The 57,671-nt window shown below is 71.0% G+C and carries 50 protein-coding genes (2 of these 50 cut by a window edge); 20 read left to right on the top strand and 30 right to left on the bottom strand.

Going from position 1 to position 57,671, the window contains the following annotated elements; genetic code table 11:
- Positions 1-117, bottom strand: the start of a protein-coding gene (locus OHO83_RS04510; RefSeq protein ID WP_266678667.1) for a thiolase family protein. Its footprint begins 1,050 nt before the window's first position; the window shows 117 of its 1,167 coding nt (coding positions 1-117); the start codon lies at positions 115-117; its stop codon lies beyond the left edge, outside the window.
- Between the two features lie 49 nt (positions 118-166).
- Positions 167-1,324, bottom strand: a complete 1,158-nt coding sequence (locus tag OHO83_RS04505) for an acyl-CoA dehydrogenase family protein (RefSeq protein ID WP_266680208.1) — start codon at positions 1,322-1,324, stop codon at positions 167-169.
- Positions 1,325-1,592: 268 nt separating this feature from the next.
- Between OHO83_RS04505 and OHO83_RS04500 the strand changes: the two genes are divergently transcribed.
- The 3 genes from OHO83_RS04500 to OHO83_RS04490 all read left to right on the top strand — a co-directional run bounded on the left by OHO83_RS04500 (position 1,593) and on the right by OHO83_RS04490 (position 5,498).
- Positions 1,593-3,062: an aldehyde dehydrogenase gene (locus tag OHO83_RS04500; protein ID WP_266678669.1), complete on the top strand. Its 1,470-nt coding sequence runs from the start codon at positions 1,593-1,595 to the stop codon at positions 3,060-3,062.
- A gap of 25 nt (positions 3,063-3,087) precedes the next feature.
- Positions 3,088-4,164 (top strand): zinc-binding dehydrogenase, encoded by a 1,077-nt coding sequence (locus OHO83_RS04495; protein ID WP_329432173.1) that lies wholly within the window; start codon positions 3,088-3,090, stop codon positions 4,162-4,164.
- Positions 4,165-4,352: 188 nt separating this feature from the next.
- A complete protein-coding gene (locus OHO83_RS04490; protein ID WP_329432172.1) occupies positions 4,353-5,498 on the top strand; it encodes a serine hydrolase domain-containing protein in 1,146 nt (381 codons plus the stop codon).
- A gap of 43 nt (positions 5,499-5,541) precedes the next feature.
- Here the strand turns inward: OHO83_RS04490 and OHO83_RS04485 are convergent, their stop codons facing one another.
- Positions 5,542-6,867, bottom strand: coding sequence for an MFS transporter (locus OHO83_RS04485; RefSeq protein ID WP_329432171.1), 1,326 nt, complete (start codon positions 6,865-6,867; stop codon positions 5,542-5,544).
- Positions 6,868-7,020: 153 nt separating this feature from the next.
- On the opposite strand from OHO83_RS04485, the gene OHO83_RS04480 reads away from it, so the two are divergent.
- The 3 genes from OHO83_RS04480 to OHO83_RS04470 all read left to right on the top strand — a co-directional run bounded on the left by OHO83_RS04480 (position 7,021) and on the right by OHO83_RS04470 (position 10,588).
- Positions 7,021-8,769 (top strand): IlvD/Edd family dehydratase, encoded by a 1,749-nt coding sequence (locus OHO83_RS04480; protein WP_330278716.1) that lies wholly within the window; start codon positions 7,021-7,023, stop codon positions 8,767-8,769.
- A 51-nt stretch (positions 8,770-8,820) separates the two neighbouring features.
- A complete protein-coding gene (locus tag OHO83_RS04475; RefSeq protein WP_266678679.1) occupies positions 8,821-9,756 on the top strand; it encodes a dihydrodipicolinate synthase family protein in 936 nt (311 codons plus the stop codon).
- Positions 9,757-9,868: 112 nt separating this feature from the next.
- The gene (locus tag OHO83_RS04470) at positions 9,869-10,588 is read left to right on the top strand and encodes a FadR/GntR family transcriptional regulator (protein WP_266678681.1); all 720 of its coding nucleotides are present in this window, start codon (positions 9,869-9,871) and stop codon (positions 10,586-10,588) included.
- Positions 10,589-10,737: 149 nt separating this feature from the next.
- Here the strand turns inward: OHO83_RS04470 and glgB are convergent, their stop codons facing one another.
- From glgB to OHO83_RS04445, 5 genes are all read right to left on the bottom strand, one after another.
- Positions 10,738-12,912: a 1,4-alpha-glucan branching enzyme gene (gene glgB, locus OHO83_RS04465; RefSeq protein ID WP_330280716.1), complete on the bottom strand. Its 2,175-nt coding sequence runs from the start codon at positions 12,910-12,912 to the stop codon at positions 10,738-10,740.
- 149 nt (positions 12,913-13,061) lie between these two features.
- Positions 13,062-14,432, bottom strand: a complete 1,371-nt coding sequence (locus OHO83_RS04460; protein ID WP_330278715.1) for a maltokinase N-terminal cap-like domain-containing protein — start codon at positions 14,430-14,432, stop codon at positions 13,062-13,064.
- 55 nt (positions 14,433-14,487) lie between these two features.
- Positions 14,488-16,218 (bottom strand): maltose alpha-D-glucosyltransferase, encoded by a 1,731-nt coding sequence (treS, locus tag OHO83_RS04455; RefSeq protein WP_329432166.1) that lies wholly within the window; start codon positions 16,216-16,218, stop codon positions 14,488-14,490.
- On the bottom strand, positions 16,215-18,224 hold the full coding sequence (locus OHO83_RS04450; protein ID WP_330278714.1) for an alpha-1,4-glucan--maltose-1-phosphate maltosyltransferase: 2,010 nt from the start codon (positions 18,222-18,224) through the stop codon (positions 16,215-16,217). The genes treS and OHO83_RS04450 overlap by 4 nt, the downstream gene beginning before the upstream one ends.
- 252 nt (positions 18,225-18,476) lie before the next feature.
- Positions 18,477-18,761: a DUF5133 domain-containing protein gene (locus tag OHO83_RS04445; RefSeq protein ID WP_384687169.1), complete on the bottom strand. Its 285-nt coding sequence runs from the start codon at positions 18,759-18,761 to the stop codon at positions 18,477-18,479.
- 291 nt (positions 18,762-19,052) lie between these two features.
- Between OHO83_RS04445 and OHO83_RS04440 the strand changes: the two genes are divergently transcribed.
- On the top strand, positions 19,053-19,628 hold the full coding sequence (locus OHO83_RS04440) for a pep a2 (protein ID WP_329432164.1): 576 nt from the start codon (positions 19,053-19,055) through the stop codon (positions 19,626-19,628).
- 171 nt (positions 19,629-19,799) lie between these two features.
- Positions 19,800-21,929: a glycogen debranching protein GlgX gene (glgX, locus tag OHO83_RS04435; protein ID WP_266678689.1), complete on the top strand. Its 2,130-nt coding sequence runs from the start codon at positions 19,800-19,802 to the stop codon at positions 21,927-21,929.
- A 52-nt stretch (positions 21,930-21,981) separates the two neighbouring features.
- Here glgX and OHO83_RS04430 read toward each other — a convergent pair whose 3' ends face one another.
- From OHO83_RS04430 to OHO83_RS04410, 5 genes are all read right to left on the bottom strand, one after another.
- Positions 21,982-24,996, bottom strand: a complete 3,015-nt coding sequence (locus OHO83_RS04430; RefSeq protein WP_266678691.1) for an alpha-mannosidase — start codon at positions 24,994-24,996, stop codon at positions 21,982-21,984.
- A 120-nt stretch (positions 24,997-25,116) separates the two neighbouring features.
- Positions 25,117-26,388 (bottom strand): glycoside hydrolase 5 family protein, encoded by a 1,272-nt coding sequence (locus OHO83_RS04425; protein WP_266678693.1) that lies wholly within the window; start codon positions 26,386-26,388, stop codon positions 25,117-25,119.
- Positions 26,389-26,449: 61 nt separating this feature from the next.
- Entirely contained in the window at positions 26,450-27,334 is an 885-nt protein-coding gene (locus tag OHO83_RS04420) for a carbohydrate ABC transporter permease (RefSeq protein WP_266680216.1), read from the bottom strand.
- A gap of 32 nt (positions 27,335-27,366) precedes the next feature.
- Entirely contained in the window at positions 27,367-28,338 is a 972-nt protein-coding gene (locus OHO83_RS04415) for a carbohydrate ABC transporter permease (RefSeq protein ID WP_330278713.1), read from the bottom strand.
- Positions 28,339-28,356: 18 nt separating this feature from the next.
- Positions 28,357-29,649 carry an ABC transporter substrate-binding protein gene (locus tag OHO83_RS04410; protein WP_330278712.1) on the bottom strand — a complete coding sequence of 431 codons (1,293 nt, stop codon included), beginning with the start codon at positions 29,647-29,649 and terminating at the stop codon, positions 28,357-28,359.
- 257 nt (positions 29,650-29,906) lie between these two features.
- Here OHO83_RS04410 and OHO83_RS04405 point away from each other — a divergent pair, with 257 nt between their 5' ends.
- Positions 29,907-30,977 carry a LacI family DNA-binding transcriptional regulator gene (locus tag OHO83_RS04405; protein WP_330278711.1) on the top strand — a complete coding sequence of 357 codons (1,071 nt, stop codon included), beginning with the start codon at positions 29,907-29,909 and terminating at the stop codon, positions 30,975-30,977.
- A gap of 66 nt (positions 30,978-31,043) precedes the next feature.
- Here OHO83_RS04405 and OHO83_RS04400 read toward each other — a convergent pair whose 3' ends face one another.
- Positions 31,044-31,424, bottom strand: coding sequence for a luciferase domain-containing protein (locus tag OHO83_RS04400; protein WP_443066029.1), 381 nt, complete (start codon positions 31,422-31,424; stop codon positions 31,044-31,046).
- A gap of 574 nt (positions 31,425-31,998) precedes the next feature.
- On the opposite strand from OHO83_RS04400, the gene OHO83_RS04395 reads away from it, so the two are divergent.
- On the top strand, positions 31,999-32,544 hold the full coding sequence (locus tag OHO83_RS04395) for an HAD domain-containing protein (RefSeq protein WP_330278710.1): 546 nt from the start codon (positions 31,999-32,001) through the stop codon (positions 32,542-32,544).
- Positions 32,545-32,571: 27 nt separating this feature from the next.
- Here OHO83_RS04395 and OHO83_RS04390 read toward each other — a convergent pair whose 3' ends face one another.
- Entirely contained in the window at positions 32,572-33,477 is a 906-nt protein-coding gene (locus OHO83_RS04390) for an aminoglycoside phosphotransferase family protein (protein ID WP_330278709.1), read from the bottom strand.
- A gap of 78 nt (positions 33,478-33,555) precedes the next feature.
- Complete coding sequence (locus tag OHO83_RS04385; protein ID WP_266680220.1) at positions 33,556-34,497, bottom strand: helix-turn-helix domain-containing protein; 942 nt, start codon at positions 34,495-34,497, stop codon at positions 33,556-33,558.
- A gap of 110 nt (positions 34,498-34,607) precedes the next feature.
- On the opposite strand from OHO83_RS04385, the gene OHO83_RS04380 reads away from it, so the two are divergent.
- On the top strand, positions 34,608-36,119 hold the full coding sequence (locus OHO83_RS04380; RefSeq protein ID WP_266678705.1) for an alpha/beta hydrolase family protein: 1,512 nt from the start codon (positions 34,608-34,610) through the stop codon (positions 36,117-36,119).
- Here the strand turns inward: OHO83_RS04380 and OHO83_RS04375 are convergent.
- Entirely contained in the window at positions 36,116-36,550 is a 435-nt protein-coding gene (locus OHO83_RS04375; RefSeq protein ID WP_266680222.1) for a MarR family winged helix-turn-helix transcriptional regulator, read from the bottom strand. The two genes, OHO83_RS04380 and OHO83_RS04375, sit on opposite strands and share 4 nt — an antisense overlap.
- Positions 36,551-36,604: 54 nt before the next feature.
- On the opposite strand from OHO83_RS04375, the gene OHO83_RS04370 reads away from it, so the two are divergent.
- A complete protein-coding gene (locus OHO83_RS04370; RefSeq protein ID WP_266678707.1) occupies positions 36,605-37,210 on the top strand; it encodes a TIGR03086 family metal-binding protein in 606 nt (201 codons plus the stop codon).
- A gap of 78 nt (positions 37,211-37,288) precedes the next feature.
- Here OHO83_RS04370 and OHO83_RS04365 read toward each other — a convergent pair whose 3' ends face one another.
- From OHO83_RS04365 to OHO83_RS04345, 5 genes are read right to left on the bottom strand one after another with little or no spacing between them, the layout of a single operon-like run.
- Positions 37,289-37,945, bottom strand: coding sequence for an ABC transporter permease (locus tag OHO83_RS04365; protein ID WP_266678709.1), 657 nt, complete (start codon positions 37,943-37,945; stop codon positions 37,289-37,291).
- Complete coding sequence (locus tag OHO83_RS04360) at positions 37,945-38,679, bottom strand: ABC transporter permease (RefSeq protein WP_266678711.1); 735 nt, start codon at positions 38,677-38,679, stop codon at positions 37,945-37,947. The genes OHO83_RS04365 and OHO83_RS04360 overlap by 1 nt, the downstream gene beginning before the upstream one ends.
- The gene (locus tag OHO83_RS04355) at positions 38,676-39,629 is read right to left on the bottom strand and encodes an ABC transporter ATP-binding protein (protein WP_266678713.1); all 954 of its coding nucleotides are present in this window, start codon (positions 39,627-39,629) and stop codon (positions 38,676-38,678) included. The genes OHO83_RS04360 and OHO83_RS04355 overlap by 4 nt, the downstream gene beginning before the upstream one ends.
- A 17-nt stretch (positions 39,630-39,646) precedes the next feature.
- On the bottom strand, positions 39,647-40,543 hold the full coding sequence (locus OHO83_RS04350) for an ABC transporter substrate-binding protein (protein WP_266678715.1): 897 nt from the start codon (positions 40,541-40,543) through the stop codon (positions 39,647-39,649).
- A gap of 2 nt (positions 40,544-40,545) precedes the next feature.
- Positions 40,546-42,558 (bottom strand): CocE/NonD family hydrolase, encoded by a 2,013-nt coding sequence (locus OHO83_RS04345; protein ID WP_266678717.1) that lies wholly within the window; start codon positions 42,556-42,558, stop codon positions 40,546-40,548.
- A gap of 178 nt (positions 42,559-42,736) precedes the next feature.
- On the opposite strand from OHO83_RS04345, the gene OHO83_RS04340 reads away from it, so the two are divergent.
- The 3 genes from OHO83_RS04340 (at position 42,737) to OHO83_RS04330 (ending at position 45,506) form a co-directional block, all read left to right on the top strand.
- A complete protein-coding gene (locus tag OHO83_RS04340; protein ID WP_330278708.1) occupies positions 42,737-43,564 on the top strand; it encodes an N-formylglutamate amidohydrolase in 828 nt (275 codons plus the stop codon).
- Between the two features lie 157 nt (positions 43,565-43,721).
- Complete coding sequence (locus OHO83_RS04335; protein ID WP_266678721.1) at positions 43,722-44,705, top strand: alpha/beta fold hydrolase; 984 nt, start codon at positions 43,722-43,724, stop codon at positions 44,703-44,705.
- A 138-nt stretch (positions 44,706-44,843) separates the two neighbouring features.
- A complete protein-coding gene (locus tag OHO83_RS04330) occupies positions 44,844-45,506 on the top strand; it encodes a dihydrofolate reductase family protein (RefSeq protein WP_330278707.1) in 663 nt (220 codons plus the stop codon).
- 3 nt (positions 45,507-45,509) lie between these two features.
- On the opposite strand, the gene OHO83_RS04325 is transcribed toward OHO83_RS04330, so the two are convergent.
- Positions 45,510-46,580, bottom strand: a complete 1,071-nt coding sequence (locus OHO83_RS04325; RefSeq protein WP_266678725.1) for a class I SAM-dependent methyltransferase — start codon at positions 46,578-46,580, stop codon at positions 45,510-45,512.
- Positions 46,581-46,831: 251 nt separating this feature from the next.
- Here OHO83_RS04325 and OHO83_RS04320 point away from each other — a divergent pair, with 251 nt between their 5' ends.
- Entirely contained in the window at positions 46,832-47,653 is an 822-nt protein-coding gene (locus OHO83_RS04320) for a VOC family protein (RefSeq protein ID WP_266678727.1), read from the top strand.
- Between the two features lie 9 nt (positions 47,654-47,662).
- Here the strand turns inward: OHO83_RS04320 and OHO83_RS04315 are convergent, their stop codons facing one another.
- Positions 47,663-48,430 carry a sulfite exporter TauE/SafE family protein gene (locus tag OHO83_RS04315; protein WP_330278706.1) on the bottom strand — a complete coding sequence of 256 codons (768 nt, stop codon included), beginning with the start codon at positions 48,428-48,430 and terminating at the stop codon, positions 47,663-47,665.
- Positions 48,431-48,590: 160 nt separating this feature from the next.
- Between OHO83_RS04315 and OHO83_RS04310 the strand changes: the two genes are divergently transcribed.
- On the top strand, positions 48,591-49,322 hold the full coding sequence (locus OHO83_RS04310; protein ID WP_330278705.1) for a class I SAM-dependent methyltransferase: 732 nt from the start codon (positions 48,591-48,593) through the stop codon (positions 49,320-49,322).
- A gap of 12 nt (positions 49,323-49,334) precedes the next feature.
- On the opposite strand, the gene OHO83_RS04305 is transcribed toward OHO83_RS04310, so the two are convergent.
- Both OHO83_RS04305 and OHO83_RS04300 read right to left on the bottom strand, forming a co-directional pair.
- The gene (locus OHO83_RS04305; RefSeq protein ID WP_330278704.1) at positions 49,335-50,141 is read right to left on the bottom strand and encodes an alpha/beta fold hydrolase; all 807 of its coding nucleotides are present in this window, start codon (positions 50,139-50,141) and stop codon (positions 49,335-49,337) included.
- A 116-nt stretch (positions 50,142-50,257) separates the two neighbouring features.
- Positions 50,258-50,449 (bottom strand): hypothetical protein, encoded by a 192-nt coding sequence (locus OHO83_RS04300; RefSeq protein WP_116505152.1) that lies wholly within the window; start codon positions 50,447-50,449, stop codon positions 50,258-50,260.
- Between the two features lie 439 nt (positions 50,450-50,888).
- On the opposite strand from OHO83_RS04300, the gene OHO83_RS04295 reads away from it, so the two are divergent.
- Complete coding sequence (locus OHO83_RS04295) at positions 50,889-52,550, top strand: ABC-F family ATP-binding cassette domain-containing protein (protein WP_266678736.1); 1,662 nt, start codon at positions 50,889-50,891, stop codon at positions 52,548-52,550.
- A 124-nt stretch (positions 52,551-52,674) separates the two neighbouring features.
- Positions 52,675-54,312: an MFS transporter gene (locus tag OHO83_RS04290; RefSeq protein ID WP_330278703.1), complete on the top strand. Its 1,638-nt coding sequence runs from the start codon at positions 52,675-52,677 to the stop codon at positions 54,310-54,312.
- Between the two features lie 3 nt (positions 54,313-54,315).
- Here OHO83_RS04290 and OHO83_RS04285 read toward each other — a convergent pair whose 3' ends face one another.
- Positions 54,316-54,543 (bottom strand): integrin alpha, encoded by a 228-nt coding sequence (locus tag OHO83_RS04285; protein ID WP_330278702.1) that lies wholly within the window; start codon positions 54,541-54,543, stop codon positions 54,316-54,318.
- Complete coding sequence (locus OHO83_RS04280; protein ID WP_330280715.1) at positions 54,512-55,774, bottom strand: FG-GAP repeat protein; 1,263 nt, start codon at positions 55,772-55,774, stop codon at positions 54,512-54,514. Before OHO83_RS04280 ends, OHO83_RS04285 begins: the two co-directional genes overlap by 32 nt.
- 152 nt (positions 55,775-55,926) lie before the next feature.
- Between OHO83_RS04280 and OHO83_RS04275 the strand changes: the two genes are divergently transcribed.
- The gene (locus OHO83_RS04275) at positions 55,927-56,550 is read left to right on the top strand and encodes a class I SAM-dependent methyltransferase (RefSeq protein ID WP_323187068.1); all 624 of its coding nucleotides are present in this window, start codon (positions 55,927-55,929) and stop codon (positions 56,548-56,550) included.
- A gap of 14 nt (positions 56,551-56,564) precedes the next feature.
- Here OHO83_RS04275 and OHO83_RS04270 read toward each other — a convergent pair whose 3' ends face one another.
- A complete protein-coding gene (locus OHO83_RS04270; RefSeq protein WP_330278701.1) occupies positions 56,565-57,203 on the bottom strand; it encodes a LysE family translocator in 639 nt (212 codons plus the stop codon).
- 55 nt (positions 57,204-57,258) lie between these two features.
- Positions 57,259-57,671 carry the 3' portion of an MFS transporter gene (locus tag OHO83_RS04265; RefSeq protein ID WP_323187125.1) on the bottom strand. The gene runs 886 nt beyond the window's last position, so 413 of the gene's 1,299 nt are visible here — the last part of the coding sequence; its start codon lies off the right edge, out of view; it ends in the stop codon at positions 57,259-57,261.

Here is a 57,671-nt window from a genome sequence, read left to right as displayed (position 1 = left end):
CTCGACCAGGGCGTTCAGCACATGGGCGGAGAGCGAGGCGGAGTGCAGTCGCGAGAGCGAGCCGCCGCGCTTGCCGACGGGGGTGCGTACGGCGTCGACGATCACTGCGTCGCGCATGGGGTCCTCCTGGGGAGCCTGAGGGAGAGAGGGGTGGGGGAGCGGGGGCTCAGAGCCCGAGGTCCTTGGCGATGATCGTCTTCATGACCTCGCTGGTCCCGGCGTAAATCCGGTTGACGCGGGTGTCCGCGTAGAGGCGCGCGATCGGGTATTCGAGCATGTAGCCGTAACCGCCGTGCAGTTGGAGGCACTTGTCGACAACGCGGCCCGCGACCTCCGTGCAGAAGAGCTTGGCCTTGGCGGCGTCGGCGGGAGCAAGTTCGCCCGCCGCGTGCTCCTCCAGGGCGCGGTCCACGAGGGCCTGCGCGGCCTCGACCTCGGTGGCGCACTCGGCGAGCACGAACTTGGTGTTCTGGAACGCGGCGACCGGCTTGCCGAAGACCTGACGTTCGCTGACGTACTCCTTGGCGAAGCCGATGGCGCCGGCCGCGTTGGCGTAGGCGTTGATGGCGGCGCCGAGGCGTTCCACCGCGAGGTTGTGGGTGAGGTAGGTGAAGGCCGCGCCCTCCTGGCCGAGCAGGTCGCCCACTGGCACCTTGACGTCGGTGAAGGACAGCTCTGCGGTGTCCTGCGCGCGCAGGCCGATCTTGTCCAGCTTGCGTCCCACGGCGAAGCCCTCGGCCGTCGTGTCCACGCACAGGATCGAGAGGCCGCCGCGGCGGTCGGCGGGGTCGTACGCGGCGGTGCGGCACACGACCAGGATCAGGTCGGCCTGTGCTCCGCCGGTGATGAACGTCTTGGCGCCGTCGAGGACGTAGTGCGTGCCGTCGTCGGAGAGCCTGGCGCGGGTGGCGATGGCGGCCAGGTCGGAGCCGGTGCCGGGCTCGGTCATGGCGATCGCCGTCATGATCTCGCCGGACAGGAAGCCCGGCAGCCAGCGCTTCTTCTGCTCCTCGCTGCCGAACTCGAGCAGGTAGGGAAGCACCAGGCAGGTGTGCACGGATTCCGCGCCGAACCCGACGCCCGCGCGCCCGCACTCCTCGCGGATCACGGCTTGGTACGTGAAGTCGGTGACACCCGCGCCGCCGTACTCCTCCGGCACGTTGATGCCGAAGACGCCGAGGTCGCCGAGCTTTCGGTACAGGTCGCGGGGGACGTGACCCTGCCGCTCCCAGTCCGCGTAGTGGGGGGCGACCTGCTCGGCGATGAACTCGCGGACGGTCGTCCGGAATGCCTCGTGGTCCTTGGTGAACACCCTGCGACGCACGGTCACGGTTCCTTCCTCGCGTGTCCGGCGCACTCGCCGAACGACCCCTAAGTTAATCCGCAATAACCTGCCTGTCCAGGGTGTCGAGGTGTCCGGCAGGTATGGACTTGGTGGTTAGTGTGGATTAACTTGCTCGCTACGTGGCCTGGTATTCATGCCCTCCTGGTGCGTCCATGGACAGGAGGCCGTTCACTTCCGTCGACTGTCCTGGACGTCTCACGAATCCGGCCGGAACCCCGGCATGCGCAAAGAAGCGAGGACCAAGCACATGACCGACAGCAACGCCGTCGTGGAACACCGCACGCTCTTCATCGGCGGCCGCTGGGCCGAGCCGGCCGGCCCCGACACCATCGAGGTGATCTCGCCGGTGACCGAGCGGGTCGTCGGCCGTGTGCCGCACGCGACGCCCGAGGACGTGGACCGCGCGGTCGCCGCCGCCCGCGAGGCGTTCGACCACGGCCCGTGGCCGCGGCTCCCGCTCAAGGAGCGCATCGAGGTCGTCACCCGCATCAAGGACGCGCTAGCCGCCCGCCACCAGGAGCTCGCCGAGCTGGTCACGCTGCAGAACGGCTCGCCCATGCTGTTCTCGGTGCGCGGCCAGGCCCTGTCCGCGGTCGGCGCCTTCGGTACGGCCATCGCCGCCGCCGGGCGCTTCCAGGAGGAGGACGAGCGCCAGGGCGCCGGCGGACCCGTCCTCGTACGCCGCGAGCCCGTCGGCGTCGTCGCCGCGATCACGCCGTGGAACGTGCCCCAGATGACGATCGCGGGCAAGCTCGCCCCGGCCCTGCTCGCGGGCTGCACCGTCGTCCTCAAGCCGTCCCCGGAGACTCCGCTCGACGCGCTGTGGCTGGCGCAGGTGTGCGCCGATGCCGGACTGCCGGAGGGTGTGCTGAGCGCCCTGCCGGCCGACCGCGAGACCAGTTCCTACCTGGTGGCGCACCCGGGCATCGACAAGGTCGCCTTCACCGGATCGGTCGGCGCCGGCAAGGCGATCATGGCCGCCGCGGCCCAGAACCTCACCCGGGTTTCCCTGGAGCTGGGCGGGAAGTCCGCCGCGATCATCCTGGACGACGCGGACCTGGCCGTCGCCGTGCCCGCCATCGTTGGCGGCACCTGCGCCGCCAACAGCGGCCAGGCGTGCGTCGCGCTCACCCGCGTCCTCGTGCCCGCCGCCCGCTACGACGAGGTGGCGGCCGTCCTGGCCGGTGCCTTCGCCGGACTCAAGGTCGGAGACCCGTCCGACCCGGGGACCGTGGTCGGCCCCATGGTGACGAAGAAGCAGCAGGAGCGGAACCTCGACTACATCCGCATCGGTCAGGAGGAGGGAGCCAAGGTCCTCACCGGCGGCGGCGTCCCCTCGGGCCTGACCACCGGCTGGTACGTCGAGCCGACCCTGTTCGGCGACGTCACCAACGACATGCGCATCGCCCGCGAGGAGATCTTCGGCCCGGTCGTGTGCCTCATCCGCTACGAGACCGAGGACGAGGCCGTCGCCCTCGCCAACGACTCCGAATTCGGCCTGTCCGGAGCCGTGTTCAGTGCCGACGAGGAGCGGGCCACCGAGGTCGCCCGCAAGGTGCGCACCGGGACCATCACGGTCAACGGCTTCCGCCTCGACCTGGCCGCCCCCTTCGGCGGCTACAAGAACTCCGGCATCGGCCGCGAGTTCGGCCTCGAGGGCCTCTCGGCCTACTTCGAGTACAAGACCGTCAACCTCCCTGCTCCTGCCAAGGCCTGACCCGACCCCTCCCGAGGAGAACACCGTGCACGCAGCAATCCTGCACCACACCGGAGACGACACCCTGGACGTCAGGGACGTCGAGACCGTCTCCTTCGGCCCCGGCCGGGTCCGCGTCAAGATGCACAAGGCCGGCCTGTGCCACTCCGACGTGTCGGCGATGAGCGGGGTGCTCCAGCACCCGGCGCCGTTCATCCCCGGCCACGAGGGCGCGGGCGAGGTCGTCGAGGTCGGCGAGGGCGTCACCCACGTCAAGCCCGGCGACCGCGTCATCGTCTGCTGGATGCCGCCCTGCGACGTCTGCTCGTCCTGCAAGAGGGGCGAGGGGCACATGTGCCGCAGCGGCTACCGCAACCTCGGCAACCCCAACTTCAAGGACGGCGAGACGATCGTCCCCGGCATGCTCGGCGCCGGCACGTTCGCCGAGGAGACGGTCATCGCGGCGTACGCGGCGATCCCGATCCCGGACGACGTCCCCTACGAGATCGCCGCCCTGATCGGCTGCGGTGTCACCACCGGCATCGGCGCCGCCCTCAACACGGCCAAGGTGAAACCCGGTTCGTCGGTCGTCGTGATCGGACTCGGCGGCGTCGGCATCAGCATCCTCCAGGGTGCCAAGGTCGCCGGGGCGGCGCGGATCATTGCCGTCGACCCGACCGCCAACCGCCGCGAGATGGCCCTGAAGTTCGGCGCCACCGAGGCCGTCGCGCCCGAAGAGCTGCCGGACGCCGTCAAGCGCCTGACCGGCGGCTTCGGCTTCGACTACGCCTTCGAGGCGGTCGGCAGCCCCGGCGCGCTGCGCGCCGCCTACGACGCGACCCGCCTCGGTGGCACGGTGTGCCTGGTCGGCGCCGGCTCCCGCACGGACCTGCCCGACATCAGCATGGGCGAACTCGTCATGAGCGAGAAGGCGATCCTGCCCTCGTTCTACGGCGGCGACGACATCCGCCGCACCTACGCCACGATCATCGACCTGTGGCGCGCGGGCCGCATCGACCTGGACTCGATGATCACGCACCACGTGCCGCTGACGGAGATCAACGAGGCGCTGCGCCAGATGCACACCGGTGAGGCGCTGCGCACGATCATCGATATCGCGTAACGCACTGCGAGGTGCCGGGGCCCACTGCGGTGCGCCCCGGCACTTCGGCATGGCCGGCCGTGGTCGCGCGTAAATCGTTCGAGACGCGCGACATCCCCCCGTACCGTGATCGTTTCGACAACCGGGGTCGTACGGCAGCAGCTTGCTGCGGTGGTCCCGCGCCACGACCACGCGGAGGACGGGACACGATGGGGCAGCACCACGGATGGGCCGACGAACGATTCGGGGACGTCGCCGACGTGTTCGCGCGGAACTTCGACGAGTTTCCCGAACTCGGCGCGGCGGTCACGGTGTTCGCGGGCGGACGCAAGGTCGTCGACCTGTGGGGCGGGGTCGCAGACGCGCGGACCGGGCGCGCGTGGGAACAGGACACCGTCGTCCCGGTCTTCTCCTGCGCCAAGGGACTCGTGAGCCTCAGTGCCCATCTCCTCGCGCAGGAAGGGAAGTTGGATCTCGACGCCCCGGTCGGCCGGTACTGGCCGGAGTTCGCGCAGCAGGGCAAGGAGGACATCACCTGCCGCATGGTCCTCGGGCACCGCGCGGGAATCCCCGCCCTCGACCGGGTGCTCGGCTTCGACGAGATCGCCGAATGGACGCCGGTGACCCGCGCGATCGAGGACCAGAAGCCGCTGTGGGAGCCGGGCACCGCGTACGAGTACCACGGCCACGTCTTCGGGTTCGTGATCGGTGAGGTGATCCGGCGCATCACCGGCCTCACTCCGGGCGCGTACTTCCGGCGCACGGTCGGTGACCCGCTGGGCCTGCGGGCCTGGATCGGGCTGCCGGCCGAGGAGTTGGGCACGCCGGCCCGGCTCGCCGAGGCCGAGGGGCGGCCCGGGATGCCCGGCCCGGAGCACCTGCTGACCCGCATCGTGACGATGAACGGCGCGCTCGTCTTCCCGGGCCTCGACGAGCCGCACGGCTGGAACGACCCCGAGCTGCACGCCATGGAACTCCCCGGGGCCGGTGTCGTCGCCTCCGCGAGCGGCCTCGCCGGGCTCTACGCGGCGGCGGTCACCGGTGTCGACGGCCGGGAACGGCTGCTCACGGCCGACACGGTGACCGACGCGCTGCGCGAGGTGTCCTCCGGTGAGGGCTGGCTCGGCTTCGACGCCGGTGCGCGCTGGGGATCGGGCTTCCTGCTCGACTCGCCGTCGTTCCGCCCGATGCTCGGCGCCCGCAGCTTCGGGAACGACGGCGCCGGAGGCCAATTCGCCTTCGGTGACGACGAGTTCGGGGTCGGCTTCGCCTATGTGGCCAACCGCATGATCGGCCACGGTGACGCCCGGGCCAACGGCCTGATCACGTCGGTGCGGGAGTGTCTCGGGGAGTGAGGTGGGCCGTGGGGCGGCCATCTCGGCCGCCCCACCCCGAGCCTCAGACCTTTGCGCGCCCCTCAGGGGCCGGCGATGCGTCCGGCGACGCATGCGCCACCACAGGCCCGCCCTCGATCAGCCGCCGGATCCCCGGTGTGGCGACGGCCGCGATGACCATGGCGGCGACCAGGAACCACAGGCCGCCCACGGCCGACCCCGTGCGGTCGACGACCACGCCGATTCCCATCGGCCCGAAGCCGCCGCCCAGATTGCCCACGGCGTTGATCACCGCGATGCCGGAGGCCGCCTGAATTCCCGTCAGGAAGCGTGAGGGGAGCGACCACAGCACCGGCTGCCCCGCGAAGATGCACATCGCGGCCACGCTGATGAAGGCCATCTGCAGCACGTGGTTGCCGGTCAGGGCGCTGGCAGCGAGACCGAGGGCGCCGAGGGCGGCGGTGCCCGCGATCCACGGGTAGCGGGTGCCGCTGCGGTCCGCGAGTTTCGGCACGACGTACAGGCCGATGGCCACGAAGACGTACGGGACGGCGGTGATGAAGCCGGTGGCCGTCGTGGAGAGGCCGCCGAAGCCGTCGACGATCGTGGGCAGCCAGAAGCTCAGTCCGTAGGCGCCGAGCGGGAAGCACAGGTAGAAGAGCGACAGCAGGACGACGCGCCTGTCGCGCAGCGCGCGCAGCGGGCTGCCGTGTCCGCGCTCGCCCAACGCGTCCGCCTCGGCGGCGAGTTCACGGGCGATCCAGGCCCGGTCCTCGGCCGCGAGCCAGCGCACGCCGTCGGGGCCGTCGGGCAGGAGCCGCAGGGTGACGAAGCCGAGCACGATCGCCGGCACGCCCGTCGCGATGAAGATCCACTGCCAGCCCTCCAGCCCGAACGTGCCGTCGAGGTCGTCGAGCGCGCCCATCACGGGGTTGCCGATGATGAAGGCGAGCGGCGCGGACATCATGAACCAGCCGGTCATGCGCGCCCGGTAGCGGTACGGGTACCACTTGGTGAGGTAGTAGAGGACTCCGGGGTAGAAGCCGGCCTCGGCGACGCCGAGCAGGAAGCGCGCGGCGTAGAACTGCCAGTCGTTGCTGACCAGCGCCGTCAGTACGGTCACCACGCCCCAGCTGAGCATGATGCGGGTGAACCAGCGGCGCGCGCCGAAGCGGTCGAGGTAGACGTTGCTGGGCACCTCGAAGATCGCGTACGCGATGAAGAACGCCACCTGGCCGAAGGTGAACGCGGCGTTGGACAGGCCGAGTTGGTCCTGGAGCGTCAGCTTGGCGAAGCCCACGTTCGACCGGTCTATGTACGCCACCAGATACAGCAGGACCAGGAACGGCATCAGCCGCCAGGTCACCGCCTTCATGACTGTCGATTCCACGGCTCTCCCACGTCGTTCGTGCCGGATCCGCGTCGATCCTCTGGACACGCCGGGACCGTATCGTGATTTGATAGCACCATTGAAGGGGTGCGTCGGACACGGCTTGATCACGGCCGCCGTCACGGCCCCGGCATCGCACCGGAAGGACCACACATGGCCGCGCTCGAACCCACGCCCGCCGACAGCGAGGCGCCGCTGCGCTCCCGCGCCTGGTTCGGCGACGGAGGCAAGAACGGCTTCATCTCCCGCCACCACCTGCGCGCGACGGGCCGCGGCGGTCACAACTTCGACGGCCGCCCGGTCATCGGCATCTGCAACACCTTCTCCGAACTGACGCCCTGCAACGGCCACCTCCAGCTCATCGCGGACGCCGTGAAGCGCGGCGTCCTCCAGGCCGGCGGCTTCCCCCTCGAATTCCCCGCCATGTCCCTGGGTGAGCCGTTCCTGCGCCCCACCTCGATGCTCTACCGCAACCTCGCCGCGATGGAGATCGAGGAACAGATACGGGCCAACCCCCTGGACGCCGTCGTCCTGCTCACCGGCTGCGACAAGACCACCCCCGCCGCCCTCATGGGCGCCGCGAGCGCGGGCGTCCCCGCGATCGTCTTCACCGGCGGCCCGATGCTCAACGGGCGCTTCCAGGGCCGCAACGTCGGCTCGGGCACGGACATCTGGCGCATGACCGAGGAACTGCGGGCCGGGACCATCACCCAGGAGGAGTTCACCGAGTTCGAGAGCTCCCTCAACCGCAGCGCCGGTCACTGCATGACGATGGGCACCGCCTCCACCATGGCGTGCCTGACCGAGGCCCTCGGCATGATGCTCCCCGGCGGCTCGGGCCTGCCCGCGGTCGACGCACGCCGCGGCACCCTCGCCGAGGAGACCGGCGCCCGCGCCGTCGCACTCGCCGGCAGCGACCTCACCCCGGCGCGCATCATGACGCGCGCCGCCTTCGAGAACGCCATCCGGATCAACGCGGCCATCGGCGGCTCCACCAACGCCGTCGTCCACCTCCTCGCCATCGCGGGCCGCCTCGGCGTGCCGCTCGCCCTCGACGACTTCGACCGTCTCGGCGCCGAACTTCCGCTGCTCATCGACCTGATGCCGTCGGGGCGCTTCCTCATGGAGGAGTTCGCGTACGCCGGCGGACTGCCCGCGCTCGTCAACGACCTGCGCGACCAGCTCCACCGCGACACGGTCACCGTCACCGGACGCGGCCTCGTCGACAACTGCGAGGGCGCACAGGTCCACGACCGCGAGGTGATCCGCCCCATGGACCGCCCGGTGCAGCCCGCCGGCACCGGCACCGCCGTCCTGCGCGGCAACCTCGCGCCGAACGGCGCCGTCATCAAGCAGTCGGCCGCCGGCCCGAAGCTGCTCAGCCACACCGGGCCCGCGCTCGTCTTCGACTCCCTGGAGGACTACCTCGCCGTCGCCGAGGACCCCGACCTGGACGTCACGGCCGACACCGTCCTCATCGTCCGCAACACCGGCCCCAAGGGCTACCCCGGTATGCCCGAGGTCGGCAACCTCCAGCTCCCGAAGAAGCTCCTGGACGCAGGGGTGCGCGACATGGTCCGCATCTCCGACGCCCGCATGTCCGGCACCGCCTTCGGCACCTGTGTCCTGCACGTCGCGCCCGAGGCCGCGGTCGGCGGCCCGCTCGCCCTCGTACGCACGGGGGACGACGTACGCCTCGACGTGCCCGCGCGACGCCTCGACGTACTGGTCGAGGACGCCGAACTGGAACGGCGCCGCAGCGAGTGGCAGCCGCCGACGCCGCCCGCCGACCGTGGCTGGACCTACCTGTACACCCAGCACGTCACCCAGGCCGACACCGGCGTGGACCTCGACTTCCTGGTGGGTGCCAGCGACTCCGCCGCGCCCCGCCAGGCCTTCTGAGGGACCGTCATGAGCACTGAGGAAGCAGAAAAGTTGACGAAAGATCCGAAGATGCCGACGAAGGACGTCGACTCCCTCGTCCGCGGTGTCTCGCCCGTACTCGAGGTCCCCTTCCGCGACGACGGCGCCCTCGACCCCGACGGCTTCGCCACGGTCGTCGAACGCGTCCTCGACACCGGCGTCGGCTCCGTGATGTTCCCGGGCTTCGCGAGCGAGTTCCACAAGCTCGACGCGGGCGAGCGGGACCTGCTCACCGGTCTTCTCCTGGAGCGCACGCGCGACCGGACGGACGCCGCCGCGATCGTGTCCGTCCCCGACCACGCCACCCGGCACGCTGTCGCCCAGGCCGTCAGCGCCGCCGAGCGCGGGGCCGACGCGGTCAACGTCCTGCCACCGCACTTCCTCGGCCCATCACGGGACGCCGTGCTCACCCACGTACGGTCGGTGCTCGCCGCAGTGGACCCACTGCCCGTCGTCGTCCAGTACGCCCCCGCCCAGACAGGCACCGCCCTGGACGCGGCCACCCTGCACACCCTCGCCGCGGAACACCCCAATCTCCGCTGGGTGAAGGTCGAGTCGGCGCCGCCCGGACGCCTCATCGCGGCGCTGGCCCAGGGAGAGCGCCCGCTGCCCGCCCTGGTCGGATACGCCGGACTCCAGCTCCCCGACGCCCTGCGCCGCGGCGCGATCGGCGTCCAGCCGGGCTGCTCCTTCACGGAGTTGTACGTGGAGCTGTGGCGCCGCTGGGAGCGCGGCGACGAGACGGGCGCCGTCGACCTGCACACCCGTATGACGCCGTACCTCTCCTACTGGATGCAGGGCGTCGAGCTGATCGTCGCGGCGGAGAAGGAGATATCCGTGCGCCGCGGCTGGTTCGGCTCCGCGCACTGCAGGGCACCCGGGCACACCCTGGACAGCGAGGAGATCGCCACGATCGACCGGTTCTGCGCCGAGTTCGCCGAAATGGTGCCTGAGCTGCTGCGATGATGCCGCTGGCAGGGCACACCCAGTGCTCCGATTCCCGCCGGAGGTGTGACAATCGACAACGCACCGGACGGGATCACCGGCACGCGATGCACACGACGACACAGGGAGTGGCGTGGAACTTCAGGGCCTGCACGGGCAGGTGGTCGACCGGATCGGCCTGTCCCTCGCGGCGGACGAGATCCGCGCCGGGGAGGTCCTGCGCCTGGAGGACGTCCAGGAGCGGTACGGCGTCTCACGCACGGTCGCGCGCGAGGCCGTCCGGGTGCTCGAGTCCAAGAGGGCGGTGACCAGCCGCCCGCGTATCGGCATCACGGTCCGCCCGATGCCCGAGTGGAACCTCTACGACCCCCAGGTCATCCGCTGGCGCCTCGCCTCACCCCGCCGCGAGGTCCAGCTGCGCGAACTGGCCGAGCTGCGCGCCGCGGTGGAGCCCTCCGCAGCGGCCCTCGCCGCGGCGAGCGGTGACGCGGAGGCCCGGCAGGCTCTGTCGGAGCACGCCCGCGCCATGGCGAGCGCGGCCCGGAGCGGCGACAGTGCCGGCTTCGTCGAGGCGGACGCGGCCTTCCACCGAGCGCTGCTCGGGGCATCGGGCAACGGCATGTTCGCCCAGCTCGCGGAGGTGACGGAGGAACTCCTCGTGGCCCGCCGCGAGCTGTCCCTGATGCCGCACGACATCGACATGGCGGCAGTGCGCCGCCACCAGGAGGTGGCCGAAGCGGTGGCCGCGGGCCGCTCGGCCGAAGCGGCGCAAGCGGTGACGGCCATCGTCAACGCCGCCCACAGCGAGGTCGAAGACCTGCTGGCGGGCGGATCCTGCGGGTACGGGGTCTGAGGGGAGACGCAACCAGCCCCTTGATCGCTCACCGGGCGACGCCCGGGCTCTGATGTCACCCTGCCGCCCGGGAGCCGGTGCGGCCGACCTCCCGGCGGCCGTGGCCGCCGCCCCGCGTGCGGCGGCGGCTTCGGGCGACGTCTCGACGGTCAGGCCGGACGCAGCCACACCGTCGCCAGTGGCGGCACCGTCAGACGGAGCGAGACGGGCCGGCCGTGGCTCGGTTCCGGGTCCGGCTTGAGGACACCGGAGTTGACGACGCCGCCGCCGCCGTACCGCGCCGCGTCCGTGTTGAGGACCTCGGACCAGCCGGGGACCGAGTCGGGCACGCCGAGCCGGTAGTCCTCGCGGACCGCAGGGGAGAAGTTGCACACGGCCAGCAGGGGAGTGCCGTCCGCCGCGAACCGGAGGAAGGCGAGGACGTTGTCGTCGGCCGCGTCCGCGGTGATCCACGAGAACCCGGCGGGCGTGGTGTCCCGTTCCCACAGGGCGGGAGCGGCCGCGTACTCGTGGTTGAGGTCACGCACCAGGTCGAGAACTCCACGGTGGTCCGGCTCGGCGTCGTAGGCCGGGTCGAGGAGCCACCAGTCCGGGCCGTGCGCCTCCGACCACTCGGCTCCCTGGGCGAACTCCTGCCCCATGAACAGGAGTTGCTTGCCGGGGTGGGCCCACATGAAACCCAGGTACGCGCGGTGGTCGGCGCGCCGCTGCCACCAGTCACCGGGCATCTTCGACACGAGGGCGCGCTTGCCGTGCACCACTTCGTCGTGCGAGAGAGGAAGGAGATAGTTCTCGCTGTAGGCGTACACCATCGAGAACGTCAGCTCGTTGTGGTGGTACTTGCGGTGCACGGGCTCGTGCACGATGTACGCGAGCGAGTCGTGGCTCCAGCCCATGTTCCACTTCAGGCCGAAGCCGAGGCCACCGAAACCGCCGGGGCCGGTGTGGTGGGTCTGCCGCGTGACGCCGTCCCAGGCGGTCGACTCCTCCGCGATGGTGACGACACCGGGGCAGCGCCGGTACACCGTCGCGTTCATCTCCTGGAGGAAGGCCACGGCATCGAGGTTCTCGCGGCCGCCGTGCTCGTTCGGCGACCACTGTCCTTCCTCACGCGAGTAGTCGAGGTAGAGCATGGAGGCCACGGCGTCGACCCGCAGGCCGTCGATGTGGAACTCCTCGCACCAGTACACGGCGTTGGCCACCAGGAAGTTGCGGACCTCCTTGCGACCGTAGTCGAACTCGAGGGTGCCCCAGTCGGGGTGCTCGGCGCGGCGCGGGTCCTGCGGCTCGTACAGGGCGGTGCCGTCGAAGCCCGCCAGCGCCCAGTCGTCCTTCGGGAAGTGAGCCGGCACCCAGTCCACGATCACGCCGATCCCCGCCTGGTGGAGGGTGTCGACGAGGTGGCGGAAGTCGTCGGGGGAGCCCATGCGGGACGTCGGGGCGTAGAAGCCGGTGCCCTGGTAGCCCCACGACCCGCCGAAGGGATGCTCCGCCACCGGCATGAACTCGACGTGCGTGAAGCCCAGATCGCTCACATAGGAGGCGAGCCGGTCAGCGAGCTGGCGGTAGTTCAGTCCCGGGCGCCAGGACGGCAGATGCACCTCGTACACCGAGAAGGGCGCCTCGTGCACCGGCCGCTGCCCGCGCCGCTCCATCCACGCCGCGTCCCCCCACGTGTGGGACGACTCCGTCACGACGGACGCGGTCGCGGGCGGCACCTCCGTACGCCGGGCCAGGGGGTCCGCGCGTACGGTGTGCGAACCGTCGGGGCGGGTGATGTCGAACTTGTACAGCGTTCCCTCGCCGATGCCCGGCAGGAACAGCTCCCACACGCCCGACGAACCGAGCGACCGCATCGGGAACGCCGTGCCGTCCCAGGCGCAGAAGTCACCGCAGACGCGCACGCCCCGGGCGTTCGGCGCCCACACCGTGAACCGGGTACCCGCGACCCCTTCGTGCGTCATCGGCTGGGCGCCGAGAGCGGTCCACAGCTCCTCGTGCCGCCCCTCGCCGATCAGATGCAGGTCGAACTCCCCGAGCGCGGGCAGGAAGCGATAGGGGTCCTCGACCTCCCGCTCGTCCCCGTCGTACGTCACGAGCAGCGTGTACGCGGGAATCGCGTCGAGCGGCAGCACCGCGGTGAACAGACCGTCACCCTCGTCGTGCAGCTCCAGGCGCCGGCCCTCGACCGACACGGCGACGGCCTGGGCGTACGGCCGCAGCACCCGGAACGCGACACCGCCGTCCACCGGGTGCACGCCCAGCAGGGAGTGCGGGTCGTGATGCTGACCCCACAGGAGACGTCCGCGGTCCGATTCGTCCATCGCGGGGGCGGGCGGGACGGTGAGGCGACCGGGGCCCAGCTTGCCGGGCTTGGCAGTCTTGGGGGCGGAGGTTTTGCGAGCTGCCACGGTTTTGTCTCCTCGGGCGGGATGGGTTCGGCAGGCGGACGGCGAGGTTGCCGCCGCCTGGGTCAACGGGGTTCGGCGAGGCGGCTGATCGCCGCCATCGGGACGGGCAGCCAGTCGGGCCGGTGCCGCGCCTCGTACAGGACTTCGTAAAGGGCGCGGTCCGTCTCGTAGGCGCGGAGCAGGTCGGGTTCCTCGCGCGGGTCCGACTTCGACTCGGCCGCGTAGCCGGCGCAGTACGCGTCCCGGCAGCGCAGCGACCACTCCGGCCGCCAGGGCAGGCGGGTGCGGGCCGCGTAGTCGAAGGAGCGGAGCATGCCCGCGACATCGCGTACGGGGGACTGCGCGTGGCGGCGTTCGGCGAGCGGGCGGGCCGGCTCGCCCTCGAAGTCGATGACGAACCACTGCTGCCCCGACCACAGCACCTGACCCAGATGGAGGTCGCCGTGGATGCGCTGCGCGGGTCGCGCCACGTCGACGAGCGCGAACGCGTCGAACGCGGCGCGCAGCCCCGGCGCGTGCGGGAGCAGCGCGGGCACGGAGCGGGCCGTGGATTCGAGGCGCTCGGTCATCGCGGCGGCGAGGCGCCGGTTGCGGTGGGGCTCAGGTGCGTCGACGGGGAAGGCCGCGGTCAGCGCGAGATGGACCTCGGCGGTCGCCCGTCCCAGTTCGTACGCCTCGTCGGTGAAGTCCCTGCCGGAGGAGAGGGACCGGAGCGCGAGGGTCCAGCCGTCGTCCGCGTCGGGCAGGAACGGCTGGAGGACGCCGAGTGTCGCCTGCTGGGGCTGCGACGTACGGAACCAGGCCACGGGTCCCGGCACGCGGGTGCAGCCCTGCCGGGCGAGCGCCTGCGGCACCTCCAGATCCGGGTTGACGCCGGCCTGGACACGTCGGAAGACCTTCAGGATGTACGAATCCCCGTACACCAGCGACGTGTTGGACTGCTCGGCGTCGAGGACGCGCGGCGTGAGCCCCGCGGGCACGGTGACCTGCGGGTCGCGTTCGAAGCGCAGGGGGCCCGCCGCGCCCGGGTGGCGCAGCCGCTCGAGGAGCAGCCCGGCCGAGCGGGGCTCCTGGAAGGCGTCGTACACCATGAGACCGGTCAGCGGGCCCTCGGTCGCGCGGCCGATGAAGGCGGGCGCGAGCGAGGGCGGCAGCATCTCCCTCACACCGAGCAGGAGTTGGTAGAGATTGTCGGCGGGGGGCGTGCCCGAGCCGGTGCGGGTCACCTGCTCGGCGTGCTCGGCGCGCACCAGCAGGTGCAGGCAGCCCGGGTGCAGCTCGGTCATCGAGGCCAGGGTCAGTCCGGTGACGGGCCGGCCCTTTCCCGCGAACCAGCGCTGCCGGGGGAGCCATTCGTGGAGCAGACCGGCGAGTGAGTTCAGCAGCAGAGAGGGGCTGACGCCGGTCGGACTCTGCAGTGCGGCCTTGGGCATGGCGACGACTCCTTTCGAGGGTGAACAGACGGTCCCAGGGGCGTGGGGCCGCCGGTCACCACGTGGTGCTGACGGCTTCCTTGCGGAGCCGGAACCAGTAGAAGCCGTGGCCCGCGAGGGTCAGCAGGTACGGGAGCCGGCCGATGGCGGGGAAGCGGACGCCACCGATGAGCTCGACCGGGTGGCGGCCGTCGAAGGCCTGGAGGTCGAGTTCGGTGGGCTGGGCGAAGCGCGAGAAGTTGTGCACGCACAGGACGAGGTCGTCCCCCTTGTCCTCGGTCGGGGGGGCTTCGCGCAGGAAGGCGAGCACGGCCGGGTTGGACGAGGGCAGTTCGGTGTAGGAGCCGAGGCCGAATGCTTCGTTCTGTTTGCGGATCTCGATCATCCGGCGTGTCCAGTGCAGCAGCGAGGACGGGGACGACATGGACGCTTCCACGTTCGTGACCTGGTAGCCGTAGACGGGGTCCATGATCGTGGGGAGCGAGAGCCGGCCCGGGTCGCAGGAGGAGAAGCCGGCGTTGCGATCGGGTGTCCACTGCATCGGTGTGCGCACGGCGTCGCGGTCGCCGAGCCAGATGTTGTCGCCCATGCCGATCTCGTCGCCGTAGTAGAGGATCGGCGAGCCGGGCAGGGAGAGCAGGAGTGCGGTGAACAGCTCGATCTGGTTGCGGTCGTTGTCGAGGAGGGGCGCGAGACGGCGGCGGATACCGATGTTGGCGCGCATCCGCGGGTCCTTGGCGTACTCCGCGTACATGTAGTCGCGCTCTTCGTCGGTGACCATTTCGAGCGTCAGCTCGTCGTGGTTGCGCAGGAAGATGCCCCACTGGCAACTCGACGGGATGGCGGGGGTCTTGGCCAGGATTTCCGAGACCGGGTAGCGCGACTCCCTGCGCACGGCCATGAAGATGCGGGGCATGACCGGGAAGTGGAACGCCATGTGGCATTCGTCGCCGCCGGAGGCGTAGTCGCCGAAGTAGTCGACCACGTCTTCGGGCCACTGGTTGGCCTCGGCGAGCAGCACCGTGTCTGGATAGTGCGCGTCGACCTCGGCCCGTACGCGCTTGAGGAAGGCGTGGGAAGCGGGGAGGTTCTCGCAGTTGGTGCCTTCCTCCGCGTAGAGGTAGGGCACCGCGTCGAGCCGGAAGCCGTCGATGCCGAGGTCCAGCCAGAAGCGCAGTGCGGCGAGGATCTCCTCCTGGACGCGCGGGTTCTCGTAGTTGAGGTCGGGCTGGTGGGAGAAGAAGCGGTGCCAGTAGTACTGCTTGCGCACCGGGTCGAACGTCCAGTTCGACGCCTCGGTGTCGACGAAGATGATCCGCGCGTCCTCGTACTGCTTGTCGTCGTCGGCCCAGACGTAGTAATCGCCGTACGGCCCGTCGGGGTCGTTGCGGGACTCCTGGAACCACGGGTGCTGGTCGCTGGTGTGGTTCATGACGAAGTCGATGATCACGCGCATCCCGCGCTGGTGCGCGGCGTCGACGAACTCCACAAAGTCGGCCAGATTGCCGAACTCCGGCAGGACCGCCGTGTAGTCGGAGACGTCGTAACCGCCGTCCCGCAGCGGGGACTTGAAGAAGGGTGGCAGCCAGAGGCAGTCGACGCCCAGCCACTGGAGATAGTCCAGCCTGGACGTGATGCCCTTGAGGTCGCCGACCCCGTCGCCGTTGCTGTCCTGGAAGGAGCGGACGAGGACCTCGTAGAAGACGGCGCGTTTGAACCAGTCGGGGTCCCGGTCCTTGGTGGGGGTGTCCTCGAAGGTGTCCGGGACGGGCTTGTTGACGATCATGTGGTGGGTGACCCTCCGGTGGGCGGTGAGGACGGTCGCAGGACGGTGAGGATGTGCGCGGGCGCGCGGCCCGGTTCCAGTCGCACGTAGTTCGTCCTGCCCCATTGGAATGTCTCGCCGGTCAGCTCGTCGCGGACCGGCACGCTCGCGTGCGCGTCGAGTCCGAGCTGAGGCATGTCCAGAGAAACCGTCGCCTCCTGGGTGTGGTGGGGGTCGAGGTTGACGACCACCACGACCGTGTCGGGGCCCGAGCGCTTGCTGTACGCGATCAGCGCGTCGTTGTCGGTGTGATGGAAATGGAGGTTCCTGAGCAGGCGCAGGGCGCCGTGGTTCCGCCTGACGCGGTTCAGGGTGGTGATGAGCGGGGCGATGGAACGTCCCGCCCGTTCGGCCGACTCCCAGTCACGCGGCCGCAGTTCGTACTTCTCCGAGTGCAGATACTCCTCGCTGCCCTCGCGGACCGGTGTGTTCTCGCACAGCTCGTACCCGGCGTACACCCCCCAGGTCGGGGAGAGCGTGGCCGCGAGCACGGCACGCACCTCGAAGGCGCGGCGGCCGCCCTTCCGGAGGTAGCCGGGCAGGATGTCGGGCGTGTTCACGAACAGGTTGGGACGCATGTAGGCGGCCGTGTCCCGTGAGAGCTCCGTGAGGTACTCGGTGAGCTCCTGCTTCGTGTCGCGCCAGGTGAAGTAGGTGTACGACTGCTGGAAACCGGCCTTGGCGAGCGCCTGCATGACGGGTGGCCGGGTGAAGGCCTCGGCGAGGAACACCACGTCCGGGTCGCTGCGGTTGATGTCGGAGATCACCCGCTCCCAGAACATGACGGGCTTGGTGTGCGGGTTGTCGACGCGGAAGACGCGGACCCCGTGACGCATCCAGAAACGCAGGATCCGGGTCGTCTCCTCGATCAGGCCCGGCATGTCCTGGTCGAAGGCGATCGGGTAGATGTCCTGGTACTTCTTCGGCGGGTTCTCCGCGTAAGCGATCGTGCCGTCCGGCCGGTGCCGGAACCACTCCGGGTGCTTCTCCACCCACGGATGGTCCGGCGAGCACTGGAGCGCGAAGTCCAGCGCGATCTCCAGATCGAGTTCCGCGGCCCGGCGCACGAAGGCGTCGAAGTCGTCGATCGTGCCGAGGTCGGGGTGGATCGCGTCGTGACCGCCCTCGGGTGAGCCGACCGCCCACGGCACTCCGACATCCCACCGGTCGGCCGACAGAGTGTTGTTCGGCCCCTTGCGGAAGGTGGTGCCGATGGGGTGGATCGGCGGGAGGTAGACCACGTCGAAGCCCATGGCGGCGACGGCGGGAAGGCGCTCGGCCGCCGTGCGGAAGGTGCCGCTCACCGGCCGCTCCCGGTCGCGGACCACGGCGCCTTCGGAGCGCGGGAACATCTCGTACCAGGCTCCGTACAGCGCCCGTTCGCGTTCCACGAGCAGGGGCATGGGCGCCGAGCGTGAGACGTGTTCGCGCAGGGGGTGCTCGGCCAGGGCGGCGGTCACGTCCGGCGCGAGGGCCGCGGCGTGCCGGGCGGCGGGCGGCCTGCTCTCGTCGCGGAGCGCGTCCACGGCCGCGAGCACCGCGTCCCGTCCGGCGTGCTCCGGGACACCGGCGGCGGCCCGCTCGTGCAGCGCGGCGCCCTCCTCCAGGATCACCTCCGTGTCGATCCCGGCCGGGACCTTGATGCCGGCGGACCGACGCCACGAGGACACGGGATCGATCCATGCCTCCACCGTGTACGTCCAGTTGCCCACGCCTGTCGGGGTGACGTCGGCGCCCCAGCGGTCGCTGCCCCGGGACAGCTCGCGCATCGGGGTCCACGGGCCCGGCCGGTCGTCGGGGCCGCGCAGCACGACATTGGCGGCGACCGCGGCATGGCCCTCGCCGAAGAGCGTGGCGGAGACCTCGAACGTCTCGCCCGGGACCGCCTTCGCCGGACGCCTGCCGCAGTCGACGGCCGGGAGTACGTCCACGATCGGGACGCGGCCCGTCACCGTGCCTGGGTTCATCGGTTGCACCTCCGCCGTGCTCGAGGCAGGCCCGCTCTCGGTCGGGGGCCCGCCGGGTTCACATGCGCCACGGGACGCACCGTCACTCGCACACCGGTTGGGCCCGGCGCGCGGCCGGGCACAGCAGGCTGTCATCGACGGGCTGCGTCCCTCCGGCGACACGCTACGGGAGCCGACCGGGCTCGGCCTGTCAGGAAATGTCCTGGTTCAGGCGTGTCGGCCGGCCTCCCGCTTCTGCCGGACGGTCCGGCCTCAGCGCCCGCTGAGGGCGGCGACCGCGACCGCGGGTGCCGCGAGTGGCGGTGCGGCCATCGGCGGATGCTCCACGTTGGGGCGGAGATAACGCTCGGCCGCGTCGGCGGCCTCCCGTCCGCAGCGCTTTCCCATCAGCACGCACAGCGTGTAGGCCGTGTCCTCGAAGTGGGCCCGAACCTGACGGTCGGCGGGTGCCGCGAGCCGCAGGCGTTCCCATGCGCGGTACTGCGCCAGATGACTGGCGACTTCGGTTTTGGTAGGCAGCAACATGTCGCTGTTCACTTCCCACTCTTGGAGCGCACGGTGCACCGGGTCGGTGCGCGGGGGCCGTGCACGGAGAGGTGCCGAACCGTTACGCCGATCGGTACCCCGTCCTATGGTGCATTTGGCGGCACTTCCCGTCCTGTTGGAGCTTCGACGGCGGCGGAAGCGGCTCCTCGTGTTGCACGAATGGAGTAGCACTCTCATCCTGGGGTGACTCAGGAGCGATCAGCGCTCACGCTACGTGTTCGGGGTACGGCCCACAGGGGGCGAGCGACGAGCGGGAGCTTCGCCGGTGAGGAGCCGAAGAAGATGAATACCGCAGTGCCCTGCTACTACCACCTCGACGTCGAGGTCAGCTCGGAACGTGTCTCACAGGTCAGGCGCATCCTGGCCGCCCACCTCCGGTACTGGAAGCTGGACATTCTCGTCGACCCCGTCTGCCGCGGTGTCGAGGTGCTGCTCCACACGATCGACGAGCACGCCACGGACAAGAACACGGACGTCGAGATGTGGTGGAACGGACAGCACCTGATCACCGCGGTGTCCGACCACGAGCGCGACCTGCCGGGCCCGCACTACGCCCCGGAAGGCTGCCTCGCGGAGATCGCCGCGCTGAGCGACGGCTGGGGCGGCTGCCCCACGCCCACGGGAAAGATCATCTGGTTCTCCCGCCGGGCCCGTCTCGGCGAGCGCGCCCCGCTGCTCCCCGTCGGCCCCGCGCCCACCCTCAACGAGGCGCTCGAGATGCCGCGCGAGGTACCGGTCCCGGCGTTCGCGGGCTCAGCGGTCACCGATCCCCTCGTGGCCGCCGCCCCGGCAGCCCGTGCGCACGGACCCGAACTGACCGTCCCACGCAGGCTCGTACGCCCGACACCGGCGATGTGACACCGGCATCGCGCTCCGTCCGCAGCGGTCGCACCGGGCCGCGGTCTGCTTCGGCAGCCGCGGCCCGGCGGCGTGTCGGGACCGCGGCACACCAGGGCCGGGCGCGCGACAGACGGGGTGCGGGCGGCGCGGTGACGACACCGACTCCAAGATCATCCGTACGGTGGCCGGATGCTCACCTGGACCGGACGCCCCTATCCCCTCGGCGCGGCATTCGACGGCGACGGAACGAACTTCGCCCTGTTCACGGAGGTCGCCGAGAGCGTCGACCTCGTCCTCCTCCACGACGACGGCACCCACGACACGGTCACCATGACCGAGGTCGACGGCTTCGTATGGCACTGCTATCTGCCTGCTGTCGGCCCCGGCCAGCGCTACGGCTACCGGGTGCACGGCCCGTGGGACCCGGCGGCGGGCCACCGCTGCAACCCCGCGAAGCTGCTCCTCGACCCGTACGCCACCGCCGTCGACGGGCAGATGGACAACGACCCCTCACTCTTCGAGCGGACGGCCGGCGGACCGTCCCCGGCCGACAGCGCGCCGCACACCCTCGTCGCCGTGGTGACCGACAGCGCCTTCGACTGGGGCAACGACCGCCCGCCCCTGCGCCCGTACGCCGACAGCGTCATCTACGAGGCCCACGTTCGCGGCCTGACCCGCACCCATCCCAAGGTCCCCGCGAAACTGCGCGGCACCTACGCGGGCCTCGCGCACCCGGCGGTCGTCGAGCACCTGACCTCGCTGGGCGTGACCGCGGTCGAACTGATGCCGGTGCACCAGTTCGCGCAGGACGGATTCCTGCGCGACCAGGGTCTGTCGAACTACTGGGGCTACAGCACGATCGGCTTCTTCGCCCCGCACAACGCGTACGCCTCCCGGGGCAGCCGCGGCGGGCAGGTCACCGAGTTCAAGTCGATGGTGAAGGCGCTGCACGCGGCCGGCCTCGAAGTGATCCTCGACGTCGTCTACAACCACACGGCGGAAGGCAACGAGAACGGCCCGACGCTCTCCTTCCGCGGCATCGACAACGCGTCCTACTACCGGCTCGTCGACGGCGACCCGGCGCACTACTACGACACCACCGGCACCGGGAACAGCCTGCTGATGCGGCACCCCAGCGTGCTCCAGCTCATCATGGACTCCCTGCGATACTGGGTCACCGAGATGCACGTCGACGGCTTCCGGTTCGACCTGGCGGCCACCCTTGCCCGGCAGTTCCACGAGGTGGACCGGCTCTCCGCCTTCTTCGACCTCATCCAGCAGGACCCGGTGATCGGCCGCGTCAAGCTCATCGCGGAGCCGTGGGACGTCGGCGAGGGCGGCTACCAGGTCGGCAAGTTCCCGCCCCAGTGGTCGGAGTGGAACGGCAAGTACCGCGACTCGGTACGAGACTTCTGGCGCTCCGGCGAGAACACCCTCGCCGAGTTCGCCTCCCGGCTCACCGGCTCCTCCGACCTCTACCAGCACGACAGCCGCCGCCCGCGCGCCAGCGTCAACTTCGTCACGGCCCACGACGGGTTCACCCTGCGCGACCTGGTCTCGTACGACGACAAGCACAACGAGGCCAACGGCGAGAACAACCGGGACGGCGAGAGCGCCAACCGGTCCTGGAACTGCGGCGCCGAAGGCCCCACCGACGACGAAGGCGTGCTCGAACTGCGCGGCCGGCAGCAGCGCAACTTCCTCGCCACACTGCTGCTCTCCCAGGGCATCCCCATGCTCGCCCACGGCGACGAGCTGGGCCGCACTCAGCGGGGCAACAACAACGCCTACTGCCAGGACAACGAGATCTCCTGGACCGACTGGCGCCTGAACGAGGATCAGCGCGAGCTGATGGAGTTCACCCGCCGCACCATCGCCCTGCGAGCCGCCCACCCCGTGCTGCGCCGCCGCCGCTTCTTCCGCGGTGACACGCACACTCACGAGGGCCAGCCCCTGCCCGACCTCGTGTGGCTGCGCCCGGACGCGCGCGAGATGACGGACGACGACTGGCAGCGCCGCGACGCCCACTCGGTGGCCGTCTTCCTCAACGGAGACGCCATCGCCGAACCCGACCCCTACGGGCGGCCGGTCGTCGACGACTCGTTCCTGCTGCTCCTCAACAGCTACTGGAAGCCGGTCCGCTTCCGCCTCCCTGACGCCACCTACGGCGAGCGGTGGACGACCCGGATCGACACCGCCGACCCGCAGGGCGTCGCGGACGAGACGGAACACAAGCCGGGCACCGACCTACTGGTGGAGGCGCGCAGCCTGGTCCTGCTGTCCCGGGAGGCCAGGGCGGCACGCGGCGCGACGGGCTGAACGCGCCGTCGGGTGGGCCGGTTGTGTGACCGGCCCACCCGACGGCACCTGCTCAGGCCCGCTTCAGACGCAGCGTCACCAGCTCGAAGGGGCGCAGCGTCAGCGTGATCCGGTCACCGTCGCGCTCCGGGTCCGCCGCGTCGGCGAGCGGACGCTCAAGGAGGTCCGTCGCCGCCGCGGCGGCGATCTCGAAGCCCGCCGTGAGGGTGGCGCGCACCCGTCCGCCGCGGGACTCGTGGAAGCGGACCACCACGTCGCCGCTGCCGTCGTCGGCCAGCTTGACCGCCGTCACCACCACCGCGTCATGGTCGACGCCCACCAGCGGAGCGACCTCGCCCGAGCCGGTCACGTGCCGCTCCGGCAGGTTGATCCGGTAGCCCTCGCGGACCGCGTCGCCGATGGCCGCGCCCGGCACCAGAGCGTGCCGGAAGCGGTGCACGCCCTGGTCGGTCTCGGGGTCGGGGAAGCGCGGCGCGCGCAGCAGCGAGACGCGGACGGTGGTCGTCGTGCCCGAGTCGCTGTCCCGCACGGTCCGCGTCACGTCGTGGCCGTACGTCGAGTCGTTCACGAGCGAGACGCCCCAGCCGGGCTCCTCGATGTGCACGAACCGGTGGTTGCACGCCTCGAACTTGGCGGCCTCCCAGCTGGTGTTGGTGTGCGTGGGCCGGTGGAAGTGCCCGAACTGCGTCTCGGACGCGTACCGCTCGGCGTGGATGTCCAGCGGGAACGCCAGCTTCAGGAACTTCTCCGTCTCGTGCCAGTCGACCTCCGTGTCGATCCCGAGCCGCCGCTCACCGGCTGCCAGGGACAGGACCTGGGTGACGCGGGAGTCGCCGAAGGAGCGCACGACCCGCACCGAGGCGCCGTCTCCCGGAGCCACCTCGTCGGCGTCCACCAGATCCGTGACCGTGTTGCGGTAGAACTCGTCGACGTCCCACGCGTCCCACATGTTCGGGAAGTCCGGGTGGATCTGCAGCAGGTTCGCGGCCCGGCCCGGCGCCACGGTCTCGCGGCCCGCGACGAGGTCGTACGCGGACACGACCAGACCCCGGGCATCGATCTCGACCCTCAACAGCCCGTTCTCCAGGACGAATCCACCCGCCGCGCGCGAAGCGATCGCGGCCTCGCCCTCGATGACCGGGGTGCGGGCGCCGCCCGCGGGCACGCCGTCGCGGGTGTGCGGCGCCGAGTTGAAGACGAGCGTCCCCGAGCCCTCACCGGCCAGCGCGCGCTGCGCCGCGGCGATGATGCCGTTCAGCTCCTCCGCGACCCGCTCGTACGTCCTGCGTGCCTCGCGGTGCACCCAGGCGATCGACGAGCCGGGCAGGATGTCATGGAACTGGTGCAGCAGCACCGTCTTCCAGATCCGGTCCAACTCCTCGTAGGGGTAAGGGAATCCGGCCCGCACCGCCGCGGTCGCCGCCCACAGCTCGGCCTCGCGCAGGAGGTGCTCGCTGCGCCGGTTGCCCTGCTTCGTCCTGGCCTGGCTGGTGAGTGTGGCGCGGTGGAGTTCGAGGTAGAGCTCACCGACCCAGACCGGCGGGTTCGGGTATTCCGCCTCCGCCTTCTTGAAGAACTCCTCCGGCGTCTCCCACACCACCTGCGCGGACCCTTCGAGGTCCCGGAGGCGGGCCGCCTTGGCGACCATCTCGCGGGTCGTGCCGCCGCCCCCGTCACCCCAGCCGGTCGGCGCGAGCGAGTGCCGGGCGACCCCCTTGTCCTTGAAGTTCTTCGCCGCGTGGGCGATCTCGCTGCCCTTCATGGAGCAGTTGTACGTGTCCACCGGCGGGAAGTGCGTGAAGATCCGGGTGCCGTCGATGCCCTCCCACTGGAACGTGTGGTGGGGGAACTTGTTGGTCTGCGACCACGAGATCTTCTGCGTGAGCAGCCACTTGGAGCCGGCGGCCTTGATGATCTGCGGCAGCCCGGCGGCGAACCCGAAGGTGTCGGGCAGCCACGCCTCGTCGTTCTCGATGCCGAACTCGTCGAGGAAGAACCGCTTACCGTGCACGAACTGACGGGCCATCGCCTCGGAGCCCGGCATGTTGGTGTCCGACTCCACCCACATGCCGCCCGCCGGCACGAACCGGCCGTCGGCGACCGCCTTCTTCACCCGCGCCCACACCTCGGGCCGGTGCTCCTTGACCCAAGCCCACTGCTGGGCCTGCGACATCGCGAAGACGAAGTCGGGTTCGTCCTCCAGGAGCGCCGTCATGTTGGATGTCGTCCGCGCCACCTTGCGTACTGTCTCGCGCAGCGGCCACAGCCACGCCGAGTCGATGTGCGCGTGGCCGACGGCGCTGATGCGGTGCGCCGAGGGGACGGCGGGAGCGGACAGGACGTCCGTCAGCTGTCCGCGGGCGGCGGCCGCCGTGCCGTTCACGTCCTGGAGGTCGACCGCGTCGAGGGCGCGCTCGACGGCGCGCAGGATGTCGTAGCGCCGGGCGGACTCCACCGGCAGCTCGGCCATCAGCTCGCCGAGCACTTCGAGATCCATGACGAGCTGCCACACGGTCTCGTCCAGGACCGCGAGATCCATCCGCGCCAGCGTGTACTGCGGCTCGCTGCCCGCGGTCTCCTTGTCGCCCAACTGCGTGGGCAGGAAGGGGTGGTAGTCGAGAATGACCGGGTTGGACGCGGCCTCGATGTGCAGGCGGACCTCCTCGCCGCCCGCCACGGGGGCGCCGACGCGCACCCACTGGTTGCGCGGGTTGAGCCCCTTCACCGGGGTGCCGTCCGGGCGGTAGACCAGGCCCTCGCACTGGAAGCCGGGCATGTTCTCGTCGAAGCCGAGGTCGAGGATCGCCTCGACGGTCCGGCCCGCCCAGGCCTGGGGCACGGTCCCCGTCACGCGGAACCAGCAGGTGGCCCACGGAGCGCCCCAGCGAGCGCCCACCGCGATCGGCTCGGGCGTCGCCGCGAGCCCTTCGGCGACCGGCACCGGCTCACCCGGCGCGTTCCACACCGCGACCTCCAGCGGCACGGACTCGGGATACACGGCGGGTCGGATGCGCTCGTCGAGGACGCGCTTGAGACGGGCTTCGACCAGCGTGCGGTCGTCATGCATGAGGGGTACTCCGTAAGGTCCGAGGTGCGGGTGGTTGCCTGGCGGGGGACGGACGGGACGCTGTACAACTCCCCGACGCGGCACACCTCGAATCGTGCGTTCCGCATCGGGGACGATCCATTACGGCGCCGTGCCGACGGTCCGCGTGACGTGGTCCGGTGAGACCACTTCGGTGATGCCGCGCGCGGCCAGATGTTCCTTGTCGTCGGCGCGGCTCGCGAGGACCGTGGTGGGCCGGAGCCCGTCGGCGGTGAGCCGGGCGAAGGCCTCGAACACGGCGCCGCCGGGGGCACATACCGAGCGGCGCGGGGCGGCCTCGTCGTCACCGGCATCGACGACGAGCGCGGTGGTGCGGGGCGCGGGCGTACGGGGATGGGCGCGCCGGTCCGCGACGATGCGGGCGAGCGCCTGCGCGGCGGGCTTCGGCTGCCGATCGCTGGTCAACAGGCCGAGGCTGTACTCCAGTTCGGGGAAGTCGGCGAGGTCACGGCTGACGTCGTGCGAGCACCACCAGGTCACGCCCCACAGGTCCGGGCAGTCGAGGGCGTTCTCCACGGTCGCCTCGGTGAAGTGCGCCGCGTGCTCGGCCGGGACCAGGGGCGCGGGCGCGCCGACCTCCTGGAGCCAGACGGGCCGGTGCGGATCGCCGGCCCAGGCCTTGGACAGCTCGACGAGGTAGGCGGCATGGTGCTCGGTCGCCGTCCCGGTACGGCCGTGGCGCTGCGCCGTACCGTTGAACACCCACGAATGCACCGCGGTGAGCGCGCCGAGCCGTGCGGAGTGCGCGGGCGTGAACGGCTGGTCGTCCTGGTACCAGGCGGCGTCGTACGAGGCGTGCAGATGGGTCCGCCCCGGCGCTCCCTCCTCGCACGCGGCGAGCACCCGAAGCAGCCAACTCCCCGCCTGTTCCTCGGTGATGCGGTCCGGGTCGGGGTGCGGGCCCGCCGCGAACTGGTTGACCTCGTTGCCGATCGTCATACCGATGAAGTTGGGCCGGTCGGCGAGCGCCCCCGCGAGGGTGCGCAGGTACACCTCCTGGCCCTCGACCACGTCCGGGTCGGTGAAGAGGTTCCGCCGGTGCCACGTCTGCGTCCATGCGGGCAGGAAGTCGAAGCTCGACAGGTGGCCCTGCAGACCGTCCACGTTCACGTCGAGCCCGCGTTCGGCCGCCGCGTCGGCGAGCTGGACGAGCTGCTCGACGGCGCGCGGACGGATCAGGGTGCGGTTGGGCTGGAAGTAGGGCCACAGCGGGAACACCCGGATGTGGTCGAGGCCCAGCGCGGCGATCGAGTCGAGATCGGCGCGCACGGCGTCGAGGTCGAAGTCGAGCCAGTGGTGGAACCACCCCTGGCTCGGGGTGTAGTTGACGCCGAAGCGCACGGCAGAAGTCATGCTGAGTCCTGGTTCTGTGGTACGTGGGGGCTTCGGTGACGAGATGTCCGTGGTACGGGCGTCAGCCCTTGACGGCTCCCTCGCCGACCCCGCGGAAGAAGTACCGCTGGAGACAGGCGAAGAGGATGATCAGCGGTGCGACGGCGATGATCGTGCCGGCCGCGACGATCCGCTCGTCGTTGGCGAAGGTGCCGTGCAGATAGTTCAGGCCGATGGTCAGGGTGAACTTCGCCGGGTCGCTGAGCACGATGAGGGGCCACAGGAAGTCGTCCCAGGCGCCCATGAAGGCGAAGATCGCGACGACCGCGAGGGTGCCCTTCACGGACGGCAGCGCGATCCGCAGGAACCGCTGCCAGGCGTTCGCCCCGTCGACGTAGGCCGCCTCCTCGATCTCGTAGGGCAGGTTGAGGAACGCGTTGCGCATCAGCAGGACGTTCATGGCGGCGATGCAGCCCGGCAGGACCACGCCGACGAGCGTGTTGTTGAGCCCGAGTTCGCGCATCGTCGTGAACTGCGCGATGACGATGCTCTCGACGGGCACCAGCATCGCGAGGATGAACACAAGGGTGGCGATCTTGCGGCCGCGGTAGCGCAGCCGGGCGAGCGCGTAGCCCGCGAGCGCGGAGCCGACGCAGTTGGTGACGACGTTGGCGGTGGCGACCTTCAGGGAGTTGAACGCGTAGTCCCAGACGGGGATGGTGTCGGCGACGCGTTCGTAGTTGTGGAGCGTGGGGTCGGCCGGAAGGAACGTGGGCGGGGAGCTGAAGATGTCCTCGTGCGTCCCTTTGAGCGAGGTGGACAGCTGCCAGAGGAAGGGCCCGACGGTGATCGCGAGCACGGCGAGCAGCAGCGCGTAGCGCAGCACGAGCTCCCAGACACGGATGCGCCGGCCGTTCTCGTCGGTGACGCGCGGCGCACGGCGCCGCCGAACCGGTGTGCGGGTCAGGCCTGTTGTGGCGCGGACGTCCTCGGTGACGCTCACACGTCCTCCTTACGGTCGGCGCGGAGCACGAGCAGCATCAGCGCGACGGTGACGACGAAGACGACGACGGAGATCGCCGACGCGTAGCCGACGCGGCCGGTCAGACCGGTGCCGGTGCGCTGCACGAGCATCACGAGCGTGGTGTCCTCGCCCGCGGGGCCACCGTTCGGCCCCGCCATCAGATAGACCTCGGAGAACACCTTGAAGGCGGCGACCGAGGAGAGCGCGGCGACCAGGACCATGGTGGAGCGCACGGCGGGCACGGTGACGGTGAAGAAGCGGCGCACCGCGCCCGCACCGTCCACCGAGGCTGCCTCGTGCAACTCGCGCGGCACGTTGGCCAGTGCCGCCAGGTAAATGATCATGTAGTAGCCGAGGCCCTTCCAGACCGTGACGGCCATGGCGCTCAACAGGAGCAGCCACTGGTCGCTGAGGAAGCCGACCCTGCCGATGCCCACGGCTTCGAGAGCTGAGTTCACCAGCCCGCGCTCGTCCAGCATCCACACCCAGATCAGGCCGACCACGACGATGGACGCGACCACCGGCGTGTAGAAGGCCGACCGGAAGAAGGTGATGCCCGGGATGTTCTTCTGGACGAGGAGGGCAAGCAGCAGCGGGAGGAGTACGAGGGCGGGGACGACCCCGACCATGTACAGGACGCTGTTGCGCAGCCCCGTCCAGAACATGTCGTCGTGCAGCAGCTCCCGGAAGTTGGCCAGGCCTACGAACTCGCCGGGGATCAGGGTCCGCCGGTCGGTGAAGGAGTTGACCACGGTGGAGACGAACGGATACAGGATGAAGACGGCGACGACCGCGAGCCCGGGGGCGGCGAACAGCCAGGGACTGGTGGGCAGATGTCGCCTGACGCGGGACGCGGGCGGCTCGCCCGGGGTCTTCGCGGGTCGCGTCACCTGTGTGTCCGCCGAGGTCTCGGCGGCGGTCTTCACGGTCGGAAGGGGACTCGTCATGATGTACGGCTCCGGGGCTCAGCCCTGCTGCTGGAGCAGCCGGTCGCAGGCCTTGACAGCGTTGTCAAGAGCGGTCTTGGGACTCTCCTTGCCCTGCAGGGCCTTGGCGACGGAGTTCCGCAGCTCGGTCTTCATCTGCTCGCTGAACAGGACCGGCGTGTAGTTGACCGCGGACTTCAGGGAGTCGGCCGCCGCGATCCGCACCCGCGTCTCGTCCGAGCCGTCCTGCTTCGTGAAGTACGGATCGTCCAGGGAGCCGGCGGTGCTCGGGAAGATGGCGACCTTCTTGGCGAACTCCATCTGGTGCTGCGCGTCGGTGACGTAGTGCGCGAAGGCCACGGCCGCGGGCTTCTGCTTGGAGCGCGAGTTCACCATCACGCCCATCACGTACATGTTCACCTTGCCGGTGCTGGTGATCTGGTCCGTGATCCCGATGTTCTTGTAGAGGCTCGGCGCCTCCTTCTTGAACTTCGACAGGTCGAGCGCGCTGCCCGGGTTCATCGCCACGGCCCCGGTCAGGAACTTCTTGCCGGTCGACTCGGGCGTCGCGGTCAGAGCCTGCGGGTCGAGCGCCTTCGCGTCGTACAACTCCTTGTACTTCGTGAGGAGTTCGACACCCTTGGCGTCGTTGAACGCGAAGCCGGTGCCCTCCTTGTTCATGAGTGGGGCGCCGTAGCGGCCGAAGTCCTCGATGGTGGGGACGTTGGCGAGCGTGGCCACCTTGCCCTTGCTCTTCTTGGCGAGGCGGAGCGCGTCGTCGAACAGCGCGTCGTACGTCTTCGGGGGCTTGGACGCGTCGAGCCCGGCCTTCTTGAACAGGCCCTTGTTGTAGAACAGCGGCCCGGTGTTGAGGTACCAGGGGAAGGCGTAGGTGCCGTCCATGCCCGGTATCTGGTGGCTCGCCCAGGCGCCCGGCAGGTACTCCTTCTTGTACTTCGGCGCCGCCTTGTCGAGGTCGAGCGCGAGACCGGCCTTGGCGAGCGGGGCCACGAGGTCGGGGGAGACGTTGACGACATCGGGCAGCGTGCCGCCGGCGGCGTCCGCGCTGATCTTGTCGGCGTAGCCCTCGCCGGGCTGGTCGATCCACTTCACATGGGTGCCGGGGTACTTCTTCTCGAAGTCCTTGACCAGGCCGTCAAAGTACGGCTTGAAGTTGGCCCTGAGATTCCACGTCTGGAACGTGATGCTGCCTTGGATCTTGCCCGAGGCGTCCGTCGAGCCGCTGTCGTCACCCCCGGAGCCGCACGCGCTCAGCGGCAGGACGACAGCGATGGCGGCGGCAGCGGCTAGTGCTCTGCGAGAGATGGGCACGGTGACACGGCTCCTTTGCGGCGGCGTCGAATGTTGCCGTGCAGACCCTGCATTGCGATCACGGAAAAAGTCAATGCATTCTCGGAAACTGCTGGGAGTCACATCAAATAGTCCCTGGTCAGAGCAGTGGAGTAGACCTTTTGCGATGCGAGACTAATGCGCTTTAGGGCCTTAAGCTCAAGCGCATTAGTGCGCAGGTAGCATGCGCTACGCTGGTCCGCGGAACCCACCGGGGCTCCACGGGGAAAGGGGCAGCTGTGCCAGCCAAGCGGTCTCCCGCGCGCCGACCGACCATGAAGGACATCGCGCTCAGGGCGGGTGTGTCGGAGAGCGCCGTGTCGTTCGCACTCAACGACCGGCCAGGGGTCTCCGAGGTCACCCGTGACCGGGTGCGGCGGGTTGCCGAACAGCTCGGCTGGCGGCCCAGTACGGCGGCCCGTGCCCTGTCCGGCGAAGGCGCGGCCACGGTCGGACTCGTCGTGGCCCGCCCCGCGGACACGCTGGGCGTGGACTCGTTCTTCCTCCAGCTCATCTCGGGCATCCAGGAGGTCCTGGCGGAACGCCACCTCGGCCTGCTGTTCCAGGTGGTGGAGGACGTCGAGGCGGAGTGCGCCGTCTACCGGCGCTGGTGGGCCGAACACCGGGTGGACGGCGTGCTCGTCGTCGACCCCCGCACCGCCGACCCGCGCCCCGCCCTCCTCGACGAACTCGGGCTGCCCGCCGTGGTGATTGGCGGAGTGCCCGACGCGGAGCACCCCGGCATGTCCACGGTGTGGGCGGACGACGCCGGCGCGATGGCGTCGGTCGTCGACGAGCTGTACGCGCTCGGGCACCGCCGCATCGTCCACATCGCCGGCCTGCCGGGCCTCGCGCACACCGAGCGGCGCATCCGCACCCTGCGCGCCGAGGCCGAGCGGCGCGGACTGACCGAGGTGCGCTCCGTGACCACGGACTACTCGGACGCCGAGGGCGCCGCGGTCACCCGCCGCGTGATGGAGGGCGACACACCCCCGACCGCGCTGGTCTACGACAACGATGTGATGGCCGTCGCCGGAGTCGCCGCCGCCGGTGAGCTGGGCTTCTCGGTTCCCGGCGACGTCTCGGTGGTGGCCTGGGAGGACTCCCCGCTGTGCCGCATGGTCAAGCCCTGGCTGTCGGCACTCTCCCGCGACACGGTCCAGTTCGGCCGGACCGCGGCCCAGGAACTGACGGCACTCCTGGACGGCGGCCCCTCGCGGACGGTGCAGGTGCCGCTGCCGGGACTGATCGAACGCGACAGCACGGGGGCGGCGCGGGGCGCCGAGATAGGGGCGGGCGGCGGCAACTGACGTGCGGCTGAGGCCGGTTGCCGGGTCCCCGTCGCGGACTCCCGCTCACGCGCCCCGGCGCTCCCGTCAGTGTCCGTGCGGCAGCATCCGGCCGACGGCCTTCCACGCGTCGTGAACGCGGCCGTGATGAACGGACGTTGCCACCGGCCCGGCCGCCCGCGGCGAAGGCGCCGCCCGCGGCTCCCAGTCGCACGGCGGAGCCGTACGGGCGGTGTGAGGCCCGCCGTACTCCTCCTCGGGCCCCCTGACCGCGTCGTGTTCCTTGAGCGCCACGCTGATGAGTGTCAGCAGGAGCGCCACGTCGTCGTCGCAGTCGAGCAGCACGGTGATCCATGAGGCACCGGGGCGCACCCGGATCGCGGTGCTGTCGCGCAGCTGGGGAAGGAGGCGTTCGACCGCCGTCCGGGTGAGGTACAGATCTGCTGCATCGTTGGCATGGAAATGCACGATGTCGCACCCTGCTGTCCCGAAGGAGCGCCCTACGGCGCACCGGGGAGAGCCACTTACCAGGTTCGGCCACGACTCCAGCTGGGTCATGGCGCGATGGGCCGCGGTCATGTGGACATGGTTGCGCACTCTTCACCCGGTCAACCAGCCCTATTCACCGCCTGCTTGGTCAATCGGCGGTTTCGGGAACCTCACAAGGGGCGGAAGGGGACGGCGTGACCGGCGCCGGGGCACGCGAGCGGGGCCGTCACCGAAGCCCCGCGCCCCGGGGCCGAGCCACGGCCGGATCGGGTCCCGGCGCTCCCGATCGCCGGAGTCGCGCAGAGCCTGGGCGCAGACGGGCCCCATATGCACCCAGTGACGGATGTCCGGCACACTGCAGGTGACCGTGACCGTGACCGTGACCGTGACCGTGACCGTGACCGTGACCGTGACCGTGACCGTGACCGTGACCGCGTTCGCCAGGCGCCCGCCGGTTCGTGGCCGACCGCACGACCCGTGTCTCCCGTCATGCCCGCCATGCCGTGGCGCGGGCGCGGGTGGGGGCCTGGCCCCCAGTCGATACTGTGCCGAAGTGACCGGATACGCGCACCTTCCGCTGCTCTTCCTCGACGTCGACGGGCCGCTGATTCCGTTCGGCGGCCCGCCGGACTGCTACCCGACGTATCCGCTGCACCGGCCGGGCTGCCCCGACCCGCTCGGCGCGGACCTGAACCCCCTGCTGGCCAGGATCAACCCCGCGTACGGGCCCCGGCTCGCGGCGCTCCCGTGCGAGCTCGTCTGGGCGACGACCTGGATGGACGAAGCGAACGACTGCGTCGCCCCGCTGCTCGGACTGCCGCCGTTGCCGGTCGTGGACTGGCCGGATCCGCCGGTGCGGGACGCGCGCGACGAGTGGCACGGCGTCCGTGGGCTCCACTGGAAGACCCGCGCCCTGGTCTGCCAGGCACAAGGCCGTCGCTTCGCCTGGGTCGACGACGAGATCACCGACATCGACCGTTCCTGGGTCTTCGAACATTATCCGGAACGCGCCCTGCTGCATCGCGTGGACCCTCGACAGGGTCTCACCGAAGCGGACTTCGCCGTCCTGGAAGAGTGGTTGCGCGCCGCCGCGGACTGATCCGGGGCGGTGCGGCAGGACGGATCGTCAGACCGCCGCCGGTGCCGTGCCGTCCGCGAGGAGTTCCGCGATCACATGGCGGGCGATGGAGGCCATCACCGGGTTGGTCTCCCGGTAGTGCCGGAGCTCCAGGAGGGCGACCGACAGGGCCCAGCCGCGACCCCGGGCCCAGGCGTCGTCGTCCGCGCCCGAACCGCTGCGGAAGACCTCGCGCGCACCGGCGGGCAGCAGGTACCACGCCGCGATCAGGTCGACCGCCGGGTCGCCCAGACCCAGGCATCCGAAGTCGATGACGGCGCTGAGCCGCCCGTCCGCGACGAGCACGTTCCCGGGCTGCAGGTCCGCGTGGATCCACACGGCGGGCCCGGCCCACCCGCGGGCTCCCAGGGCCGACTCCCAGACGGCCCTCGCCCCGTCCCCGTCCAGCTCCGCCCGCAGCTCGTTGATCGCCGAACGCGTCACCTCGTCCCGCTCCGCCAGCGGCTCGCTGCGGTAGGAGGCGGGGCCATCGGTGGGATCGACCCCCTGGAGCACGGTGACGAACTCCCCCAAGTCCTCTGCCAGCAGGGCTGGTTCCGAGGTGTGGCCCGGGGCGGGGTTGGCGCCGTCGAGCCAGCGGTAGACGGACCACGGCCATGGGTAGCCCTCGCCGGGAGTTCCCTTGCCCAGTGGCATGGGGACGGCCACGGGGAGCGCTGCGGCGAGCACGGGCAGCCAGCGGTGTTCCTTGTCCACGTCCTGCGCGGAGCCCGCAAGGCGCGGGAGCCGTACGGCCATGTCCTCGCCGAGGCGGTACATGGCGTTGGACGTACCGGCCGAGACGACCTCGGTGAGCGGCAGACCGGCCCACTGCGGGAACTGCGCGTCGATGAGCCGGCGCACCAACGGGGCGTCGATGTCCGTCTCTTCGGGCCGCAACTTACGAGCACACATGGGAGCCTTCCGCGTCGAGCCGCACAGTGCGTCTGCCGTTGCGCAAAGATACGGACACCGAGGCCGCCGGCCCAGCGATTAACCGGCGGCGGCTGCCCGTCGGCCCCCCGCGGCCCGACGTCCGACCTGGGCGTCGAGCGCGGCGCAGAGCCAGTCGTGGGCGGCCCCCGGCGTCGGCCGCGAAGGACCGGTCAGCTCGGCGACGAGCTGCCAGTAGTGGTCGATCCGCGGATCCGCCGCCAGCACCCCACTGAGCGCACGGCGGAACGCGGGGGTGTCACGTACGCCCCGTGAGGCGGCGTAGGCGGAGACGAAGCAGTCCAGGGCCTCTCCCTCCCGGGGTGACCGCCGGTCGCACAGGTGTGGCGACGCCAGTGCGTAGGCCTCGCTGAGCCCCTCGTAGAGCACCCCGGGGCGGAACCCGCCTTCCGTACGATGGGCCGCCGGCTGGCCGCGGTCGCCGCCCTCGCAGGAACGCGAGGTGAAGGCGTGCAGCCGGGCGAAGGTCAGGACGTGGGCCGGAGTCGGGTCCGGCGGAGGCTGCGGCACGGCCTGGTCGAGGACGGTGGAGACGACCCGCGCGGGCATGCGGGGCGGCAGCCACCGGCGCCAGAAGCGGGCCGGTGCGGCCGTGCTGGGCGGGGCGGACATCGCGCCGACGAGCAGCAGCCGCTCGGCGCGCTCGGCGGGCGTGCAGTCCTGGAGGAGCTGAAGCGCGGCCTCCCGCCAGCGCAGCGCGGCCAGTTGAGAGCCGATGCCCCGCAACTGCCCCGCGACGACGTCCTCAAGAGCGCCGTTCAGTCCGCCCTCCTCTCCCAGGACGCGGCGCACGTCCGGCACCGGCAGGCCGAGGGCGCGCAGGGAGCGGATGACGCGGAGCCGGTCGAGCGCCTCGGGCCCGTACCGGCGATGGCCGCCCGTACTGCGGGGGCCTTCGGGCAGCAGACCGCGGTCCGAGTAGAAGCGGACCGTCTTGACGGTGACGCCCGCGCGCTCGGCGAGCTCACCGATGGACCACATGCTGTCGGCGGGCACGGCTTGAACCTCCCTCAGGGGGAGTTCCTACGGTACCGGCGAGCGCGGACGGCCGCTGTGGCCGTCCGCGGACCACGGCGCGGGAGGAGACGGCCATGACGGCATTCATTCTGGTGGCGGGGGCCCACACCGGCGGCTGGGTATGGCGGCAAGTGGCCGCCGGGCTGCGGGACTCGGGGGCGCGGGCGTACGAAGTGACGCTGACCGGCATGGAGGACGGCGGTGGTGCGGCGGTGCCGGGCGCGGACCTGGAGGCGCACATCGAGGAGCTGGTCCGGCTGATCGACCGGGTCGAGGGGCAGGACGTGGTCCTCGTCGGCCACTGCTACGGCATCCACCCGGTGCGCGGTGCCGCGGACCGGCGCCCCGGGCGGATCTCCAGGATCGTCCACGTAGATGTCGGCATCCCCGAGGACGGCGACCCGGCTCTCGAGCTGGTGCCCGACCAGACGGTCCGCGAGCGCGTGCGGAGCCTGGCCCAGGAGAACAGCGCCGGGACGCTGCCCGCGCCGACGGGGGAGGAGTGGCAGCGCTGGGGCAGCGTCGCCGGCCTCCCGGGCGAGGCCCTGGCGCGGCTGACCGAGCTGGCCGCTCCTCAGCCCCTGCCCACGCTCACGCAGCCGCTGCGGCTGTCCGGCGCGGCCGCCGGACTGCCGACGACCGGCGTCCTGTGCACGGCCAACGGGTCGAGCATCGCCGTGGTCGAGGCGATGGCGGCCTTGGGTGATCCCGCGTCCCGGGCGCTCGCCGAGCTGGGCGTCACCCTCTTCGAACTCGACACCGGGCACTGGCCGATGCTCTCCGCTCCGCGTGAGCTCGTGGACGTCCTGCTCAGGGCCGCCGCGGGGAAGGGGCACCGGGTGGCCACCGTGCGCGAGCGGCCCGCGCATCTCCGGCCGTTCCTCATGGACGTCGAGGAGCGGCCCCGGGAGCGGACCGGTCGCGTCGACCTGCATCTGCCCGACGCCGACGGTCCCCGGCCGGCCGTGGTGTTCGTCCACGGCGGACCGGTGCCGGCCGGTACCCGTCCGACACCGCGCGACTGGCCCGCCTTCGTGGGCTATGCGCAGTACGTGGCGAACCTGGGAGCCGTCGGCGTGACCGTGGACCACCGGCTCCACGAGCTGACCGCGTACGGGCGGGCCGCCGAGGACATCGCCGGGGCGATCGAGCTCGTACGGGCCGATCCACGGGTGGACGGAGGGCGAGTCGCGTTGTGGTTCGTCTCCGCCGGCGGGCTTCTCGCGGCCGACTGGCTCGCGGCGCCGCCGTCCTGGCTGCGGTGTGTGGCGGCCTCGTACCCGATTCTCGCGCCGCTGCCGGGCTGGGGGCTCGCCGACACCCGGTTCCGCCCGGCGACGGCGGTGCGCGGTGCGGGGCGGCTGCCGATCGTGCTGACGCGCGTGGGGCTCGAACGCCCCGAAATCGCGGTGACGGTCGAGGAGTTCGTATCCGCGGCCGAGGACTGCGGCGCCGCCCTCGAGGTGATCGACGTGCCGCTCGGACACCACGGATTCGAGACGATCGACCCCACCGACGCGTCACGTGACGCGGTGGACCGGGCGGTGCGCTCGGTTCTCGGACACCTGGGGGCTGATGCCGACTAGGGCGCGTCCGCATCCGGGGTGAGGGTGTGGACCGCGTCGAGGAAGACCCGGCGGTCGGCCGCGGGGAGCCGGGCCAGGAGGCGGTCCTCGTGCGCGTGGATGTCGGTCTGCGCGGACCGGCGCACGCGCCGCCCGTCGTCGGTGATGGAGAGGAGCCGGACCCGGCGGTCGTGCGGGTCCGGGGTGCGGGAGATCAGACCGGACTCCTGCAGCGTGTCCAGCGTGGAGATGATCCGGGTCTTGTCGGCGCCGATCGCCGTCGCGAGCGCGGCCTGGGTGCGGACGGGGCCGTCGTCCAGGGCGCTGAGGACGACGTATCCCCACATCGAGATCCCGTGCGACGCGAGCACCGGCAGCTCGGCGGCGATGAGGGACCGCATCAGGGGCTGCAGCATCGCGGCGAGGTCGCGGCGTCCGCCGTTCTTGGCCATCACGCGCCGATGATAGACGTTGACATGTGATAGGCGCAGGCTGATGATAAGCACATGCCTACGAATAAGGATCTGGTCGCGCTCGACGCGGAAGCGGTGCGTGCGAGCGTCGACGTGGTGGCGCGGGCGACGGCAGGGGACCTGACCAGGCCGACGCCGTGCGCCGGGTGGACGCTGCGTGAGCTCCTCGGCCACATGACCGCGCAGCACCACGGATTCGCGGCGGCCTCGCGCGGCGAGGGGGACATCGCGGTGTGGCGGCCGCGCCCACTCGGCGACGACCCCGTCGGGACGTACCGCGAGGCCGCCCGGCACGTCCTTGAGGCCTTCGCCGCAGACGGGGTGACGGAGCGGGCGTTCCCCCTCCCGGAGATCCGCGACGGCGGACCGTTCCCGGGAGCACAGGCCGTCAGCTTCCACTTCATCGACTACGTCGTGCACTCCTGGGACGTGGCGCGGACGCTGGGGCACACGGTGACGTTCGACCCCGAACTCCTCGACGCGGCACTCGCCGTGGCGCGGGCGGTGCCCGGAGGGGAGGCGCGCCGCGGCCCGGGTGCGGCCTTCGCGCCGGCGGTCACGGCCGACCACGAATCCCGGCTGGACGAGATCGTCGCAGTCCTGGGCCGCTCGCCGACATGGCGGCCGGCCCCCGCCTAGTCCCTCCTCTCGGCGGACCGTCTCCGCCCCACACGGACGCGTTCACACCGCCTGTTCGGCCCGGCAGTGGTGCGTCGGTCACGCACTCCGTCCCGCGAGGACCCCGCGCGGGGTGAGCCGGTTGCGCAGCGCTCCGAACAGGGCGTCCGCGGCCAGCGCCAGTACCGCCACCCACAGAGCGGCGGCGATCACCCCCGACAGACCGTACGACACCTGGTTCAGGATGATGTCGCCGAGTCCGCCGCCGCCGGCGACCGCGGCCAGGGTCGCACTGGAGATGACGTACACCGCCGCGATCCTGATACCGGTGAAGAGCACCGGCAGGGCCAGGGGCAGTTCGATGCGGGTGAGGATCTGCCACTCGGTCAGGCCCATGCCGCGTCCCGCGCGCACCAGGTCCGGGTCCACCTGCTCCACCGAGAGATACGCGTGGGTGAGCACCGGTGGGACCGCCATCACCACCAGTGCCGTCAGCACATTGACGAATCCGATGCCGAGCAGCCCGAGGAAGATCGCGATGAGCGCCAGCGACGGCAGCGCACGGCCGATGTTGGAGATGCTGACGGTGAGGAAGGAACCCTTTCCACGGTGGCCGAGCCACACGCCGAGCGGGAGGGCGAGGACGAGGGCCACCGCGACGGCGGCGGCCGACAGCTTCAGATGGTCCACCGTGCGGTCGGCCAGGAGCCCGAAGTGGTCGGCCATGAACGAGAAACTGGCGAAGAAGGTGTGCATCAGACGGTCCTCCGCGTCCGGGCCCACGGCGTGAGCAGCCGTCCCACCAGCACGATCAGTCCGTCCGCCGCCAGCGCGAGCGCGACGGCCAGCAGCCCGGCCCCGATGAACTGGGTGTTGAACGGCGACTGAAGGCCCTGGATGATCGGCGAGCCGAGCCCCTGGTCGATGATGAACGCGGCGACCTCCACCACGCTGATCGTGGTCACCGTCGCCACGCGCAGCCCGCTGATCACCGCGGGCAGAGCCAGCGGGAGTTCGATGCGCCAGAGGACCTCGCGCCGCGTGAGCCCCATGCCCTCGCCCGCCCGGCGCACCTCCTCCGGCACTTCGCCGAGGCCCGTCAGCGACGACTTGAACAGCACCATCAGCGTGTACGACACCAGCGCGATCTCCGCGGTGAGCACGGACAGGCCGAACACCGGGACGAGCAGCGTGAACAGGGCCATCGGCGGGATCGTGTAGAGGAACGAGGTCAGACCGCCGAGCGGCTTCACCAGACGGCGCCGGAAGTGCGCGAGCAGCGCCAGCGGAAACGCGATGAGGAAGCCGACACCGACCGCGATCACCGTGAGCCGCACATGCTGGACGAGCGCCGGCCCGAACATGCTGGAGAAGTTGGCGGTGAACCAGTCGACGCAGAACAGGCCGTTGTCGCGCACGCAGGAACTGACCGTGCCGAAGTCGGGGATGACCGGCTGCGGGCCGGCCGCCGCGAGCAGGGTGGAACTCACGCCGCCTCCCTGATGAGGTCCACGGTCACGCTGCCGACGGTCTTCCCCGACTCGTCCGCGACCGGCAGCCGCTCGGCGCCTCCCGCGAGCAGCGCCGACAGCGCGGTCCGCAGGGTGTCGCCGGTGCGGAGCGACGCCTCGTCGTCGCCGGTCGCCGGGTCGAGCTTCAGCTCGCCGAGGCTGCGCAGCGTCAGTGCCTTGAGACCGCGGTCCGTGCCGACGAAACGCGCCACGTAGTCGTCGGCGGGCTCGCGCAGGATGCGTTCGGGGGAGTCGTACTGGAGGAGCCTTCCGCCCTTGGCGAGGATCGCCACGCGGTCGCCCATGCGGACGGCCTCGTCGATGTCGTGGCTCACGAACAGCGTGGTCTTGCGGACCTGTTCGTGCAGCCGCAGGAACTCGTCCTGCATGTGCTCGCGCGTCACCGGGTCCAGCGCGCCGAACGGCTCGTCCATCAGCATGATCGGCGGGTCCGCCGCCAACGCCCGTGCGATGCCGACGCGTTGGCGCTGCCCGCCGGACAGCTGGGCGGGATGGCGGTCCGCGTACTCCTTGTGGGGAAGGCCGACCAGTTCGAGCAGTTCGCGGACGCGGTCGGCGGTCCGTGAGCGTTTCCAGCCGAGCACCTGCGGGACCGTCGCGATGTTCTCCTCGATCGTCATGTGCGGGAAGAGCCCCGCCTGTTGGATGACGTAGCCGATGGAGCGCCGCAGTTCGATGACGTCCTGATCGCGGATGCTGCGCCCGTCGATGCGGATGTCGCCGGACGTCAGCTCTGTGAGCCGGTTGACGAGGGTGAGTGCGGTCGTCTTGCCGCAGCCGGACGCCCCGAGCAGGACGCAGATCTCCCCGGCCGGGACGGTCAGGGACAGTGCGTCCACGGCGGGTTCGGCGGAGCCCGCGTAGGTCTTGGTGGCCGCGTCGAAGACGATGTCGGCAGCGCTCTGCATGATCGTGGGCTCCTCGGTCACTTCAGGTCGTTGGCGCGCAGGAATCGGTCGGCGACCTTCGCCGGGCTCAGTCGCATCATGGCGGCGGCCTCGTTCAGCGCCTGCATGGCCTTCTCGGTGAGCAGCGCGTTCACCGCGTCGAGCGGCTCGGTGAGCCGGCGGCCGTACCGCTCGACGAGCGAGCGCCGCACCACCGGCGACACGTTCTGGAAGCCGAAGATCGCCTGGTCGTCCTCCAGGACGGTGAAGTCGTAGCGCCGCAGCTGGGGGTCGGTGGTGAAGACGTCGGCGGCGTCCACGTCACCGTTCTTGAGCGCCGGGTACTGCAGGCCGATGTTGAGCGGCCTGACCTTCATGGCGGAGAGCCGGTACGCCTTGACGACGGCGTCGTAGCCGAGCGGGCCCGTGATGTTGTCGGGGTACTCGGCGTACGAGATCCGCCCCATCCGGCGCAGATCACCGACGGTCCGCAGCCCGTGCTTGCGGGCGTCGGAGGTGCGCACGGCGACCGCGTTGCGGTTCTGGAACGGGGTGGGTCTCAGCAGGGTGAGACCGCGCCCCTCCTCGAACCTCTTCGCCGCCTCGTACGTTCCGTGCGCCGTGACCGGCATCCGCTTCGGCATCGCGAACGTCTGGAGGATGACACCCGTGTACTCGGGATAGAGGTCGATCTGGTGGCTGCGCAGCGCTCGGTCGATGATGTCGGCGCTGCCGATGTTCGACTTGAGGACCACCTGGAAGCCACGGGCCGTGAGGATCTGCGCGTACAGCTCGCCCATCACCCACGACTCGGTGAACTGCTTCGAGCCGACGGTGATCACGGGGCCGGTGCCCGCGACGGAGCCGGCCGCCGTGCTCACCCCGGCGGCGGCCGCGACGGCGAGGGAGCCGGTGAGCAGGGTTCGGCGGCGCATGCTCACACTCCCCGGCGAGGTATCACGGCATCGGTGGTGCGGTGGTACACGCGGTCGTCCCCCTCGTGGGCGGTGATGGTGTTCGTGACGGTGAACGCCTCGGCGTCGGCGCTCATGTGACTGACCGTCACAACCTTCCAGCTCCAGTCACCGCGCCCGCCCTCCTCGGTGCGTTCGCACTCGACGAGCGCGGAGTGCGGATCGCCTTCGGTGAGCGTGAAGCGGTCGACGCTGTCGGTGCGCCGCCAGGCCCCGTCCGCGAGGTCGGTGAACTCGCCGTCGTCGACGCGGAGGGTGACGGCGGTCGTGCCGCTCACCGGATCGTGCTCGACGCGGCGCCCGGTGGCCCCGGGGGACTGGCGCAGCGGCGCGGGGAGATCCGGCAGAGGCTCCCCGTACGGGCGCAGCTTCGCGTCGTCGGCGCTCGCCGGGCGTACGGGCAGGCGCAGCGCGGCGGACGGCGCCGGGTGGAGGGTGACCGTGACGGGCCGCGGCGAGGGCCAGGCCAGGGGCCAGTACGCGGCCGAGACCGCGACGCGGATGCGGTGACCGGGCGCGAAGGAGTGCGCGGTCGCCACCAGCGGCACGGTCACGTCGTACGCGCGCCCCGCCTCGAGAGCCTGCGGCTCCTCGTGGCCGTCGCGATGGGTGAGGTTGAGCAGACCGCGCGTGACGAGCCGTGAACTGCCGTCGGGTGCGACGTCGTTGAGGCGCACGGCGAGCTGCGCGTCCGGGCGGTCGGCGCTGACCCGAAGGGTCACGGTCGGCACGCCCAGGATCTCGGCGCTCTCGTCGAGCGGCACGGTCGTGAAGGTGTGCGAGAGGCCGTCGTCACCGCCCTGTGGCCCGAACTGGCCTGCCGCGTCGCCGAACTGGAGCCAGCTGCCACCCGCGGTGCCGATCATCCGGGTGCTGTCGAGGTGCACGGCACGCTCGCGCAGCGGATCGCTCCCGGCGGCCGTCCCCGCCGACTCGCCCCCCAGGGCGTACGAGCGCCGCTCGATCCGCGGCGACGGCCAGGTCTCCTCGGCGACCCAGCGCCCCGGCCGCACATCGCGGTCGCTGCCGGGCGGCGCCCACTCGGGCATCCACACCCGCAGCGCAGGGTCGTCCAAGGCGCCGCTGTCCCGCCCGCGCAAGAACTGGTCGAACCAGCGCACGACCTCGGCGTGGAAGTCGATGGCGGGACCGGGTTCGGCCTGGTGCGGATAGGTGTGGGCCCATGGTCCCACCAGCCCCCGCGCCGGCACTTGGAGCCCTTCGAGCAGACGCAGTACGGCCCCGCAGTACGGGTCGTACCAGCCGCCGACGGCAAGCACCGGAGCCTGGATCGCGCCGAAGTCCTCGCACACGGACCCGTGCTTCCAGTACGCGTCGCGCGCCTGGTGACGCAGCCACTCCTCCACGTACACGGGAGTGTCCGCCATCCGTCGCAGCCACTGCTCGCGCCAGCGGTCGCCGACGACGGCCGGATCGGCGGGGCGGGCGTTGTAGGCCAGCATGGTCGACGCCCACGGCAGCATCTCGGAGGCGATCAGCGAGCCGCCGGTGTAGTGGACGTCGTCCGCATACCGGTCGTCCGTCGAGCACACGGTGACGACGGCCTTGAGCGCGGCCGGGCGCAGCGCGGCGATCTGGAGGCCGTTGAAACCGCCCCAGGACTTGCCGATCATGCCGACGTTCCCGTCGCACCACGGCTGCCGCGCCAGCCAGTCGATCACCTCGACGCCGTCGGCCAGCTCCTGCCGCGCGTACTCGTCGAGCATCAGCCCGTCCGAGTCGCCGCTGCCGCGCAGGTCGACGCGGACGGCGGCGTAGCCGGCCTCGGCGAAGCGGGCGTGCAGGCTGTTGTCGCGGGCCGCGGTCGCGTCGTTCTTGCGGTACGGGATGTACTCGAGGACCGCGGGGGCAGGGCGGCTCCCCGCGGCGGGCAGCCACACGCGGGCGGCGAGCCGTGTGCCGTCCGCCAGGGGGATCCAGAGGTGGCGCAGCAGATTCGACGGTGCGTCGGGCAAGGTGAAGAACTCCTCGCGAACGAAGGTCACATGTGCAGGTCCGGGCGGGACGGCAGGGCGCCGCCCACCGCTACTCAACGGCCGTTCAGTAGCGGATGACTGGGCACCCTACCCGCGGCCCCCGGGCGCCGTAACCCCGCGTTTCACCAGATGGGATCGGGCGGGGGAGAGTGGGGGCATGGACACCACGGACAGTTCCGTACAGGACACCCGGCCGTCGTACAGGCTGATTCCGGGGAGTGCGGCATCGCCCGTGCTCCTTCACGTGCCGCACGGCTCGCGTGTCGTGCCGCCGCGCGTGCGGAAGGGCATCGTGCTCGACGACACTTCCCTGGAAAGGGAGTTGGACCTGATCACGGACGCTCGCACGCAGGACATCGCCGAACTCGCCGCCCGCGAGGCGGCGGTGACGCCCTGGCGATTCGTCAACGAACTGTCCCGCCTCGTCGTGGACCCCGAACGCTTTCCCGACGAACGAGAGGAAATGAGCGCGGTCGGCATGGGCGCGGTGTACACCCGCACCACGCACCGCCGACTCCTCAGGCCCGAGCCTCCCGCCGACGGGACCGAGCTCCTCGACACCTACTTCCACCCCTACGCCGCCGCGATGACGGACGCCGTCGAGGACCGGCTCGCAGCCGCCGGGCGCGCCGTGATCGTCGATGTGCACTCGTACCCCAGCCGGGCCCTGCCCTACGAGCTCCACGGCTCCGGTCCGCGCCCGCCCGTGTGCCTGGGCACCGACCCTTTCCACACGTCCGGCGCGTTGCTGGCGCAGGCACGCGCAGCCTTCGAGGGGCTCGGGGACATCGCCCTCGACACGCCGTTCGCCGGGACGTACGTGCCGTTGCGGCACTACGGCAAGGACCGACGGGTCAGCGCACTCATGATCGAACTCCGGCGGGACGTCTACCTGGACGAACCGGTGACGCCCGCGCCGGGCCTGTCGAAGGCGGCCGCCGCGCTGGCGGCACTGGTGGACATGATCGGCGGCGCGGGCGACTGAGCCGAACGCGTCGCAATGGACCGCCCCGGCCGAGCGGATTCTTTGCCGAAGCGGCAAGAGGGGTCGGTGCCGCGCGACGGCTCGTTGCATGATCGGCGTCAGGGCCGCCACCGCCGATTGCACTCGGTGGGGCCGCACGGTGTCCACAGGAGGTCGCATGTCGCAGCAAGCCGCGGAACCCGCACACCGACTCGTCGACGGACCCGCGGGCCGGATCCACTTCGTGGAGCAGGGCACCGGGCCGCTGGTCCTGCTCGTGCACGGGTTCCCGGAGACCTCGTACTCGTGGCGCCGTCAGCTGCCGGCGCTCGCGGCGGCCGGCTACCGGGCCGTCGCCCTGGACGTCCGCGGCTACGGCCGCTCCTCGAAGCCCGCGGACCCGGCCGCGTACGGAATGCTCGACCTGGTCGACGACAACGTCGCCCTCGTGCATGCCCTGGGCGAGCGGTCCGCGGTGCTCGTCGGGCACGACTGGGGCGCGGCCATCGCCGCCGACTCGGCGCTGCTCAGGCCGGACGTCTTCCGCGCGGTCGCGCTCCTGAGCGTCCCCTACACCCCGCCCGGCGGACCGCGGCCCAGCGACGTCTTCGCGGGCATGGGAGGGGACGAGGAGCTCTACGTCTCGTACTTCCAGGAGCCCGGAAGGGCGGAGGCGGAGATCGAGCCGGACGTGCGCGGCTGGCTCGCCGGCATCTTCGCCGCGCTGTCGGCCGACACGATGCCCGCGCCCGGCGCACCCGACCCGCACTTCGTCCCCCGGGGCGGAAGGATGCGCGACCGCTTCCCCGCCGGGCGGCTCCCCGCCTGGCTCGACGAGGCCGAACTCGACGTGTACGCGGAGGAGTTCGAACGTACGGGGCTGACCGGAGCGCTCAACCGCTACCGGAACATGGACCGGGACTGGGCGGACCTCGCGGCCCATGCAGGCGCCCCCGTCACCCAGCCGTCGCTGTTCATCGGCGGCACCCTGGACGCGTCCACCACATGGCTGTCCGACGCCATCACCGCCTACCCGACCACTCTGCCGGGCCTGCGCTCGTCGCACCTCCTCGACGGCTGCGGCCACTGGATCCAGCAGGAACGCGGCGACGACGTCAACCGCATCCTCCTCGACTGGCTGGCCGGGCTCCCGGACGCCTGAGGGGTCCCGTGCCAGGCGCGCGCTGCGGTGACGGGATTCCCGGAAGAAAATCGGGAGGGGCTGTCGATCCGCCCCTGCTCCGTTCGACGCAAGGGTGAGAGCGGGAACGGCCCGCTGCCTCACCACGAAGGAGACGTCATGCCGAAGCTTCGCGTACACAACGTCACTGTCTCGCTCGACGGGTTCGCCGCCGGTACCGACCAGCGCATGGACGCGCCCTTCGGCGACGGGATCGACGACGGCCTGCACGACTGGATGTTCGCCGCGATGAAGGACCACGCCGACGGCAGGCAGGGCGCCGACGTCGACTTCGTCGCGCGCAGCGAGGACAACATCGGCGCCACGATCATGGGCCGCAACATGTTCGGCCCCTACCGCGGACCGTGGGAGAACGAGGCGTGGACCGGCTGGTGGGGCGACAACCCGCCGTTCCACCACCCGGTGTTCGTGCACACGCACCACACGCGTCCGTCGGTGTCGATGAAGGGCGGAACGGACTTCCACTTCACCGATGAGCCCATCGAGACGGTCCTCGCCAGGGCCTGCGAGGCGGCGGACGGCAAGGACGTGCGCATCGGCGGGGGCCCGGCCACGATCCAGCAGTACCTGCGCGCCGGCCTCGTCGACGAACTGCACCTCGCCATCGCGCCGCTCCTCGTCGGCAGGGGCGAGCGCCTGCTCGACAACCTCGGGGACGGCGTCGACGGCTACGAGGTCGTGGAACTCGTCAGCTCCCCGGCGGTCACGCACGCACGTCTGGTCCGCCGCTCCCGGCGCGGCGAAAGACGTGGCAACCAGTGACGGTCACTTACGGGCCACGTAGTACACGTTGAGGATGTCGCCCTCGACCTGCTCCACGTCGACGTCGCCGAACCCGGCGTCGGCGAGCATCTGCAGCGCCCGCTGCCGCCCCCACACCGTGCCGAGCCCCGCGCCGCCCTCGCCCAGCGACACGGTCATGCAGTAGAAGACCGAGAACGTGTACAGGGTGGGGCCGAGGGGATGGTCGATGTTCTCCTCCAGATTGCTGGAGGCGGAGATGTCGCCCATGAGGAACACGCCGTCGTCGCGCAGCGCGGCGGCCACCGTGTCCAGGGTGCGCGCCGGGCGGGCCAGGTCGTGGATCACGTCGAACGCCGTGATGAGGTCGTACGTACCGTTCAGATCGGCGGTGTCGACCACGTCGAACCGGACGTTGTCGAGGCCGAGCCGCGCCGCCTCGGCGCGTGCGGCCGCGATGCCTGCCTCGGAGATGTCGATGCCGCGGAACCGGCTGGCGGGGAACGCCTGGGCCAGCAGATTCACCGCATGGCCCTGCCCGGTCCCGATGTCCAGCGCGTCGATCCCGGCGCGCAGCCGCTCCGGCAGGCCCGGCGCCAGCGGAACGATCGCGTCGACCAGGGCCACGTCGTAGACGCGCCCCGTCTCCTCGGCCTGGAGCTCCTGGAACCGCGGATACGAGGAGTAGGGGACGCCGCCGCCCTTGCGGAACGCGTCGAGGACCTCGTCCTCGACGATGCCGAGGAGCGAGAGGTCCTGAAGCAGCGAGGCCATGTTCTCCGGCCCCGCTGCGCGGGTGAGAGAGGCGGCGTGCTCGGGCGGGAGCCAGTACGTGCCGTCGGCCGGCCGGTATTCGACGACACCGGCGACGGTCAGGCCGCCGAGCCACTCCCGTACGTACCGCTCGTCGAGATCCGCGGCCTTGGCGATCTGCACGCTGGTCGACGGCGGAAGAGGTGCCATCGTGTCGAAGAGCCCCGTCCGATGGCCGAGACTGCACAGATAGCCGAGACACGCGTCATTGACCACCTGGACCATGCGCCCGGCGAATTCTTCTTTCCGCTCGGAATCGACTGCCTGCCCGGTGGTCGTCATCGTGGACTCCTTCCGGCGGGACCGCGGCTCCACCCTCCCCGAGACCACGACGCCGACGCGGCACCACCCACAGCGTGCCCGTTCGGCACCTTTTATCCTGATTCTACGCTGGGCGTTACGAGGCGCCCCCCGGCTTCATCGCCTCTCGCTCAGCGGCTGCCGGCCAGGTGCGTGTCGCCCCACTGGGCGATGGCCGCGCGAGGCCGTTCTTGCTGCAATGGGCGCAGGCCGTGATTCAGGGAGGGTGCACGATGACCGACAGACTGGCCACCGAGGGCGGCGACGAGGACGGCCCGCCGAGCGGCGCCGTGCTCGGGGCCCCTTGCTGGGTGAGCCTCGCGGCGCACGACCTGGCCGCCACCAGAGCGTTCTACGAGGCCGTGCTCGGCTGGGAATTCCGCCCGGGCCGCCTCGGCGACGGGTTCGCCGTCGCGATGTCGGACGGCAGACCTGTGGCGGGCATCGGCGCGATGGCGCCCACCCTCGGCGTGGCCACGGCCTGGCTGCCGTACTTCGGCGTCGGCGACCCGGACGAGACCGCGAGCCGGGTGCGCGAACGCGGCGGCACCGTCGGCGTGGGCCCGATCCCCTTCCCCCTGGGCCGCGCCGCACTGCTCGCCGACAACAGCGGCGCCGCCTTCGGGATCTGGGCCGGTGACCTCGTACGGAACTGGAGCGGGTGGCACCCGGAGGGGCAGGTCGGGCTCCGGCTCGTGACCAGGAACGCCTTCGACGCCGCCATGTTCTACGGCGAGGTCCTGGGCTGGACACGGCCCGGTGGCTGCGACGTCCGCTACGAGAACGAGGAGGTCGTCCTGGTCTGCGGCGGCCTGGCCATGGCCCGGATCACCTCCGGTGCCGTAGAGGCGGCCCCCGATCCCGACGTCCGGCCACACTGGGAGGTCCGGTTCACGGTGGACGATGTCGCCGAGTGCACCCGCGCGGTGCTCAAGCAGGACGGCACCGTGACGGGCGAGTGGGAGGACGAGGCCGGACACTGGGCCGGCGTGCGGGACGCCCAGGGCGCGCAGTTCACGGTGTTCGGACCCGGTGCGGGCACCTTGGCGGGGTGAGCGCCTCGGTCACCGGAGCAGCAGCTGGCCGACTGCGAACGTCCCCACCGTCACGACGAGCGCGCGCAGGACGCCGGGGCTGAGGCGCCGGCCTGCCTTGGCGCCGAGCTGACCACCGACTGCGGAACCGGCCGCGACGAGGAGTACGGCCGTCCAGTCGAAGTCGGCGACGAAGAGGAAGAAGAGGGCGGCGACGGCGTTGACGAGGGCGACCAGGACGTTCTTGACGGCGTTCAGGCGTTGCAGCGGCTCGTCCAGCAGCATGCCCATCAGCGCGGCGTAGAGGATTCCCTGCGCGGCGGAGAAGTACCCGCCGTAGACGCTGGCGAGCGTCAGGGAGGTGAACAGGAGCGGTCCCGCGTCGCCGCGCGGGCGGGCACCGGACCGCTCGCGCCGTCGCCGTACTCGGCCGCTGATCAGCGGCTGGAACGCGACCAGGACGACAGCGAGGCCGACGAGGACCGGCACGATCGTCTCGAACGCCGCGGCCGGCAGGGTGAGCAGCAGCGTGGCGCCCGCGAGTCCGCCGAGCACGGCACCGGCGCCCAGCCTCAGGATGCGCCGCCGCTGCCCGCCGAGTTCGGCGCGATAGCCGATGGCACCGCTGACGGACCCCGGGATCAGACCGAGCGCGTTCGACACCGTGGCGGTGACGGGCGGCAGACCGGTGGCGAGCAGAACGGGGAACGTGATCAGCGTCCCTGAGCCCACGGCGGTGTTGATGGCCCCGGCGCCCACTCCGGCGGCACAAACGGCGACCATCTCCCACACCGTCACCGCGACTCTCCTCTCACCGATTCGTCTCGCATGCGGCAGACGCTAGGCCGCGGACAGTTCGGCGCGTGTCGAAGTGTCCGCGACGGCCGAAGCCGGGAGTGCCGAACCCTCCCGTAGGGCCTCGCGAAACTAGGATCGCCGGACAGGGAAGGGGAGCCGGATGGACCGGAACATACGCAGTGTCGACGACGTACTCGCGCTCCTGGACGGGCTGTTCGCGCCGGAGGCCGACCGCTGGACCGGCGGCGCGGCCACCTGGTGGGACGGCTTCTACGCGGACCGCACCAGGCCCGTGCCGTTCTTCGCGGACAAGCCCGACGAGAACCTCGTGTCCTACCTCCGGCGCGGGCTGGTCACCCCGGGCCGCGCACTCGACCTCGGCTGCGGCCCCGGGCGCAACGCGATCCACCTCGCGTCGCAGGGTTTCGAGGTGGACGCGGTCGACCTGTCACCGGAGGCCGTCGCCTGGGCCGGGGAACGGGCGGAGGAAGCGGGCGCCGTCATCAGCTTCCACTGCGGCGACGCCTTCGCCCTGGCCGACGCCGAACTCCGTGGCCCGTACGACCTGATCCACGACTCGGGCTGCTTCCATCATCTGCCGCCGCACCGCCGGATCAGCTACCTCGACCTCCTCGACCGCACCCTCGCCCCCGGCGGCCACCTCGCCCTCACCTGCTTCGCGTCCGGCGCGATGGGCTCGGAGGTGGCCGACGCCGACCTCTACCGCGGATCCGGTCTGCACGGCGGACTCGCGTACACGCCGGAGTCCCTGCGCTGGATCTTCTCCGGCCTGACCGAGGTCGAACAGCGCAGCATGCGCGACGAGGCGCCGGAATCGCTGAGCTTCGGCGAACCCTTCCTCTGGACGGCCCTCTTCCGTCAAGACCCTTGATGCGCCAGGGAGTCAAAGAGTCAGGGAGTTGAGGAAGCGGACCAGCGCGGTGTTGAAGGCCTCGGGCTGTTCCATGTTCGGCAGGTGTCCCGCGTGGTCGACGACAGCCAGGGTCGCGTGCGGGACCAGGCGCTGGATGCCCCGGGCGTCATCGGGCGGGGTGTACACGTCGTCCGCGCCCACCACGACGAGGGTGGGAGCGGTCGTGGCCGCCAACGTCGCGCGGTAGTCGGCGCGTTCGGCACGCCCGCGCAGCGCCGCCGCGGCGCCCGCCGGGTCGGTGGTCCGCATCATCTCCGTGACATGTGCGGCGACTTGGGGCATCGCGGTGACGTTGTAGGCGGCCAGCATCTTGTCGATGACCTCATCCGCGTAACCGTCCATGCCCTCCGCGAGAAGCCGGTCGGCGAGGCGGTTGCGGAAGGCCTTGCCCTCGTCGGTCTCGGCCACCGGTGAGGTGTCGGCGAGCACCAGGGCACGCACGCGCCGCGGGTGGCTGCGCTGGAACTCCATGGTGATCTGGCCGCCCATGGACACACCGCCGACCACCGCGCGGTCGAGCTCCAGGTGGTCGAGGAGGGCGGCGATGTCGTCCGCGAAGGCGTGGAACGGGGTGGTACCCGCGGCCGTGTCGCTGTCTCCGTAACCGCGCAGGTCAGGGGCGATGAGACGGTATCCGGCGGCGCTGAGCGCGGCGGTCTGAAAGCCCCACATGGTGCGGTTGAAGGGGTGGCCGTGGATCAGGACGACGGGCATGCCGTCCGCCGGGCCCAGGTCGTCGAAGTGGATCGTGGCACCGTTCGAAGTGATGCGGCTCATGCGGGCACTCTAGGGCCGTGCTCATGACCGGCCGGAGGCGGGCGGGCAGCACTCACGGGCGCGGGGCTCCGTGACCCCGCGTCGCGGCGTGTGACGGTGTGTGCAGCCGGCCCGCGTCAGTTGTGACCGAACTTCCGCGGCTGCTTGTGCGAGTGGTGCTCCGAGATCCGGCGTGCGGGCTCCTCGGACGGGTCGGTCGCCTTCGTCGTCGGCTCAGGCGTCGCACGCTTCTCGGCGGTGGAGCTGCGGTCATGGCCGTGGCCGCCCGATCGGGCGCCGCGGTTCTGGCGGCTCTGTTTCTTACTCATGATCGTTCCTCCTGGCCGGAATGCGCCGGAGTGCCCGACGACAGGCCGGCCACTCCCAGACTTGCACGCTGCCGCAGAGGGTGCATGTCGGGCGGGAACGGGCTCGTGACCTGGGACTCTTGCCTTTCGATCACCCGGTCGTTAAGGTTTTCGGCGTCTCTGTTGTCTCCGATTGAGGTGGACGTTGCGCATCTGAGGATCGCGATCACCGCGCCGTACGGCCTTCGCCGCCGTACGCCCGTCACGTCGTAGCGGCCGTTCCGTGCCGCCCGTGACCTCGCGTGGATGCGACCTCGGTGCATGAGCCGTCCCCGATGATCTCTCGGACAGCCGCACCCTCCTTTCCGGGTTCTCGGATTTCCGCCCTCCCGGTTCGGTCGTCGCGTGGTGCTCGCATACGTAGCCCCCTCCCACCGCGCCTGCGAATGCGAGAAACACCATGGCGACACCCACCGCGCCCAGCGCCTCCCTGACCTGCTCCGCCCTGTCCTTCCAGTGGCAGGACGGCACCCCCGTCCTCGACGGGCTCTCCCTCGCCATCGGCCGGGGCCGCACCGGACTCGTCGGCACGAACGGCACCGGCAAGTCCACCCTGCTGCGCCTGCTCGCCGGTCAACTCGCCCCCTCCCAGGGGTCGGTGACCGTCGGCGGCAGCCTCGCCTACCTGCCGCAGAACATCACCCTCGACACGGCGCTGCGCGTCGACCAGGCCCTCGGTATCGCCGAGCGGCGCGCCGCGCTGCGCGCCATCGAGAACGGCGACGTGAGCGAGGAGCACTTCGACACGGTCGGCGACGACTGGGACGTCGAGGAGCGGGCCCTCGCGACACTCGGCTCGCTCGGCCTCGCGGACGTCGAACTCGACCGCACCGTAGGTCAGTTGTCCGGCGGAGAGACCACCCTCCTGCGCCTGGCCGCCCTGCTCCTGGAGCGCCCCGACGTCCTCCTGCTGGACGAGCCGACCAACAACCTGGACGTCTTCGCGCGCCGCAGACTCTACGAGGCCGTCGACTCCTGGCGCTCCGGCGTCCTCCTCGTGGTCAGTCACGACCGCGAACTCCTCGAACGGGTCGACCGCATCGCCGAACTGCGCTCCGGCTCCGTGAACTGGTACGGCGGCGGCTGGTCCGCCTACGAGGAGGCGCTCGCCACCCAGCAGGAGGCGGCCGGGCGGATGCTGCGGGCCGCCGAGGCCGACGTACGCCGGCAGAAACGCGAACTGGAGGAGACCCAGATCAAGGTGGCCCGCCGCGCCCGGCACAGCAAGAAGATGGACGCCCAGCGCAAGGCCCCGAGAATCGTCGCGGGGGAGAAGAAGAGGTCCGCGCAGGAGTCCGGCGACAAACTGCGCGGCCTGCACGAGGACCGGCTCAGCGACGCGCACGAGCGGCGCGAGGAGGCAGCGGAGGCCATCCGCAACGACGCCGAGATCCGCGTGAGCCTGCCCCACACCGCCGTACCCACGGGCCGTACCGTCCTCAGCATCGATGAACTGAGCCTCTCGCACGGCAAGTTGCGCGACGGCAGCCTCCACATCCACGGCCCCGAACGCATCGCGCTCGTGGGCCGCAACGGAGCCGGGAAGACCACGCTCCTGCGCACCCTCACCGGTGAGCTCGAACCGCTCTCCGGCCAGGCGAAGACGTTCGTGCCGCTACGGTTCCTGCCGCAGCGCCTCGACGTGCTCGACGAGGACCTGAGCGTCGCGGCGAACGTGGCCCGCATGGCCCCGGGCGTCACCGACAACCACATCCGCTCCCAGCTCGCGCGGTTCCTGTTCAAGGGTGCCCGCGCGGAACAGCCGGCCGGCACCCTCTCCGGCGGCGAACGCTTCCGCGCGGCACTCGCGGCGACGATGCTCGCCGCACCGGCTCCGCAGCTCCTGATGCTCGACGAGCCGACCAACAGCCTGGACATGGCCAGCGTGCGGCAGCTGACGAGCGCACTGGAGTCGTACGAGGGCGCCCTCCTGATCGCCAGCCACGACCTGCCCTTCCTCGAGTCGATCGGCATCACCCGCTGGCTGCTGCTCGGCGAGGACCTTCAGGAGACGACCGCGGAGGAGGTGCGCGACCTGCTGGAAGCGCCCGAGGCAGGGTGAAACGAGGAGCGTGGGCGGGGCGGTCCCGGGGTCGTTGATCGATTGGCGGGGCCGCACGGCCAGGCTTAACGTCGGTGTAGTGAACGAGCGCGTTCACCGCGGTACTGAGGTGCACCCCTTTCCCATGTCGGGTACGCAGTCGACACCCTCGAAGCCTGCCGAAGCCCCGGAGCGGGGCCACGGCAGGGGGATCGCACTACTCGTCATCTGTTCGTGCCAGCTGATGGTGGTCCTCGACATCACCATCGTGAACATCGCGCTCCCGCACATCCAGACCGCGCTCGGATTCTCGACCGAGAACCTGTCCTGGGTGATCAACGCGTACACGCTGACCTTCGGCGGTCTGCTGCTGCTCGGCGGGCGTCTCGGTGACATCCTCGGCCGGCGCCGCGTCTTCATGGCCGGTGTCCTGCTCTTCGTGCTCGCGTCCTTCCTCGGCGGCCTCTCGCAGGAGTCGTGGCAACTGCTCGCCGCCCGCTCGCTGCAGGGCGTCGGCGGCGCCATCGCGTCCCCCACCGCCCTCGCACTGATCACGACGACCTTCCGCGAAGGCCCCGAGCGGAACAGGGCGTTCGGCGTGTTCGCCGCCGTCTCCGCGGGCGGCAGCGCGATCGGTCTGATCGCGGGCGGAGTGCTCGTCGAGTGGCTCGACTGGCGCTGGGTCCTCTTCGTCAACGTGCCCATCGGCATCCTGATCGCGCTCGCCGTACCGCGCTGCATCAGGGAGTCGGAACGCCACCCGGGCAACTTCGACGTCCTCGGCGCGCTCACCTCGACCGTCGGCATGGTGCTGCTCGTCTACGGCTTCATCCGCGCCTCGAAGGACGGCTGGAGAAACAGCCTGACCCTCGGCGCGTTCGGCGCCGCCGTCGTCCTGCTCACCGCGTTCATCGCCATCGAGAGCCGGTCGAAACAGCCCGTCATCCCGCTGTGGATGTTCCGCGACCGCAACCGCGCGGGCGTCTACGGAATGATGCTGTTCCTGGCCGCCGCGATGTTCGGCATGTTCTTCTTCCTCACCCTCTTCGTGCAGAACATCCTGGGCTTCAGCCCGCTGCGGGCCGGCCTCGCCTTCCTGCCGATCAGCGCGATCATCGCGATGGCCGCGGGATTCGCCTCGCAGTTCCTGCCCAGGTGGGGGCCCAAGCCCTTCATGGTGGTGGGCGCGGTCCTGGCTTCCCTGGGCCTCGGCTGGCTGACCATGATCGATGTCGACAGCACGTACGTGGGCGGCATCCTCGGCCCCACGCTGGTGTTCGGCTGCGGAATGGGCCTGCAGTTCGTGTCGCTGACTCTCATGGCACTCTCCGGTGTGGCGCCGAAGGACTCGGGAGCGGCTTCCGGAGTGCTCAACGCACACCAGCAGGTCGGCGGCTCGCTCGGCTTGTCCATCCTGGTCACGGTCTTCGGTACGGCCAGCCGCAACGAGGCCGAGGACCAGGTGCCGAAGTTCCTGGCGCAGGCGACCCCGACCCAGCAGCTCCGGTTCCGAACGACCGGGCAACTCCCGCCTCCCTGGGGCGACCAGGTGCTCGCGTCGGGGATCTCCAGTGCCTTCGTCGTCGCCGCCGTCTTCGCCGTGGTCGCCGCGGTGATCGCGCTCGTCGTCATCCAGGTCCGCGCCTCCGACCTGGAACGCCTCCAGGGCGGCACCATGCCGCTCGTACCCGCCGAGGAGGGCGCGACGGCCGCGGGCGGCGCGGCTTCCAGCGCCTCACCGGCGAATCCCGTCAGACGTGACGGTCCACCCCCGGACGGCTGAGCCCTACGCGGTACGTGGCGGGAGCCCGAGGCCGGACGGGGCCAGAAACTGGATCCGCCGGGCCGTGCCAAGTCCCTCCGGGGTACCCGGGAAGAGCCAGAGGCCGCCCTTGCCGCGCAGATAACCGGGGGCGGTCGCCACCACGTCGGAGCGGCCGTCGCCGTTGACGTCGAGCAGCGGGAACGTGGCGGCGAACCAGTCACCGCCCGACGGGTCGTGCTTGCCGGGCACACCGGGGGTGTCGAGGTCGAAGGCGGTCGCGTTCGCGCCCGTCGGAGCCGCCCGGCAGCAGCGTGAAACGGCCGTTTCCCTGGTCCTCTCCCGGCGTGTCCACGAGCAGATCCGGATGCCCGTCACCGTTCACATCGCCGGTGCCCGCGCCCCTTCCGAAAGCGTCCTTGCCCTGCGAGTCGCCCGGAACACCGGGTGTCTCCTGGTCGAAGACGGCGTCGGGCCGCCCGCCTCCCACACCCGACTTCGACCCGTACGCCACGGTGAGCCGCCCCGAGGCCGGGCCCTCCGCGACACCCACCTCGCGGTAGCCGGGCGCGAGAACGTCCTCGTTTGCGTCGCCGTCGACGTCACCGCTGCGCGGCACCATGACTCCGTCGTACGTATCGTTGCCGAGGTTCCCGGGCGGCCGGGCCGGCGTCAGGCCGCGGGGGCTGCCCCGGAAGTACGTCACGTACGGGCCGTCGTACGCAGGCGGATCCGCATCCTCCTCGCCCGGGTTGGGGTCGGTGAACATGACATCGCCGTAGCCGTCGCCGTCGAAGTCCCCGCTGGTCGCCTGGCTGGGGCTCGCCGTGTTCTTGAGTTCGGCGGTGCGGGCGGGCGTGCCGTCCTTGCCGAAGGGGCCGTAGGCCACCAGGCTCTGCCGGGGCGGCAGTTCGGTGTCGTTCCCGTTGGGGTGGTGCCCGCGTAGACCAGGTCGACGGCCCCGTCGCCGTCGACATCGGTGGCCGCGCTCGCCATGACCGGCGGCCTTGACGGGGATCGGGTCGCCGAGGCCCTTCTTGCCGCCGGGCAGGATCACGGCATTGCCGGGGTCGTCCCGGCGCACCGGATCCTTGGCCTGGTGGTCGGTCTGCGTCGCGACCAGGTCCGTGTAGCCGTCCCCGTTGAGGTCGGCGCGGAGCAGCGGTCCGTAGAAGAAGTCGCGGTAGGTCCTGCGACGCCCGGGGTCCAGGCCCTTCGCCGAGCCGGGGAGGACGAGCAGGTGATAGCCGGTCGGCCGGCTGAACTTGTTCCGCGTGGTCATGGCCGTCACGAAGTCGTCGTAGCCGTCGCGGTCGAAGTCGCCGAGTCCGCGCTCGCCCGCACCCCGGCCAGTGGGAACCCGCGGAGCGGGGTCGGCGGTGCGGTCCTCGCGGGCGTCGCCCTCGGAACAGCCCACGAGCAGCGTCACCGCGCATCCGCAGGCGATCAGCGCCTGAGACAGTCGACGGCTTTTGCGGGGCACATGGGACAAGGCGTTCCTCCTGGGTCTCCTGTAGAGCTACGGAGAGGACCGCTCGGGAACATTCATGGTTGCGGTCCGGAAGATCGCGGTTCGGCAACGTCGCCCCCGGGCCGCCGCGGTGCCATGCTGGGAACGAGACCTGGAGGGCCGCCGTGGGGTTCTATGCCGAGCAGGTGCTGCCCCGGATCATCGATGTCGCCTGTGGCGTGAGGATGGCCGCACCGCTGCGACGGCGGGTCTGCGAGGGGCTGCGGGGCCAAGTCGTGGAGATCGGGTTCGGCACGGGACACAACGTCCCTTACTACCCGTCGACCGTCGAGGGCGTCGTCGCGATCGAACCCTCGGACGTCGGATGGCGACTCGCCGCCGAGAGGGTCCGCGCGGCGGCCGTCCCGGTGCGCCGCGCGGGCCCGGACGGCCAGTCGCTGCCCTTCGAGGACCACAGCTTCGACACCGCCCTGTCGACGTGGACGCTGTGCACCATCCCCGACGCCGGGGCCGCGCTGCGCGAAGTGCGCCGTGTGCTGCGGCCCGGCGGGACACTGCACTTCCTGGAGCACGGGCTCGCGCCGAAAGAGGACGAGAACGTGCGCCGCTGGCAGCGACGCATGGAACCGGTGAACAAGCGGCTCTTCGGCGGCTGTCACCTCACGCGCCCGATCACCGACCTGCTGACGGAGGCCGGATTCACGATCACGGCACTCGACGTCTTCTACGAGAAGGGCGCACCGAGGCCCATCGGGGCCAACTCGATGGGCGTCGCACTCGCGCCGTAGGCAGGCGAACGTCCCTAGTCGGCACGGCCCGTGGCCGCGACGGTCACACCCAGGCCGATCATCGTGAGCCCACCGACACCGCCGACCATGCCGAGCCGCCGCGGCGAGCGGGCGAACCAGCTCCGCGTCGTCGCCGCGATCAGGCCCCACACGCTGTCGGACACCACCGCGATGACGTTGAAGACCAGGCCGAGCAGCAGCATCTGAAGGGTGACGTGCCCCTGGCCGCGATCCACGAACTGCGGCAGCACGGCGGCGAAGAACACGATCGTCTTCGGGTTGGCCACACCCACGGCGAACCCCTCCCACAACGTACGCAGACTGCCGTGCGCGACCCCGTCACCGGTGAACGCGGTCTGCAGTGATCGCCGTTGACGCACCGCCTTGACGCCGAGGTACACCAGATACGCGGCGCCCACGAGCTTCAGCGTAGTGAAGACGAGGACCGAGCGCTCCACGACGGCACCCACACCGAGCGCCACGGCCACGACGAGCACGTAGGCGCCGAGCGTGTTGCCCACGACCGTGGTCAGCGCGGCACGGCGCCCCTGTGACAGCGCCCGCCCGATCACGAACAGCACGCTGGGGCCCGGAATCACGATCAGCAGGAACGACATGGCCGCGAAGGCCAGCAGTCGGTCGGAAGACACCATGGGCTCATCCAACACCTCGGCGCGTCCTGTGCGCACGGGATTTTTCGCACGTCGGTCAGGCCTGGGCGACCCGCGTCCTGGCCGCGAGGACCGCGGCCGTCACGCTGGGCACGAGCAGCAGCGCGAAGGCGGCACCGTAGCCGCCAGGACCGGACGAGCCGACGCCCAGGAAGAGGTTGAACACGGCCGAGGCGAGGCCGAGGACCGCGACCTGGCCCAGGTTCTGGCTCGTCTGCATCGCGCCGCTGGCACAGCCCTGGCGCTCGGCCGGGCTGTGCGCGAGTGACAGGAGAGTGAGGGAGGGGACGAGGGCTCCCATGCCGACGGCCGCGATGACCATCGTCGACGCCGCCGTCAGCGCGGGCATCCAGGGAAGCGCCCCGGCCGCCGCCAGTGCGAGCGCCGCCGCGAGCACCAGCGCGCCGCCCGCGACCAGGCGATGGCGGGCGACGCCGTCCAGGAGGTGCC

Origin of the sequence: Streptomyces sp. NBC_00569 (assembly GCF_036345255.1) — a bacterium.
Classification (GTDB): domain Bacteria; phylum Actinomycetota; class Actinomycetes; order Streptomycetales; family Streptomycetaceae; genus Streptomyces.
The sequence above is the reverse complement of the archived record's forward strand: the minus strand, read 5'-3'. Positions and strand labels throughout refer to the sequence as shown.

Coding starts and splice junctions, on each gene's coding strand:
- OHO83_RS04330 (WP_330278707.1), top strand. CDS start 44,844: ATGCCGAAGCTTCGCGTACACAACGTCACTGTCTCGCTCGACGGGTTC.
- OHO83_RS04290 (WP_330278703.1), top strand. CDS start 52,675: ATGTCGGGTACGCAGTCGACACCCTCGAAGCCTGCCGAAGCCCCGGAG.
- OHO83_RS04295 (WP_266678736.1), top strand. CDS start 50,889: ATGGCGACACCCACCGCGCCCAGCGCCTCCCTGACCTGCTCCGCCCTG.
- OHO83_RS04365 (WP_266678709.1), bottom strand. CDS start 37,945: ATGCACACCTTCTTCGCCAGTTTCTCGTTCATGGCCGACCACTTCGGG.
- treS (WP_329432166.1), bottom strand. CDS start 16,218: ATGATCGTCAACAAGCCCGTCCCGGACACCTTCGAGGACACCCCCACC.
- OHO83_RS04490 (WP_329432172.1), top strand. CDS start 4,353: ATGGGGCAGCACCACGGATGGGCCGACGAACGATTCGGGGACGTCGCC.
- OHO83_RS04320 (WP_266678727.1), top strand. CDS start 46,832: ATGACCGACAGACTGGCCACCGAGGGCGGCGACGAGGACGGCCCGCCG.
- OHO83_RS04270 (WP_330278701.1), bottom strand. CDS start 57,203: ATGGTGTCTTCCGACCGACTGCTGGCCTTCGCGGCCATGTCGTTCCTG.
- OHO83_RS04325 (WP_266678725.1), bottom strand. CDS start 46,580: ATGACGACCACCGGGCAGGCAGTCGATTCCGAGCGGAAAGAAGAATTC.
- OHO83_RS04310 (WP_330278705.1), top strand. CDS start 48,591: ATGGACCGGAACATACGCAGTGTCGACGACGTACTCGCGCTCCTGGAC.
- OHO83_RS04375 (WP_266680222.1), bottom strand. CDS start 36,550: ATGGCCAAGAACGGCGGACGCCGCGACCTCGCCGCGATGCTGCAGCCC.
- OHO83_RS04475 (WP_266678679.1), top strand. CDS start 8,821: ATGCCGACGAAGGACGTCGACTCCCTCGTCCGCGGTGTCTCGCCCGTA.
- OHO83_RS04460 (WP_330278715.1), bottom strand. CDS start 14,432: ATGCCCAAGGCCGCACTGCAGAGTCCGACCGGCGTCAGCCCCTCTCTG.
- OHO83_RS04340 (WP_330278708.1), top strand. CDS start 42,737: ATGGACACCACGGACAGTTCCGTACAGGACACCCGGCCGTCGTACAGG.
- OHO83_RS04425 (WP_266678693.1), bottom strand. CDS start 26,388: ATGACTTCTGCCGTGCGCTTCGGCGTCAACTACACCCCGAGCCAGGGG.
- OHO83_RS04300 (WP_116505152.1), bottom strand. CDS start 50,449: ATGAGTAAGAAACAGAGCCGCCAGAACCGCGGCGCCCGATCGGGCGGC.
- OHO83_RS04480 (WP_330278716.1), top strand. CDS start 7,021: ATGGCCGCGCTCGAACCCACGCCCGCCGACAGCGAGGCGCCGCTGCGC.
- OHO83_RS04305 (WP_330278704.1), bottom strand. CDS start 50,141: ATGAGCCGCATCACTTCGAACGGTGCCACGATCCACTTCGACGACCTG.
- OHO83_RS04370 (WP_266678707.1), top strand. CDS start 36,605: ATGCCTACGAATAAGGATCTGGTCGCGCTCGACGCGGAAGCGGTGCGT.
- OHO83_RS04335 (WP_266678721.1), top strand. CDS start 43,722: ATGTCGCAGCAAGCCGCGGAACCCGCACACCGACTCGTCGACGGACCC.
- OHO83_RS04440 (WP_329432164.1), top strand. CDS start 19,053: ATGAATACCGCAGTGCCCTGCTACTACCACCTCGACGTCGAGGTCAGC.
- glgX (WP_266678689.1), top strand. CDS start 19,800: ATGCTCACCTGGACCGGACGCCCCTATCCCCTCGGCGCGGCATTCGAC.
- OHO83_RS04355 (WP_266678713.1), bottom strand. CDS start 39,629: ATGCAGAGCGCTGCCGACATCGTCTTCGACGCGGCCACCAAGACCTAC.
- OHO83_RS04380 (WP_266678705.1), top strand. CDS start 34,608: ATGACGGCATTCATTCTGGTGGCGGGGGCCCACACCGGCGGCTGGGTA.
- OHO83_RS04430 (WP_266678691.1), bottom strand. CDS start 24,996: ATGCATGACGACCGCACGCTGGTCGAAGCCCGTCTCAAGCGCGTCCTC.
- OHO83_RS04350 (WP_266678715.1), bottom strand. CDS start 40,543: ATGCGCCGCCGAACCCTGCTCACCGGCTCCCTCGCCGTCGCGGCCGCC.
- OHO83_RS04385 (WP_266680220.1), bottom strand. CDS start 34,497: ATGTGGTCCATCGGTGAGCTCGCCGAGCGCGCGGGCGTCACCGTCAAG.
- OHO83_RS04450 (WP_330278714.1), bottom strand. CDS start 18,224: ATGAACCCAGGCACGGTGACGGGCCGCGTCCCGATCGTGGACGTACTC.
- OHO83_RS04415 (WP_330278713.1), bottom strand. CDS start 28,338: ATGACGAGTCCCCTTCCGACCGTGAAGACCGCCGCCGAGACCTCGGCG.
- OHO83_RS04390 (WP_330278709.1), bottom strand. CDS start 33,477: ATGTGTGCTCGTAAGTTGCGGCCCGAAGAGACGGACATCGACGCCCCG.
- glgB (WP_330280716.1), bottom strand. CDS start 12,912: ATGGACGAATCGGACCGCGGACGTCTCCTGTGGGGTCAGCATCACGAC.
- OHO83_RS04500 (WP_266678669.1), top strand. CDS start 1,593: ATGACCGACAGCAACGCCGTCGTGGAACACCGCACGCTCTTCATCGGC.